Here is a 57,260-nt window from a genome sequence, read left to right on the forward strand (position 1 = left end):
GCCCGCTTGGAAAAGGCTGTGCGCCGACTTGTGGAGCTTTCCTGTCGCCGCCCCTTGCTCCTCAATCCGGAAGACTACGATCGCCTTCTTGTGGAATCCATGGCTCAGGAAACCACGTCTCAATGGAGACGCTTGCTCGCGGAAGTGCCTCAAGCATCCGTCGGACAGTTGGAAGCGGAATATCTTTGGACCTACCGAAACGTGATCGACCGCGGCGTGCAGCGGGAGGTCCTCACCCAACTGTATGCCCCGGAGATTGAAGATTTCTTTGAAGGACAGGCTCGAGAAAAACTCCAGGCTTTTCTCAATGGGCTTTCCGATTCTTTAAGTCACGACCAGAAAAAGAACATGGTGGAAGATTATCTGCGGCGCCACATCTTGGTCGGCGTCAGAAAGTCCCAGGACTTTTACATGGAATATTTTCGAACATGGGTGTGGCCGGACCTCAGCGGCCAGGGCGCCATCTAAGCAGAGGACGGGGGACGACCATGGGCATCAAAGGATTGAATCTACCGTGTTCTGTGGAACGATTTTACGCCAGCCTTTCCGTCGAACTGGAAAACGCCCTGAAAAGCACGGCCGGAAAGATCACAGGGACCCTCGCCGAGCGTTTTCAGTTTCAAGGGAGCCTGCAGCACCTGAATAGGGCGGTGGTCCACGCTCTTGGGACCCTGCAAAGCATCGATAAGGCCTGGAACACCGATGCCGAGGATTTGAATCCTGAAGCGGTGTGCCTCGGTGTGGTGCGCCACAGTTGGTTCGAGGCGGGGGATCCCCTGGAGCATGTGCGGCGTGTGGGATTTTTTGCGACGCAGCCGTGTGATCTTCTTCCTTGGGTTCGATGGTTTCTTCTTGTGGAAAACCATCATCGCACGGACCCCGTCTTTCATGAGCGCCGTCTGGACCGCTTGCGCTTTCTCAAGTGGGAAAACCCCGAAGCCCCTTGTGTCACTCACGAGGATGTTCTTCTCTGGCTGGAACACCAGCTCCTGACCCATGAAAACCAACCACTTTCCGCCATCGCTCAAAGGTGTGCCGAACAATTGCGTCATCGCCTGGATGCCACCTTGAAACCGGACGCCCCTCTGGAGGCGTTGTTTTACCTTTTGCTGCGATGCCACCAGTTTTGTTTGGCCGAGACCATGACGGATGAAGATGCCAAAAGGCTTCAATCCGTCGTGGGATGGCGTCGCTTTCTCTCCCTGACGGATCTTATGCTGGTTGTGATTCAACGCGTCGTCGAAAAAGAACCTTTGCCGGATGCCGTCTCCGTCCTGGAAGGCCTCATGGGCGATGGTTTTCACATAAGGCATGCCAGTTTCAAGGACCCCTACGAAGCCGATGTGGTGCCCCCTGAAGAGACAGCGCGTTTTGATGAGGCGAGCCTGCGCGTTGTGACGCCGATCCATGACCTGCACGGGTCTTTGGAGCAGGATTGCGCCCATGTGTTTCGTCACTGGCAACACCAGCGGGACAGGGTGCTGGACGAACTCCTGCGGGAGATTCGAGAAGTCAAGGAAATGATTGCGCAGCCCTTGCCTCGCAAACACCTCGTCGTTCAAACCCTTCGCCTTTTCGCCTCTTGGTCTCTGGCTGGCATGAAAAACACGTCCCCGGAACAGGGTCTCGAGGTCTTGAAGGATCGCGTGCGCGCCGCGTTCCCGGAACGCCTTGTTAAGGCTCTGGTGCGCCAGCGGCGTGGCTACGAACTGGCGACGCGAAAAGAGCTGACGCAGCTTTTGGAAAGGGAATGCCGTTGGCAATGGGAGAGCTTTCAGAAAAAGCCGGGTTCCCGGGCTTTTGGCGAAGCGGATTTTCGTGTAGCCGTACGCACGGAGGCGTTGGCTTTCGGCCCGGCTCTGCCCCTGAGGACCGACACGGACGTCGAAGAGATGCAAAGCCTTTTGGCATCCCTGGCTGAGCATGTGGCGCGGGTCAAGGCTTCTTCGGAAACGGTCGATCCCTCCTCTTGTCTGGGGCACGCGGTCACCTTTCCTATCATGGGCACCCCATTGGAATTTGTGGAACTGGTTCGGGACCTCATACCTTGGTCGAAGGCACGCCGCAGCGCACCGGTTTTGCAAAAGCTGGCTCCCGAAGAGGGTTCAGCCCTTTTGGATCGGACTGTAGTGCGTTTTGCTGAAGCCTTTTACCGGTTCGTCCTGGCTGAGCGCAAAAAAGCGCACGGGAGCCGGCTGCTCCTTTCTGTGGACGAGGTTTCGGCCGCATGCGCCGTGCTGGTCCCTCCGTGGGAAAAGGTGACCCAGGATTTGGCTCAACGAGCTGTGCGGAAATTTGAAGACCGGGCAGCGCGTTTCTTTCGACGTCAGAGGCCTCCCGTATGCCTGGATGAAGAAGAAGTGGGCGTGCATCTGGCCCATTTCGTGGTGCGAGAACTGAAAGCGGACGTGAGGCTGGCGGCGGAAGTGGGTACTCTGGACGCGGTGCGCTCAGCCCTTGCGGAAGAATCCCTGCGCATTGTCGCTCCAGGACGTGTGCACGGGAATGTGGCCCCGGAAAAATTTGTGCTCCAATGGGCTGGGATCCTCAACGGCCCATCAGAAGATGAGCAACTTGCTCAAGCGGTGCTCTCGGCCTTGCCGGGATTGGATTGCGGCGCGTGCGGCGAAAGTCACTGTGCCGGATTTGCACGGAGTTTGGCGCAAGGCCGGCACCGAATAGGAGAATGCGCCCATTTGAGTGCCGCTCAGCGGGAGAAACTGACCCAAGTGCTTCAGGCCCATGCTGCGGCGGCAACGTCAAGAGACGGGGTGGGTTCCGCCTACGAGCTTTTGAAAGATCCCACCGCTTGGAGAAGCCTAGGGAAGCGGCATCCCTTGCGCCGGGCTGTGACCAAAGTGCTGGATGTGTCGCGCCAAGAGGTGCGCCGACGGGTTCTGCAAAAGGCCTTGGACTGCTGGCACGCCTTGGAATCCAAGCCTGATGTGTGCAAGAGGCCGGATACCGAAGCTTTTTATCAGGCCCTCGTGGAAACCATCGGGTATGAAGCGACGGAAAAGATTCAGCCGGAAGAGCGGCAGTGGTTGAGTCAAAACGGGGCCGTGCGGTTGCAAAAAGAATGGGAGCGACTCAAGGAGCAAACCGATTGGCTGGCCCTGGAAAGGCTTAAACTCTCCGGGGGTCCGTCGGCTCAGGAGGCCCGCCCCGAAATTCAGGCCGAACGCTTTTATGCATCCATTCCTTACCTTCATTTACTGAGCGCGGAAGATCGGCGGCGCCTTTTGGCGCATCGGCTGGAACGCTTCGAAGAGCGATTCTTTGAGTGGTGGAATCAGGATCTTCTCGTCATGAACCACCCGCGCTACAGAATCGACAACTGGGAAGAATTTTCCAAGGTTATCAAAAATGCTTACTGGCATCAGGAAAACTTTCCCGCCCCACGACGGGTGGCGCAAGAGCTTCTTCAGGAAATGGAGCATCGGGGTGAAAAGGAAGTCTTCTTTCGGGATGTGCTGAGCTCATGGGTGTATGGTGGAAAGGAGCTTACCCCTGGAAAAGGCGCGCCTGATGCGGGACAAACCGTTCATGAATCGGTCATTGACAACCATGCCGCCTTGAAAGCGCATCTGGAAAGCATTTGCCGAGCCGTGGCGCCTGGTGGCGAAAAAACAGGTTACGGCCAAGATACGCCGAACATGAACCGGCTCGTGGCTGCGGTCTGGCAAGCGTTTCAGGCATCGGCCGTGACCTTTGCCGAAGGATTTTCGCTGGCGGATAACGAGGCCTCAGAACACGAACTCATTCAAAACCTCATCCGAGAGGTGCTGGAGGAGCAAGAGCGGGCCAGGAGACTGGCCTCCCTTGTGGAAGAGGTTGTGTCATCGAAGCGGGCTGAGCCGCTTCCCGCCGAAGCTCTTCGAGCCTGGATTGAGGAGGCGTGGCGTCGTGGTGTGGATCCGCCAAGGATCCTGGAAAAAATGTTCGATTGGTTCCAAGAGTTTCCTTCTTGGAAGGAGTCCCTGCTTCTGGATGTCCTGCACAAAATGGTGAGTTTGGTTCGGTGGCGCCTTCTCGTGGAAGCCTTTTCCGGAGTCGTTCTGGAAGGGATCTCGGACAGTGTAATAGCGTGGTACGAAACCACCTTTCCACGGTGGATCAAAGAAGTGGAAAAGGCTGTGCGCCGTTACGGGGAATTCAACCGAGAACGCCTTCTCCATTACCTCTTTGTTTTAGCCAAAAGGGAAGGGGATCTGGACGTCATCACGGCTTTGTTGCGCGAAATTCGCGAAACCTCCGATATCATTGAAGCAGCATGGCTCCAGTTCACCAATGATCGACTGACAGAACCTTTGCCGGTTCCTTTGCCCAAGGGCTTGGGGGCGCGCTACAGCCTTGTGGTGAATCGCATGAAGGATCTGGAACCTGTTCGGCGATGTTTGCGCGACGGGGTGTCTCGAGGGGAAAAGGCGGATGTGGCCGCTGCCGTCCGCGAACTGCAGCTCTACATGCGGTTTCACATGGTACGCCAGGACGCCCAAGCCATGAACGCCGAGGCCTGTTTTGAGGTTTTTTGGGATGAGGGCTATCACTTGGAGGGGCTGGACAAAGACGACCTGCGTCAAGCCTTTGCCCGAGAATGGGCGCAACGGGCTCGATGGCACAAGGAACGCATCTGGATCATGACCATGGCCGTTGCGCGAAGGCTGGCATCCCAAAGCCACGAGCTCTACGAAGCCGACAAAGCCTTTTCCAAAATTCGCCAGGCCTTGCTCAGGGGAGAAGGCTTTGAAGACGCTCGAGAGGTGATGCAGCGCCGCGGCATTGCCTTAGGCACTTTGAAAGAGGCCATGTACCGGGAACTCTCCGAGCTGCTGGAAAAGGAACGTATGGATTCCTTTCGAACGCGCATCCGTCAGATTGTGCATGAGCTGGACCGAAAGAGACTTCGCATTGTGCAGTCATGGTATGAAGGGACCATTAATCGATACAGTGTGTTCCATGTCCTTCGCCAGTACCAAAAACGACCGGATCCGTCCACGGACGACGACTTTCGCGACTTTTTCATGGACCAATGGTTTCGGCGCATCGAGACCTTGAGGGAATCGGATCGAGAAGACCGAGAGCAGCGCATTCGGGAAATTGATGAAGGATTCCACGTCCTTTTGGGCGTATCGCCTTTGGCCCTGGAAAAGGAAGCCGAAAAGGAATCAGCTGAGGAATGGAGCACCTGGCTTCAGGTATCTCGGCAGGAAATTTCCCGACGCCTGTGGACCATGAGCGCTGCGGCGTCGCCTTTGAGGGTTTAAGAAGTCTTAGGAGAATGATACTTGCGGCAAGTGTGCACGGCGCGAAATCTTCCCGCGCTGTGCGGCGCTCCGGCACCATAAAGACGTCAAGACCTGGCCGACTGTCTGTGATCGGTCGATGTGGGTGGACGAAAGCCTGGATGTCAGGTCCGGAATAAAAACTTCGACCGTGGAGAGAAGACCATGAACGCTTACCAGCCGATACATCCTCGAATGACGTGCGATCCGGCCGGGTGGTTGGAACGCCTTCACGCCGCCTTGGCCCATGCGGGACCGGTTCGGGATAGCCGCTTGCCGGAAGACCTTTGGCCGTTGGCGAGGGTGGTGAGGGTGCTTCGATCGGGACTCGACGAGCTGCGGCTACTTTTAAAAGACGTAGCGGAAAGCCTTGCGACGTTCATTGCCGAACTTGAGTCGCAGGGCGCAGGGCCGTGGGGACCTGACCGTGAAAACCGTTTCGTGCGGTTGGTTCACGAAGCTTTGGGACGAAGAGACTGGCGCGAAAAGGACATCATCGACATGATCCTGGAATACCTGCAGGCGTCCGGTTCAAAGATTCCCGAAGATGTGGCGAGGGCTTTGGAATCCTTGGATCGGGTCATGGCAGCTGCCGATGATAGATGGCGAGGCGTCATGGAGGGGCTGATCAGTGAGGCGCGGGGCGGACTGGGCGGTCTGCAGTGGGTGCGGCATTTGCCCCCCGAGCACAGGCGCTGCCCGGGGCCGTTGGGACCGGATTCCCTGGCCTGGCTTCTGGAAACTCTAGCCACCATGACGGGATGCGCCGAACAGATCCGCGTGCGTTCCCTGGACGAACAGGTGCACTTGCCAGGATCGGCATTGTGGCGGGATTTGGAAGAGGCCTTGACGACCGTTTGGGGAAAAGAAGGGCGAAGCTTTCCTGTCAAGGATTTGGAAAAAGCCTCTTTGTACCTCATGGAAGATATGGAGGCGGGCGATCCCCATCATCGGTATTTCATTCGATACCTGATTGAAACCGACGCGGCTTACCGTCGCCTTCTCAAGACCTGCTACGCCGATGAAAAGGTGCAGATGTCGGCTTTGGATCAGGAATGTGAGCGGTTTAACCGGCTTCCCGAACACGCTTCGCACCGCATCGCCTATGATGACGAAGAAAAAAGGTGGTGGCTCAAGGCGTTTTTCCTGAGACCCGATGTGGTCCAGTGCTTTGTGGAACGGGAAAAAGACAAGGATATGTACCGGGTTCTCAGGGGCCTGGATGCCAAGGCCTATCTGCCTCGAGTTCTCCATGAGGTTCAGGGTTTGTTTGGATATGTGACGCCGGAAGCGTGCCAAAACATTGTGGAACGTTTGGGCTTGGATCCCGAGGACGTTCTTCGCGTCATCGCCTCGTACAAGCAGTACAGTGCCGATCCCTCGGGGGACATTATCATTTACGTGTGCAAGGGAACGGCCTGTTTTCTCAGGGGTCAGCCCGAATTGTCACGGCGTTTGACCTTGGAAATCGGGGCGGAGGTTGAGGCTGTTGGGCATTACGGCGTCCAGTACGTGGAAATGGACTGCTTTGGTGTGTGTCATCTGGCGCCCGTGGTGCGTGCGGGAAGTCGGTTTTATGGCCGCCAGAAAGCCGAGGATATTCCTCGTCTTGTGCATCGACTGATTCAGGGTCCGGACTACGCCAATCGGCAGCTCTTTGTGGCGCGCCTTGTGGAAAAGCTGGTGTCCACAAGGGTGAGCGAGCCTCTTGAGACTCTGAGGGTCGCCCATGTGGAGGTGTTTGCCAAAGCGGGCTCAGGACCCTCCTTGCCTGAGACTTTTCGGGATGAGAACTTCAGCGGCGGTGCCTTGGTTTTCGATGCCGAGGGGGTTGTGGCCGTGCAAAGCTCGGACGGGCGAAGGGAAGAGCTGGGGCGATGGATACCTCGAGTCTTTCCATTCAAGATGCGGGATGTGGACGGATCCGATCGATTCGGCGCCGTCATATATGCCAAGAATCGGCGGCTGCTTCGAGGGCTTGGCCTTCCCGAGCTGACTGAGGAAAGCATCCTGAGTGCCGCGCTCCCCCCGACCGTTCGATTGATGGACGGCCAAGTGGTCCTGACAACGCCCGAACGCACGGTGGTTCTTGGTCCTTACACGGACCGAGTGGTTGTGGTGGAATCTTCCCAGGCGTACCTGGGCGTGGTCCTCACCGAGGAAAGTTCCAGTGTTCCCCATGAAGAGGAGCCCGTGGACGAAACGGCATCGTCGGCGCAGGAAGACGCGTTGTTTCGATCGGCTCAGGATCGCGTGGTTTTGGGGTATGCCGGCGCCAAAGACCCTACGCGCATGGTTTCCTATCGCCAGGCCGGGGGGTATGAGTCGGTGTTTCGCGTGTTGGGGTTTCGAGGCGAGCCGCCCTGGAGTCCCGAGCGCATCATCGCCGAGGTTCGAGACGCCCGTCTACGGGGCCGCGGAGGGGCCGGTTTTCCCACAGGCCGAAAATGGGAAGCCATGCTGCGGGCTGTGTGCCGCATTGAGCCGGAAGACGTCAATCAGGACCCCATCAAGCTGATCGTGGCCAACGGCGACGAAGGCGATCCGGGGGCTTTTATGGATCGCACGCTCATCGAGCAAAAGCCGCATCAGGTTTTGGAGGGAATGATTTTGGCCGCCATTGCCGTGGGTGCCCGCTACGGCGTCATTTACGTGCGCAAAGAATACGAAGACGCCGTACGACGTCTTGAAGACGCGCTGTTTGAGGCTCGACGGTGTGGATTTTTGGGAAAAGACATTTTCGGTGTTCCCGGTCTGGACTTTGATATCGAAATCCGTTTGGGAGCTGGGGCTTTTGTGGCGGGAGAAAAACGGGCCATCATGCGGGCGATTGAAGGCAAGCCCGCCGAACCGACCATCAAGGCGCCGTCCAACACGGTGCGGGGCTTGTGGGGCAAGCCGACTCTGCTCAACAATGTGGAAACCTTTGCCAATGTGCCGGTCATCATCCAGCGGGGCAGTTCCTGGTATGCGGGGATGGGCACCTCGCGAAGCGGTGGAACGAAAATCTTTTCTGTGGCCGGCATTGTGCGAAAAACCGGTCTGGTGGAAGTGCGTTTTGGGAAGACCCTTGCCGATATTATCGAAATCTGCGGGGGCGTTCAGGAGGGGAAAAAACTTTCCGGCGTGCAAATCGGCGGGCCGTCCGGAGCCATCCTTTCCTTGACTGGCGCCCGAGCCTACTTGCTGCAAACCCCGCTGGACTTTGACACCTTCAATGATGCGGGGGCCATGCTGGGATCGGGCGGGCTGGTCTTTATCGGGGAAGATGACGACGTGGTGCGTCTGGCCAGGCATTTTACGGATTGGCTGGCGGAAGAGTCCTGCGGGCAGTGCCCGTCATGTTTTCGAGGGACGCGGGCTCTGGGAAGAGTGTTGGATCGTGTGCTGGCCGGGCAGGGCCGGGCGGCCGATATTCATGAACTGTGGACCATGAGCGATGTGGTGCGCGCGGGGAGTCAATGTGGCCTCGGGACCACCGCCGCCAATCCTGTGACCAGTGCCTTGCGTTTCTTTCCGGCATCCTTTTTCCATTATCTGCTTCAAAATCCGGAAATGGGACCCCGCGACCTTTTTGAAGCCTTGGAAGCCTTGCGCTTGCTCACGCGCCAGGACATTGTTCGCATCAGCGGCGTGCGGCGCCATGTGGAGGGCACGGCTTTCACATTAAAGCGACACTTGGTGCGGTTTCTCGTGGAAGAAACGGAAAAGATAGACCAATACCGCCCGACGTCCCGTCGCATGACGGATCGATTGCTTCGCCTTCTGGGACTGCCCCGCTACGAGGTGGGCCAAAGGGACGTGGTCATGGAATGGCGGCAGGCAGCCTGACAGTGTGGTCCACAAGACCTGAACGGCGAACGTGTCCGACAGTGGTTTGGCTGTATCCTTTCGGCTTGAGGCAGGAGGAGCGCCGCACGGCGCAATTAAGGTTCCCGGTTGGCACGGAGCGGACATCATTTTGTTGGGAGCGCGTGACCACCGGCTGGTGGCCGCGAGCTGAATCCAAGTACCGTCCAATAAAAAGCGGGAATGCGTGAAAGGAAAGTCGACAAGGGGGGGCGATGACCAAAGAACGAGCGTACTTCCAAGCCTTTCGAGAGCTGGTGCAAGTGGTGAGCGGATCTTTGGATGTGCAGAACGTGCTTCAGGCCATGGTGCACACCATTCCCAAGGTCTTAGGAGCCAAGGCGTGCGCGGTGCGCCTTCTGGATCCCAAAGGAAGAACCCTGGAACTGGCCGCCAGCTACGGCTTGAGCGACGCCTACATTCACAAGGGCCCCGTGGACGCCGACCAAAGCCTGGCAGAGTCCCTGCAGGGGCATACAGTGATTATCCAAGATGCGGCCACAGACCCTCGAGCCCAGTACGGGGAGGCGGCCAAAAAAGAAGGCATCGTGGGGATCTGCTCGGTGCCGCTCAAGGTCAAGGGTCGAGTCATCGGCGTGCTGCGCATTTACACAGAAGCGCCGAAAAATTACCAAGAGGAGGACCTGGCTTTTGTGGAAGCTCTGGGCGAGCTGGGAGGGGTCGCCATAGAGAACGCGCGCCTTTATGAGCGGCTGAGAAAGGACTACGAAGAAGTCATGAGCGATGTCTTTCGTTTCGTCGGCTACCGTCGAAGCTTGTAGCGCCAAAGCTTTGCGGTGCAAAAGCCGTTCATCCTACTCAAGTGGTCGCGTAAGATCATGGGATGACAAAAAAACTTTCACGAATTTCCCCAAAGCTGCCGATGGATCAAATGAAGAGTGGTGCGCACAGGACAGGTTTCTGCACCTGACGCTTTCTGAAGTGCCGGGGAGTGCACGAAGGGAGCGCAAAGACCCAGAGGGACGCCATCATGGCCAGGGCGGTGGACATGGCGGGATCGGCTGCGGCGCTGGAAAACGGATTCGGCGGCTTGGATCTTCGAAGGGCTCGGAAACAGTCCCTGCCGGGATCGGTGACCATTGAAGAGCTGGGTTACGTGGCTTTTCCCACCAAATTCTTGGTACCGGACTTCATGGTGCCTTGCAGCCTGTATGTCCCGGTCATGGCCAAGGGGGAAGATCTACCCACATTCGTCAAGGTTTTGGAGCGCGGGCAGTTTTATTCCGAGACGTGGAAGGAAGCGCTCAAGGAGCAGCGCATTGACGAGCTCTATGCCGAAGCGCATGAAGTGGTGGAGCTGGACGATTATTTTCATGAGATTCTGGAGGCGTTTGCGGAAGATGAGGCTACGCCCGCGGGGCAGAAGGCTCGCGTCTTTTACCATTATGGAGAATTCATAGCACGGCGTCTCCTTGGCGATGTGGATGATGGAATGCACGTCGAAAAAGCGGGTCAATGGGCCGAGGCCATGGTTCGGTTTTTTTGTACAAACGGAGTGAACGCCGCCGTCATCTATCGCCAATTCATGGACAATTATGAGACGTTTACGCACAGTGTTCAGGTGGCCATGATGGCCATGGCCTTTGCCAATCACCTAAACTGGCGGCCCGAAGACGTTGTACGCCTTGGAGCGGCCGGCCTCTATCATGACATCGGGAAGGTGTGGGTGGATGCGCGCATCCTTTGCAAACCCGCCTCCCTGACGCGGGAAGAATTCGCCCACATTCGGCGGCATCCGGAAACCGCTTACAAGCATTTGGCGTCCATGGAAAGGATGATCGCGGATCAGTTGGCCGCCGTGCGCCAACATCACGAGTCCATGGACGGCACGGGGTATCCTCTGGGCCTTAAAGGCTCCGAGATTCACCCCTTTGCCCGCGTGCTGCATATCTGCGATTGTTTTGATGCCATCACCACGCATCGCCCTTATAAGAAAGGGCTCACCCCTTTCAAAGCTTTGAAGCTCATGCAAAGTGAGATGAGGCTTTCCTTTGACCGCCACCTTCTGTATAAGTTCATTCAATTTCTTGGCTCGTGAACAGAGCCGGCCCAAACCTTCATAAAAGCGCGTTAATGTGCACAGAGCATTGGAGTGAACAATGCCGCCACGTCACGTTTTTCTTTACGACACCACCCTGAGAGACGGAACCCAGGCGGAAGATTTCAATCTATCCCTGACGGACAAGATTCGAGTAGCCTTGAAACTGGACGATCTGGGCATCCATTACATTGAAGGAGGATGGCCGGGATCCAATCCCAAGGACGAAGAGTTTTTTTCGGAAATACGAAATTATGCGCTGAAGCGAGCAAAAATCGCCGCCTTTGGATCCACGCATCACCCTTCAAAGCGGGCGGAGCACGACCCGAATCTGCAGGCCCTGATCGGTGCCAAAACGCCGGTGGTTACCATTTTCGGCAAGAGCTGGACGGTGCATGTCAAGGAGGCTTTGAGGACCACGCTTCGAAAAAACCTGGAGATTATTCGGGATAGCTTGGCTTTTCTGAGACCGCAGGTGCCCACCTTGTTCTACGATGCCGAGCATTTTTTCGACGGGTTTCGAGAAGACCCGGAATATGCCCTGGCCACTTTGGAAAAGGCTCTGGAAGGCGGCGCCGAATGCCTGGTGTTGTGCGACACCAACGGCGGCAATCTGCCGTCCTTTGTACAGGGCGTGATCAAGGCGGTTCAGGAACGTTTTCCCGACACGCCGCTTGGCATTCATGCGCATAACGACTCAGAACTGGCGGTGGCCAATTCGCTGGCGGCTGTGGAAATGGGGGTGAGCCAGGTGCAAGGAACGATCAATGGGGTAGGGGAACGTTGCGGCAATGCCAATCTTTGCTCCATCATTCCCGCTTTGTGCCTGAAGATGAACATACCGTGTATGAATGCCGAGGACTTGCGAAAGCTTCGGCAAGTCAGCCAGTTTATTCTTGAAATCGCCAATGTGCCTCCCAATCGATACCAACCATACGTTGGGCGCAGTGCCTTTGCGCACAAAGGTGGCGTGCATATCAGTGCGGTGGAGCGGCATCCGTCCACGTATGAACATATTGACCCGGCTTTGGTGGGGAACAAGCGGCGGTTTCTCATCTCCGACCTGTCCGGGCGTGCCGGCGTGCAGCGCAAGGCCATGGAGTTCGGCATTCCCATCTCTTCCAAGGATCCCGTGGCCTTGGAAGTCCTTAATCAGATCAAGGAATTGGAGCATCAAGGGTACCAGTTTGAAGCGGCTGAGGCCAGTTTTGAACTCCTGATCAACAGGGCCATGGGTCGCTTCAAGAAATACTTTGAACTGATCGGCTATCGCGTGGTGGATCAAAAGATGAGTGAAGACGGCGATCCGGTTTCGGAAGCGACCATTCGCGTGCGGGTCGGTGGACAAGAAGAGCATACGGCGGCTTTGGGCCACGGACCCGTGAATGCTTTGGACAATGCGCTGCGCAAGGCTTTGGAAAAGTTTTATCCGGAACTTAAGGGCATGGAACTGACCGATTACCGCGTGCGCGTTCTTCCCGGGAAGGAAGGAACGGCAGCCAAAGTGCGCGTTTTGATCGAATCCCACGACGGCAAGGAGCATTGGGGCACGGTGGGGGTTTCCCACGACATTTTGGAAGCCAGTTGGCAGGCTCTGGTGGACAGCATCAACTACAAGATGTACATGGCCGAAAAGGCTCAGGAAAAGAAAGGCTCTGCAGAAAAGTAAAGGCCATCCTCTTAATTATTGAGGCTTTGCACAGGGGCGGGAATGCGCCCGCCCAGGCGGATGAATTCCGCGGACAATTCCCCGTTGGGCACGGCAATAATGGTGGCTTCTCCCAAAAGGCCTCCAAAGTAGGCCTTTTCTCCCGCCTTTTTTCTGGGCACGGGAATGAGCCGAGCCGCCGTGGTCTTGCGATTGATGACACCGATGGCCATTTCGTCGGCGATGATGGCGGCCAGGGTTTCCGCCGATGTTTCCCCGGGAAGGGCCACCATGTCCAAGCCGACGGAGCAGACGCTGGTCATGGCTTCCAGCTTTTCCAGACTAAGATGGCCTTTGCGGGCCGCCTCCGAGATATTTAAATCTTCGCTGACGGGAATAAACGCACCGCTTAAGCCTCCAACATAACTGCTGGCAAAGGCGCCTCCCTTTTTCACGGCATCGTTCAACATGGCCAACACGGCGGTGGAGCCCGGCACACCGATGCTGTGCAGACCCAAGCTTTGAAAAATTTCACCGACACTATCCCCCACATTGGGCGTCGGCGCGAGGCTTAAGTCCACCACGCCAAAGGGAACACCCAATCTGTGGGCGACTTCGCGTCCGATGAGTTCGCCCACTCGGGTCACCTTGAAAGCCGTGCGTTTGATAACTTCCGCCAACTGGCCCAAATCCAGTCCCGGGTTGGATCGGCGCGCTCGATCAATGGCTTTGCGCACCACGCCGGGCCCACTGACCCCCACATTGATCACCGCCTCGGGTTCCCCGACGCCCAAATAGGCTCCCGCCATGAAGGGAATGTCTTGGGGAATATTGGCAAAGACGCACAGTTTGGCGCAGCCGATGCCGTCGGCGTCGGCTGTGGCGTCGGCAGTGCGCTTGATGATGTGGCCCATCCTATGGACCGCGTCCATGTTGATGCCGGCTCTGGTGCTTGCCACATTCACCGAAGCACACACGCGTTGGGTCTGGGCGAGCGCTTCCGGAATGGCCTCCATGAGGTTGACATCCCCATGGGTGCATCCCTTTTCCACGAGAGCTGTGAACCCGCCGATAAAGTCCACGCGAACCGTTCGAGCGGCTTCGTCAAGGCTTTGAGCCACCTTCACCAGGTCTTCCCGCCCAAACGCAGCACCCACGACGGCTATGGGGCTCACGGCCACGCGTTTGTTCACCACCGGAATGCCGTACTTATCTCCCACCTCGTCGCAGACGCTCACCAGATTTTGGGCTAAGCGAACGATTTTTTGCCGGACTTTTTCACAAAAGGCGTGCAGATCGGCATCGGCACAGTCAAAAAGGCTGACGCCCAAGGTCACTGTCCGCACGTCCAGGTGTTCGCTTCGAAGCATCTCCACTGTGGAAAGGATTTCACGGTCCGAAAGCATGTCGTCGATCGACTCCGCATGGTGTCCAACGCTGCCGGCGAACAACATCAGATGCGATGGACAGCCTCAAAAATGTCCCGATGTTGTAGACTTAAATCCAGCCCCAAATCGTCCGCCCTCTGACGAAGCGCCTTGCGAAAAGCTTGCTGGTCGATGTGCAGAGGAATATCCACTTCATAGATCATGACATTGCGTCGAGGATCGCTTCCCCCTCGAAAGGCCGCGCGAAGGTTCTTGATGTTAACGCCGAAACGGGCCATGATTTCCGTCATTCCCGCCACAAGTCCCAAACGATCAGGCCCGAAGGTAGTGATCACAAAGGGTTGGCTTGGCGGGGCCTGATATTTTTCCGATTCCTTGACCGGTCTAAGCAGAACTGCCAGCCCCATGGGCTGGAGATGCGCCGTGAGCTTGCTTTCCAGAGCCTCCATGGACAATCCCTCAGGTAGCGAGGCCATAAAAACCCCGGCAAACTCCGATTGAAGAATGGTTTGACTCACATCTTCAATATTGCACTCATTCTCGGACAAAACTCGAGAAACGGCGGCAACGATGCCCGGCCTGTCCGAGCCGAGTACGGAAATGAGCACTTTTTCGGCAGGCATGACCTCAACCTCCCTTTGGGGCCCGGGATCCCGTGACGAGCCGCACGCTAACGTGAGCGCTTCGCGAAGTCAATGGCTCATGAACGCCCAGCAACCGAGCTTTCAGGGGGGCTCGATAACGGCGGTCGCACAGTGCAGTTAGGGTGGCCTCATCATAAACGTGCTACTGGCATCGGAGGGACGCGCGCCTGCGCGTCCGGGAATACGCGACCGCAGGAGGCGGTCCCTCCGTTGGGACATGAGGGGCCTCGTTAGGACGCCAAGGCAGAGCCACTCTCAGATGGCCTGCTTCTAGGGTGCGAGGAGCCGAGTCTGTGGAGGCGGACGGGACCCGCTCGGGGCGGAGGGGCTGGGTAGCATCCTCGGCACGAAAAGTCACTCGACTTTTAAGGCAGCTTTTTGTTACAAAAATCATTAAGGACTTTCGGCCGTGATTCCCGTGCAGGCATGGGTATTGATGCACTCACCGTGGTCATCCCTTTCAGAGGAGACGTTGTATGAAAGTCCTTTTGGTTTACCCGGAGGTTGCCGAAACGTTTTGGAGTTTTCGGCATGCTCTGCGCATTGTGCGTCGCAAAGCGGCTTTCCCGCCGCTGGGTCTTTTGACGGTGGCGGCCCTTTTGCCCAACCATTGGGGAAAAAGGGTCGTGGACATGAACACTCGGCCGCTCAAAGACGAAGACATTTTGTGGGCGGACTATGTGTTTGTGAGTGCCATGATTGCCCAGCGCCGATCCACCAAAGAGGTGGTACGGCGGTGCTCCAGCCTTGGGGTGCCCGTGGTAGGCGGTGGTCCCTTGTTTTACGGTTATGCCGACGAATTTCCGGATGTGGCCCACGTGGTCATCGGGGAAGGGGAGGAGATGGTTCCTGAACTGGTGGCGGACTTGGAAGCCGGCCGTGCGCGGCCCCTGTATCGCACGGACGCGCACCCGGAACTGGACCGGACGCCCCTGCCCCTGTGGGATTTGATTCGACTCAAGGATTACGCCAGTATGAGTGTCCAGTATTCTCGAGGGTGCCCGTTCAACTGCGAGTTCTGCGACATCATTGTGCTCAACGGCCGAAAGCCGCGCACCAAGTCACCGGAACAAATGATTGCAGAACTGGAAGCCCTCTATACGAGAAAATGGCGCGGATCCGTGTTCATCGTGGACGACAATTTCATCGGCAACAAGCACCGGGTCAAGAGCGTGCTGGAACACATCATCCGTTGGCAGGAACGGCGAGGCCGAAAGTTCAGCTTTTACACGGAAGCCTCCGTGGATCTGGCGGAAGATAAGGAACTGATGGAGCTCATGGTTCGAGCCGGGTTCAACAAGGTCTTTTTGGGATTGGAAACGCCAGCCACGGAAAGTCTCAAAGAATGCGGTAAGGGCCAAAATCTGCGCCGCCCATTGGCCGAATCGGTGCGCATCATTCAAGAAAACGGCCTGGCCGTCATGGGCGGATTTATCATCGGCTTTGACAACGATCCTCCGGACATTTTTCAAAAGCAGGTGCGCTTTGTGCAATCCACCGGCGTGGTGACGGCCATGATCGGCTTGCTGACAGCCGTTCCCGAAACGCGGCTCTACAAAAGACTGGAACGCGAAGGGCGCCTTCTTTTCAAGCCCAACGGGGACAACACCAGCCTTGCGGGCACGTTGAATTTTATCCCGAAAATGGATCGACAAAAGATCATGGAAGGCTACCGCTGGGTCATGGATACCATTTATTCTCCGCACATGTACTACGAACGCATCAAAGCGTTCCTGGAAACATATCGACCTCGCGCCAAAGCCGTCGTGGCAGGGAACGACATTGTCACCTTTGTACGTTCGTTGTGGTACTTGGGTATTCGAGACACAAAGGATTCTCGATCCTGCTTCTGGAAGCTTCTCAAGGAGACGCTCCTACACTATCGGTCAAGCCTTGCCGATGTGGTGACCGTTCTGGTCTACGGCTATCACTTTCGCAAGCTGTTTCATTCAGGCATGTTCAGGAATTCGGAAGTGTCCGAAGGGCGCTTCTAGAGCATCCCTAATAGCGCACGTTGTGCGAAAAAGGCCGCCGCGCCGAAAGGCTTCATGACGGTGCCGTCAAGGCGGCCTTTTCATGTTCTTTTTTAAGCTCAAGGCTGTTTTCAGGTCGGTGGAAAACATCGGCGAATCGGCGTTCCAACTCTTCCGTGTGAAAGACCACGCGCAGCCGACGTGAAGTGGGGCCGAGGATTTCTAAAAAGATATCGAGGCGCGCTGCAGGAAGCAAGGAGGCCAAACGATCCGGCCATTCCACCACGGCCACACCGTGGCCGAAAAGGGCTTCCCGCCAGGGAAGTGTCTCCATTTCCTCAGGATCCCCGATACGGTAGCCGTCCATGTGATAGAGGCGTAGCCGGCCTTCGTATTCGTTGATGATGGTAAAGGTGGGGCTGGTGATGGGCGTTTCCACTGGAATGTCCAGACCACGAGCGATGCCCTGTGTGAGGCATGTTTTTCCAGCGCCCAGTTCCCCCCACAAGGCGACCACATCGCCGCTAACCAGGCGCTTGCCGATGGCGCAACCCAAAGCCAGAGACGATTCTGGAGCATGGGATTCCACGCAGAGCGCCCTTGTCATGCCGCTTCCAACGTCCCGATGACCATAGGGATGTGTTCAAGCAGGTCCGAAGCCAACAGACCTCGCGTCGTTTTGGCCTGAACGAGGTTTTCGGCGACCTTGCCATGGATGTAGGCAGACAGACACGCCGCCTGAAACGGCTCCAGCCCTTGGGCAAGAAAACCGGCGACCATTCCCGTGAGCACGTCACCCATGCCTCCGGACGCCATAGCTGGTGTGCCGGAGCTATTGACGGCCACGCGCCCGTCAGGGGATGCAATGATGGAGCGGTGTCCCTTAAGAAGGACGACGACACCGTGGTGCCGGCTGAATTCTTGGGCTGCCTTGAGCCGATCCGCCTGGACGTCGGCGACACGACAGTGCATGAGACGAGCCATCTCTCCGGGATGCGGTGTCACAATCACCGGCACACGCGCTGCGCGAAGGGTGTCCGGAGCCTCAGCCACAATGGTGAGGGCGTCCGCATCTAACACCAGAGGGCAGGGAGCGCGGGGAATGAGGCGAAGCAGCAGGCTTTTGGTTTCGGGGTGCAGGGAAATCCCAGGACCTACGGCAAAAGCCTGCTTGCCTTGCAAAAAGTTCACGATTTCAGATTCGGCGGCGGCGGCCGCGCTGTGTTCCGGGGTTTCGGCAATGGGCCACGTCATGGCTTCCGTCAGTTTGACTTCAAGGATCGGATTCAGGGAACGGGGCACAAACAAGGTGACGAGTCCGGCGCCGACCCGGGCGGCGCCGAGGGAAGCCAAGGCGGCGGCACCGGTTTTTCCCTCGGACCCCGCCAGAAGGCACACATGGCCCGCTTGCCCTTTGTGGGTTTCGGCGCGGCGAGGTGACAACCACTGGCGGCACATTTCCTCGTCGAGCCACCAGCGTTGCAGACCTGCAGAGGCCACTACGCACGGTGGAATCCCGATATCCACCACGTGTAGGGCGCCCACCAAGGCATCCCCTTCACCGATTCTCTGGCCCACCTTCGGCAAGGCGAATGTGGCCGTGGCCGTGGCACGAAGGGCGGCGCCCAGAATCTTTCCTGTGGAGGCATCCAGGCCGGAGGGCAGATCCACGGCCAGAACGGGTTTTTGCAGAGCGTTCACCGCTTCGATGATGTCGCGGTAGAGCCCTTGAACGGGGCTGGACAGCCCCGTTCCCAACAAAGCGTCGATGATGACATCCGCTTCGCGAACCAGCGAAAATTGGGACGAAAAGTCTTCGTTTTGATCCCAATGGGAAGGTCGCACACCGATCTTTTCCAGAATACGATAGTTGCGGAGCGCGTCCCCGCGAAGGCGTTCGGCCGGACGCAGGCACACCACGCGCACCCACGCCCCTTTGCCGTGCAGAAGGCGGGCGATGACAAATCCGTCTCCCGCGTTGTTGCCAGACCCGGCAAGCACCACGACGCGTCGGCGCGTCAGGTCGGGTATGACGCGTTCGAAAAACGCCAAGGCACCTCGAGCGGCGTTTTCCATGAGCACCGCTCCCGGAATCCCGATCTCTTCAATGGTTCGACGATCCAGTTCAGCCATTTCTTGGGCAGTCACCAGGATCATGGCGTGCGTCTCCGTCATGGCCCGTCACTGGAACTCACTTCCGTTGTTTCCACAACCACCACAGCCGCCCCATATAAGCCGTCATCGGTGAGGCTCACATGCCACGCCTGAATGCCGAGGCCGCGCAGAAGCTCCTGCGCCCTTTGGGAGAGACGGAAAATGGGCCTTCCTGAAGGGGCCTGGAGCACTTCCATGTCTTTCCAAAAAAGGGGAAGGCGAATCCCGGTGCCGACGGCCTTGACAAAAGCTTCTTTGGCGGCGAAACGCATGGCCAGGCAGGCTCCTTGATTCTTCTTGACCAAACAGGCCCGCTGTTCGGCGACCGTGAAGACCTTGTTTAAAAAGCGGTTTCCCCAACGCGCGAGCCCCGCCTCGATGCGGTCGATGCGCACCAGGTCAATGCCGACGCCGTAAACACCCATTATCCTTGCACCAATGCCACCATTTCCCGCACGGCCCGCTCCATGCCCACCAAAACGGCTCGAGCGACGATGGCGTGGCCGATGCTGAATTCTTCGATTTCCTTAATGAGACGCAGCCATAGAATGTTGCGGTAGTCCACGCCGTGCCCTGCGTGGACCACCAAGCCGATTTTTGCCGCCAGCTTGGCGGCATCTTGAAGGCGCTCGAATTCTTGCTGCCGGTTCGCGTAAGTTTTCGCTTCGGCGAACGATCCTGTGTGGATTTCCACACAATCGGCGTCAATTTTCGCCGCGGTCTTGATGTGCTTGGGGTCCGGATTAATAAACAAACTGACGGAAATGCCGCCCTGATGCAGGCGCGAAATGGCTTCGGCCAAAGCCTCTTCGTAAAGCACGACGTCCAAGCCCCCTTCGGTGGTCAGTTCCTGACGCTTTTCCGGAACCAGGGTCACGACATCCGGCTTGATGCGCAGCGCCGTTTTGAGCATTTCCTCGGTGGCGGCCATTTCCAGATTGAGTCGCGTCTTGACGGTCTGGCGCAGGATTTCCACGTCCCGGTCTTGAATATGACGTCGATCTTCCCGGAGATGGACCACGATGCCCTGAGCGCCGGCCAATTCCGCCAGAGCGGCTGCCATCACCGGATCAGGCTCCATGGCCAAACGCGCCTGACGCACCGTCGCCACATGGTCTACATTGACGGCCAACCGTGCCACGTCCTACGCCTCCTTTATCACTTTGGCAAAATCCGTTCGATACCAGGCAAAACGGTCGGGTTCGTGCCCCAGGGTCATCAGGAGTTGCCAGGTCAAGGCTTCCATGGATCGTGCCTCCTCGGGCTCACCATGGTTGTACCCCAGAAGATGAAGGATACCATGGATGAGCAAAAGATCCAGGACCTCATCCAGGGTGCATTGGGCCGTTTGCGCCATGGCTTGCGCGGTGTCCACGCAGATGACCACGTCTCCCAACATGTGAGGCGCAATGTCCCCAAATTCGCCTTCCCGCATGGGAAAGGACAAAACATCGGTGGGTTCATCAACCCCTCGAAACCTTTCGTTCAAATCGGCCATTTCCTTGTCATCGGTCAAAACTAGGCTTAGTTCTGTCTCACTGCAGTCCAAGGCGTTTAAGATCCGTTCGGCTGCCTGCTGCAGTCGTTCCAGGTCGATCTTTATCCGGTCGTAATTCTCGCTGATGTGAATCTGTGCCATGGGATTTGCCCTTTGGTGGACCAGCCTGCGCGGGATATTCAATGCGTTTGTGGTGCACCGTGGCCAGTATTTGGTGAAAGTGTTTGGCGATCTGGTGCAGATCCTTGAGGGTCAGTTCGCATTCGTCCAGCTGCCCGTCGGTGAAGGCGCTATTAATAAGGCGGCTGACCATGCCTTGAATGCGCGCAGGTGTGGGTTCCGTCAAAGACCGGCAGGCGGCTTCCACCATATCGGCGAGCATCACCAAACCAGCCTCCTTGGTTTGCGGTTTCGGGCCGGGATACCGATAATCGTCGATGTTGATAGGCGGCAATTCCGCCCCTTTGGCGGACCGAGTCTTTTCCCGTGACTCCAAAGCCTTTTGATAAAAGTAGGAAATGAGGCTCTTGCCGTGGTGTTGGCGAATGATGTCCATGATAGGTTTTCCCAGCCGGTGTTTTCGAGCCAGTTCGACGCCGTCTTTGACGTGGGAAATGAGAATGAGGCTGCTCATGGAAGGAGCCAGCCTTTCATGGCGGTTTTCCGCATCAAACTGGTTTTCGATGAAATACAGCGGTTTCTTGATCTTGCCAATGTCGTGATAATAGCCCGCCACCTTGGCCAACAGAGAATTGGCTCCAATGGACTTGGCGGCCGCTTCGGTCATGTTGCCCACAATCAGGCTGTGGTGATAAGTCCCCGGGGCCTGAATCATGAGTTCCTGCAGAAGAGGCTGGTCCATGCTGGCCAGTTCCAAAAGGCGGATGTCCGTGGTGTACCCGAACAAGAGTTCCGCCAAGGGAGTAAATCCTGTGGCCAGCACACCGGAAACAATGCCGCCCATGAATCCCAAAAAGGCATTTGTCAGGACGGCCACAGAGGATCCGTGTTCCTGAAACAAAGCCAGAAGGGTGAGGCATGCGGCATTGGTGGCCCCGGTGAGCAGGCCGGCGCGGATGGGAACCAGCCGGTTGCGACACGGATTCACCCCGTAGCTTCCCACAAGGGATCCCAAGAGGGCGAAGACAAACACTTGAAAATCATTGCCGCACACGAGTGCCGCAAAGAAGCTGACAGCCAAAGAAAAGAAAACGGCCACGGTGAGCCCGAAAAAAATGCTCGCCAGCATGGCTCCCGCGGCAATGGGAACCGCGTAAAGAAAGCTTCGATGATCGAAATATCCCGGTTGTTCGCCCACAGAGGCACTGAGCCAGTCGGCGGTTCGGCATAGCACCATAACGACGAGCAGCACGCTGGCCAGAAACACGTAATCGTGAAAATCCAGCCGCACCAATGAAATGCGCAGGGAAAGCATGTGCCACAGCACGGCCAAGAACAAGGCCGAAAACAGCCAAATCGCCAAAAAGGCGGACAGAGCGTGCTTCCTGGGTAAGGCCGAGGCGTAAGCTTCGAGCTTATGCAGATCCTCCTCGGAGAGCCTTTGGCCGTCGCGAATAATCATTTCGTTTTTCTTGATCTGCACGTACACCGGCTTGACGGCTTCCGCAGCCGCACTTTCGGCCTGCTGGGTTTCCAGCCGATTGAAAAACAGATTGGGTTCCAAAAGATGAGCGCAAAGGTACGCGACGGCCCGTGCCGATTGAATGTCCCTCTCCTGTTGAAGTATGCGCGTTGTAGCCCTTTCCCGGGCGCGATGAATGTCCGTGAAATCGTTCAACGATGCCACGGTTCGCTCTCGAAGCGATGGAATCATGCGCACCTGAATGGCTCTTCGGGCCGGTGGCGGCGAGAGCAGCGCCGCCAGCTCCGAATCCTCTGCACCAGGAAGAATGCCCTCTTCAAAAAAGACGTGAAGCCAGCCAATGAGGCGTTCCTCCAGAGACAGTGAAAAGTGGTCGCCGGCCAAGATCAAGTAGATGTTTTCCGGCACGGGAAACCCTAAGGCTTCTTCAAACACAGCTCGAAAGGACGCCATGGGGAGTTCACCCGCGTCCGTTGTCGTGGTGAAAGAGCGCACCGAGAGTCGAACCCGGTGGTCTGGCATGAGCCCGCCTGTCTCGTGAAGGAAGGCGTCATGAAGGGCGCCGCGCAGGGTTTTGAACGCCCGTGAGAGCCGAAGTGCGGCGGTTTGGGCGGCCTTCTCATGAAGATCAAAAATGAGGGGGGCGTCTTGGCGAGCCGATTGCCTCTTTTGTTTGGTGGCCTCCTGGTCCAGCAGAAGGAAATCCCGATCCGCCTTAATGTTGTGGGTGGCCACATCGCCGACGCGATAGGTCGGAGGCCTCTTCCGAAAGGAGGGGGTGATCAACAAGGCGGCCGCCAAAGAAAACACCACCACCAGGACCACTTTGGCATACTCAGGGTCTTTCCACCTTTGCAGGACTCTGAACCGCCTGCCCAACGTCTCCGAATTCAGGCGACGATTTTCGACACTCTTGTCTCTTTCCATAAAGCCGCCTATCGAGGATCGGAGGGTTTCCTCGCCGGTGTTCTGGGTTCGGCATTTTCGTAAGCTTCAATGATGTCCTGAACGAGGCGGTGACGGACCACATCCACATGGGAGAAGAAAATAAAACGAAGACCCCGAATGCCCTGCAGAAGCTCCATGGCTTCAATGAGGCCGGACGGTTTGTTTTCAGGCAGATCGATTTGCGTGACGTCCCCGGTGATCACCGCTTTGGAGCCCAAGCCGAGGCGTGTCAGGAACATTTTCATTTGTTCACTGGTCGTATTTTGGGCCTCATCCAGGATGACGAAAGCCTCATTGAGAGTGCGCCCCCGCATGAAAGCCAGAGGAGCCACTTCGATGGCGCCACGTGACAACAGCCTGGAAGCCTTTTCGAAGTCCATCATATCGTGCAGCGCATCATAGAGGGGCCTCAGGTAGGGATTGACTTTTTCGGCCAGATCTCCGGGAAGAAATCCCAATTTTTCACCAGCTTCCACAGCAGGCCTTACCAAAATGATGCGCCGAACCTGGTCCGCCATAAGGGCCGACACCGCCATGGCCATAGCCAAATAGGTTTTGCCCGTGCCGGCAGGACCAATGCCAAAGACAATATCGTGGGTTCGAATCGCCTCGATGTACTCTTTCTGTTTCAGGCTCTTGGGCGTGATAACGCGCTTGCTGGATGTGACGAAGACTTTGTCGAGAAAGATTTCTTCCAAGCGGCTTTGAGGATTGTCGCTGAGGATTCTTACCGCGTAGAGCACATCCGAGGCGTAGAGGGGATAGCCTTTGCGCAGCAGGGCCTCTAGTTCGTCCAGGGTGCGTTCCGCCAAAGCGACATGAGCTTTTTCGCCCGAGATGGTCACCTGAGTGCCGCGAACGTGAAGCCGCACATCCAATTGTTTTTCAATAATCTTGAGATGGCTGTTGCGTTCCCCGGCCAGGTCCCGAAGGACAGACGGATCACCGAAAACCTTGTTCTGGGAATAGGCAACGGAGTCGTGGACTCGAGTGGTCGACAAACACTCTTCCTTTCGTCAAAAGATGTTGCCGGTCAATCCCAACGATTATGTCAGATATCATTCGCTGCACATTCTGACAACGACTTCTTGAGCCGTATGAGCGTGAAAACCCATTGAACCGGTTACGCGAAATGGACTATGGTTTGCTTTGTCGGCCGTGGATGATCGGCTGGCGATGAAGGGGATGCCGGCGGAGGCGAAGACCATGAACATCGTGGACGGCGTGCTGCTTTTCGTCGTCATCTTTTGTGTTGTGCGGGGTTTGTGGCGCGGTGCCGCCTCCCAGCTTTTCGGTATTGCGGGGTTTGTGGCGGGTTTTTACGCAGCCTACCGTTTCGGGGCGGCCCTGGGGGAGCGGTTGGCAACCGGTTTTCCATCCCTGCCGCATGCCACGGCGATCGCTGCCGTTCTCCTGTTCTTGCTGACATGGTTTCTTGTCGCCCTCGCCGGGGCATGGATGGCTCACGGGCTTCGGCGCGGAGGGTTAGGGGGCACGGATCGCATGGTGGGCGGGGCCTTGGGACTGATAAAAGGCGCCCTGGGCATGTTGCTGGTGGTGTGGATCTTGACCCTGTTCGTGCCCCCCGACCACAGCCTTCTTAAGGATTCCCGGCTTTATCCCTATACACAGGAAGCCACACGGATCCTCGTGGAAGCCGCTCCCAAGGGGTTCCGAGAACAACTGGAGACGCTGTCCCGCAGCGTGCCGAAACCTTCACCCGGAAACGACACCAAGTTGCCGGGCGTGAAACCGGAGAGAAAAGACGGTGGAGAAAACCAGCGCAGATCAAAGTCTTTATAACCCCGAGGAACGTTGGAACGCGGTGCAACGCCTATGGAACATCATCGGTCGGCTTCGGGGTGAGAACGGTTGTCCTTGGGATCGGCAACAAACCCCGGTAACGGTGCAAACGTACTTAGTGGAAGAAGCGCATGAAGCCGCCGCGGCCGTTCGAGCGGGCTTGGTGGATGAGGTCGCAGAGGAGCTTGGAGACCTTCTGTTCATGGTGCTTTTTATGATCCATCTGTACGAAGAGGCCGGCCAGTGCACGGTGGAGTCCGTCTGCGATGGGATTGCCGAAAAGATGGTTCGCCGGCACCCACATGTTTTTGGTGATACGGCCGTGGCTTCCGCGGACGATGTTCGAGCGAAATGGGAAAAAATCAAGGAAAAGGAAAAAAAGGACCGCCCTTTCTCAGGGCTGGGCGTTCCCGCGTCTCTGCCGGCGCTCATTCGAGCCTCACGGCTCCTTTCCAGAATCAAAAATCGCGAGCTTTTTGGGCTGCCTACGGACCACGAAGAGGCCGTGGTTCATGAGGCTGCCGCCCATTTAACGGAGGGCCAGGAGATGAGTTCAGCACAGGCCGCCCAGTGGGTGGCTCAAGGCCTACTCGCTTTGGTGGCCATGGCCCGGCGCCACGGTGTGCGTCCCGAAGACTGTTTGCACATGTACCTGAATGATGTGGAACGCCGGGCCTTTGAGCAAGACAGCGTTTCTAAGGAACCGGCCATGGATCAAAAGGGGTCTTCCCATGAGAGGGCGTCGATGACCGCATGACAGGAGCAACTGGTGGCCACAAGATAAGGGCCGGGAGAGGCCTCAATGATTCGAAGCGCTTCCTTGAGATGGCCCCCCGTGTATCCACCGACGCCCGGGGCCAGTTGACGGCTTTGAATGACCACCGTGCCGAAGGCGGGTATGGTGAGATGCCGCAGGGTTTGGTAGAGCTTTTCCGGACGAGGCTTCTTGGTGACGGTGCAGTGATCTTCGGGTTCCGGACAATCATCGGGGCAACGGAAAGTGGCATGACTGGCGTACACTGTGCCGGCGGGCGTGCGAAGGGGATGGGGCACGTGATTGTCCACAATGTCGGGCACCGAAAGGCGCCGGGCAATACCCTTCTTGCCAAGCTCCATCAGCATCCAGCCATACGCCACGTGGACCGGAACAGCAGGAATGATCCATTGGTCATCTGCCAGGGCCTGGTTGGAAAGAAAGACAAAAATATCCCCGTGAACCTTCACAAGGGGGCGGTCCTCGGAAATGTTCATCAAACGCTGGCGGTTCCCGTCCACGACCACAGCGGGGTGGTCTGTGTCCGTGATCAGACGCTGGACGGCAAGAAGACCGAACCGGCCCGCACCCAGGATCCATGGCCAAGCTTTGCCTTTCAACGGTTCAGGGAGCGGCTCTTCCGCCGGCCACACTTGTGCTGGATTCCACCCCACCATTTCAAATCACCTCCGTTTGGTGAACACACGATGCCGCCGAAAGGGGGCAGGCCATGAGCGACCTTTTTACCATCTTTGAAAAAATTGCGGAACAAAGGATTCAGGAAGCCATGGAACGAGGGGAATTTGACAACCTTCACGGTGCGGGAAAGCCCCTTGTTCTGGAAGACGACAGCCATCTTCCAGCAGATTTGCGCATTGCCTACAAGATTCTTAAAAACGCCGACTGTCTTCCTCCGGAACTGGAGTTGCGCAAAGAAATCCGCACCACGGAAGAGCTGCTTTCGGGAATTCAGGACACTCAGGAAAAATACCGCCAGATAAAGAGACTCAATTACCTAATTATGAAATTGAACACCATGCGCCGTGTTTCTCCCATGCTGGAAGAACACCAGCTTTATTATCCCAAGGTTCTCGAACGGCTGGCTCGGGATAAGGAGAAGAAAAGTCCGTAATGGCGCCGCAACAAAAGGCGATGCCGTGTCGATTCGGATGTGACGTGTTTTTGGAAAACCTGCCGCGGTGGGTCTTTGAGAAACGTGTGGGCGTGTTGACCAATCAGGCGTCGGTGACGGGTGATTTTGTCCATGTGGTCGATGCGTTGGAGTCGCGCGGCGCTCGCGTGACGGCTTTGTTTTCGCCCCAGCACGGCTTTTATGCGGAAAAGCAAGCCAATATGGTGGAATCTGACCACAGCCGCCACAAGGTCTACCAGGTGCCCATCTACAGTCTCTATGGAGAAACGCGCGAGCCTACCGAGGCGATGCTCAGGGCCATCGACGTTCTTATCGTCGATCTGCAGGACGTGGGCACGCGCGTCTACACGTACGGCACCACAGTGGGGCTGTGTGTGGAAGCGCTGTGTCGGCGTTCCAAGCCCGTGGTGGTTTTGGATCGGCCCAATCCCATCGGCGGGGATCGTGTGGAAGGCAATCGGGTTCAGCCCGCTTATCGATCCTTTGTGGGCCGTTATTCTTTGCCCATGAGGCATGGGCTGACCTTGGGGGAACTAGCCCTGTGGGTGGCTCAACGACAAGGTCGGCCCGAGATGGTCAAGGTGGTCCCGGTTCAGGGGTGGGCTCGAGAGAATCTGTGGCCCGCCACGGGGCACCCCTGGATCTTTCCCTCGCCCAACATGCCCTCCTGGGAAACCGCTCTTGTGTACCCTGGAATGGTCTTGCTGGAAGGGACAAACTTGAGTGAAGGCCGAGGCACCACTTTGCCGTTTCAAGTAGTGGGCGCCCTGTACCTAGACACAGACGCGGTGCACGCCGAGCTGGATCCCTGGGCCTCGCAGGGGATTGTGGTGCGCCCTGTGGCCTTTGAACCGACTTTTGACAAGTGGCGAGGGCGGCTGTGCCGAGGGTTTCATCTGCACGTCACGGACGCCGGAGTCTTTTGTCCGTACCGATTCGGGCTGGCTTTTCTTCGGGCTGTCCTTCGAGTGCACCGAGGAGCCTTTCAGTGGCTGGAGCCCCCCTATGAATACGAGACACGGCATCGGCCCATTGATATTCTGACGGGGGATCCGCGGATTCGACCATACTTGGAAAACGGCGGGCCCATTATGGCCCTGGAAGAGGAATGGGGCCGGGAGTTGCGCGAATGCGAGGCCGAAAGGCGGGGAGTGCTGCTTTACGGTGAAGAGTGTGTCGAAGGCCAGCGTACGACGGACTGGTCAGCCCTCTAGGGTGAGTAAGACGGCCTCGGCCACTTCTCTCATGGATTTGCGGGTGTCCATGCTCTTTTTCTGCAGCCAGCGATAGGCTTCTTCACCGCTCATATTCCGTCGAGAGGTGAGCAAATCCTTGGCTTTTTCAATGATCTTTCGCTTTTCCAGCTCTTCTTCAATGATTCTTGACTTGATCATGAGTTCCGTGTTTTCGATGGCCACGGCGGCCTGGTTGGCCACGGCGGTCAGGACACTCATTTCCAGCTGCGTGAAGCGGTGCAGTTCAGAAGTGTAGCAGTTAATCACACCGATGACGCGATTTCTGACGCGCATGGGAATACTCAACATGGACACCAGCCCGAGGCGCCTTGCCAGCTCTTTTTCTTTGAAATCAGGGTCTTCCAGAACATTGAGGGCGATGTGGGGTTTGTTTTCCACCACCACCTTGCCCACGACGCCCTCACCGACCTTAAGCACACGGTCCTTCACGTATTCGGGGTTGATGGCCTGAGTCGCTCGAAGGCGCAGGACGCGTTCCTCTTCATCCAAGAGCCATAGGGAACAGACACTGGAATGCAGGACTTCGGCGGTGACCATCACAATAAGCCGAAGAATGTCGTCGAGGAATTGGTCTGAGGTGATGGCCTTGCTGATGACGGTCAAAGCCTCAACGCTCTTGTCGGCAGGACTGGTTTCCAGCGCCAGGGGCTCTTGTTTCGGGTACGGTTCCGAGGTTTCTTGAGCAAAACACAGGGGCGGGCGGCGCTTATGGGCCGTCTGGGCTTGGAGTTCTTCAATGCGTCGGCGCACAGGAGGCGTCAGCGAACGTTCCCGTCCACCTAAAAAGCTGTCCAGCTCCCTGTAGCTGAAGCCCAACTCCTCTTCATCTGTTTGGCCGGGCCACAGACCGGCGGACGGAGGTTTGGTGAGAATGGGCTTGGGCACTTTGAGAACACGAGCCAGCCGTTGCACGTCTTTTTTGAGCAAATGCACGATGGGCTGAATGTCCGCTGCTGCATCCCCGTATTTTGTGAAATAGCCCACCTCCCATTCACTACGGTTGCTGGTGCCCATGACCAGATAGCCGAGCTCGGCGGCCCGATGATAGAGGACGGCCATGCGCAGTCTTGCCTTGAGGTTTCCCAGGAATCTGGCGTTTGATGAACCCAAAAGGCGGGCCAAATGATCAAAAACTTCGCTCAGGTCCACTTCTTCATAAGGTATCTGGAAATGGCGGCAGACGGTACGGGCGTCTTGAAGATCTTCCGCAAGGGTGTGACAGGGAAGAATGAGGCCGAGCACATTGTCTCCCAAAGCTTGCTTGGCCAGAGCGGCGCAGACGGCGGAATCAATGCCGCCGCTGATGCCGAGGACCACTCCTTGAGCTTGAGCGTTTCGAACGCTCTGGGCAATCCAGGCAACAAGCTCTGATACATGATGCGGTGAAGGCCGTAGTGGCATAGCGAGAACCCCTCCCTAAAAATGTCGCGGTTGCAAAGCCTGTCCACGGGGGTTTCAGCGGACAAGATGCCCCAGTCGATTCCAGCGGACGAAGCATCGCTCCGGATCAAGGGTCAGCTGCCCGTCTTTGTTCCAGGACCAATAGATGATGAAGGCTTTTCCTTTGACGACGGACGCATCCACAAAGCCCCAAAACCGGCTGTCGTAGCTTTCGTCCCGGTTGTCCCCCATGACGAAAAAGCGGTGCTCGGGAACCACCAGTGGTCCCAGGTTGTCTCGAGGACTCAAGGCCGCGGGTAGGACTCTGGAATCCGTAAAACGTACGTATGGCTCATCCAAAGGTTTTTCATTGATGATAACGGTTTTGTCCTTTATGAGAACTACGTCCCCAGGGGTTGCGATCACCCTCTTGATAAAGTCTTTAGAGGGGTCCTGCGGGTACTTAAAGACAATGACATCCCCTCGCTTGGGGCGATCCCAGTCGATGAGGCTCCTGTCCACGATGGGCAGTTTGATGCCGTAGCGGAACTTGCTCACGAGGATATGATCCCCGATGAGCAGTGTGGTCATCATGGATCCCGAGGGAATCTTGAACGCCTGAACGACGAAAGCTCGAATGAAAAGAGCCAATAAAACCGCGATCAGTAGGGCTTCTGTATATTCTCGAAAGGTGCTTTTTTTCCTCGTCTTTGCAGATTCTAGTCCGGAAAAAACACGCAACGCCGCCTCCGATCGCGCCGATTAACCATAGAGAGATGGTTTCTGTTTGTGTGCCGGAGAGGCTTGATGGTAAATAACAAAAAACGGTGAGTGTCAACGCCAAAGTGTACAGGGGGCCGGGAGGCGCATGCTCCGAAAACAAAAAGATCTGGTCGGCGTCGATGTAGGGTCGTATGCCGTCAAAATGGTGCAGCTCACCGAGGGAAAAGCCGGGCACCGATTGGTGAACTTAGGCATGGCTCTGGTACCCCACGAAGCCGTCTCCGAGGGGCGCATTCAGCGGCCGGAGATGGTCGTCGAGACCCTGCGAAAGCTGGCCAAGAACCTGAAAATCAAGCCTGGTTCCATTGCCGCCTCCATTTCCGGCTATGAGGTCATGATCAAGAAAATTGAAATGCCCACCATGACCGAAGAAGAACTCGGCGTGCAGCTGCGTCGGGAAATTGCCCAATACGTCCCGTATAAGCTGGACGAAGTCAACGTGGACTACGAGATTCTGGATGTTTCCAAGAGGCGTGCGAAGTACATGGATGTGCTTCTTGTGGCCGCAAAAAAAGAGGCGGTGGGTTCCTACGTGAACATGCTACGAACGGCGGGCTTTGACCCCGCCGTCATCGACGTGGATTATTTTGCTTTGAGCAACGCCTTTGAAGCGACGTACGGGGTTTTTGCGGAAGAGAACATCGTCTTGATGGACATCGGCGCTTCCAAGACCACCATGACCATCGTGCAGGCGGGGCGGCCCCTCTTCACCCGGGACATGACTTTCGGCGGACAGAGTATCACCCATCGCATTGCCACGGAACTTGGGACCTCGGAGGAAAACGCCGAACGCATCAAATTGGGGCTGGGCGCCGAGAGTGCGGATCGAGCCCGGCTGGAAAAGGCCTTTGTGGAAACGCTGGCCGAATGGACCACGGACGTCAAGAGGGCTCTGGACTTTTTCTTCAGCCATTTTCCCGAAGCCAAACTGCATAGGATTTTCCTGAGCGGTGGGTCGGCCAGAATTCCCGGGCTGGAGAAATTTTTGGAAGCCGAACTGGGAATTCCCAGCGAGGTGTGCAATCCCCTGCAGCACATTGACGTAGATGCGGGGCGATTTGATCCTGCATATCTTCAACAGATCGGCCCACAGATGACCATCGCCCTTGGACTCGCACTGAGGAGAGCAGGGGACAAATGATCCGCATCAACCTTCTGCCTGCCGAAAAAAAGCCGATTCGAAGTACCGCGCGCCAATATCTTCTTGTCTATATCTTGTGTGTGGCCGTCACGGGTGTGGCCGTTGCTTTTGTGTGGTTCAGCCAAGCCCGGACCATCGACCGACTGCAGCGCCGGGAATCGGAACTCAAGGCAGAGGCTGCCAAATACGCTCAGTATGAGAAGATTCTTAAGGACCTCACGAAGCAAAAGGAAATCATCGAAAAGAAAAAAGAAGTGATTCGAGGCCTTGAAAAGGACAGGGACAGAATGGCTCGAGTCCTGGCCCTTTTAAGCCTGTGGGTTCCGGCGGATAAAGTGTGGTTGGAGACGCTCACCATTACGGAAGACAAGATAGACGTGACTGGAATTGCTTTAAGTAATGAGAGCGTTGCGGAATTTATGAGAAATCTCGAGCAATCTCCCTTTGTGGTGCGCGGCAGTGTGGTTTTGGCCCATTCTAAGCAGACGTCTGTGGGGCAACGCAAGCTCAGGGAGTATCGGTTGACGTGGACCACGGTGCCCTATTCGCGAGTCAAGGAATCCTTGGCGCACAAAGACCAGGGGCAGGGCCCTGAGGAAGTCCGGAAGTCTGCGCCGCAGACAACGCCTCAGGAAAAACCTCAAGGCTGAGCCTTTGGAGGCAACCATGAAAAAGGTGTCTCTTCCCATAGAGGCCATTGGGGCAAAGGTTGATGAACTGCCTGTGGTCCAGCGAGTGCTCGTGCTCGGCATCACCGTGTTGGTTTTGGCTGCGGCATTCTATTATTTTCAGTACACCCCTCAGAAAAAACGGATCCAGCAGCTTCATGCCAGCATACAGAGCCAAGAAGCGCGCATTGCCACTTTAAAAAAATATGCTGCGGAATCCGAAAAACTGAAGCAAGAGGTGCAACAGGCCGAGGAGGAGTTTGCCGCCATGCTCAAGCTGCTGCCCGACCAGAGGGAAATTCCGGCACTTCTGGAGACGGTGTCTCAGATCGGGGCTCAGGAAGGCTTGGAAAATCTCTTGTTTCAGCCTCTGCCTGAAGTCCCGCACGAATTTCATGCGACGATTCCCGTGCGTTTGGATCTTGTAGGACGCTATCATCAACTGGGTATGTTTCTTGACAGAATCAGTCGATTGGGACGCATCATTCAGGTGAACAACATAGCTTTGAAGCGGCGAAGTGATTCTTCGGTGCAGGTTTCCTGCAACCTCTCCACATACAGGTTCCTGGAAGAGCATGAGCGAAAGAAAGCGGAACCCAAGAAAAAATGATAGCGAGGAGAGCGAAGCAGTCCAAGGTCCACTGTGGTCGTGAAGGCAGCACGGATCGGCTGGTGACTCAAAAGATAGGACGGGAGATCATGAAGCTTTGGAATGGGTCCAAGAGTGACGTCACGAGCGCTACCGTGTCCATGATGATCATCGCGTTCCTGGTGAGCGGGGCGGCGGCCCAAGCTCCAGCGGTCATATCTCCGACAGAGGGGTCCTCCGCCGCGGAGTCTACCCCCATGGGTGGAGACGGCGTGCGGGTTTTTGGCGTGCAAGCCATGGATTTTCCCGATCGCACCGAGATTGTGGTAATCACCAATACAGCTCCTGAGCATTATCGAACCCTTCGACAGGGAGATGCAGGATTTTCCATCGTGATGGAAGGCGTGGCCACGTCCTTAGGATCCGGGTCTGTTCCCACCACATCCAAACGTGTCGGTTCCATAAAAGTGACGACGGACACTTCGGGCCGTTTTTCTCTTTCCGGCCGAATGGGCTCAGGCGTGGAAAGGCTGGAAAGTGCCGCGGAGGGGGACCGTTTGGTGGTGCGCCTTTATCCGCGAAAGCCTCGGGAAAAGACGTCCTTGGCAGCGCCCTTGAGCGGGGAGATCAGTGAGCAAAAAGCATCTCTCATCACAGGGGGGACGCCTTTCGCAGGGCTTGCCTCCGACGCCGCAAGGATGGATTCCGGAGGAGCCATGTTGACCAAAATCTACCAAGGCAAGCCTATCAGCCTGGACGTGCAGGATGCTGACCTTAGCAATGTGCTTCGGCTTTTGGCCGATGTGAGCGGCATGAACATCGTGGTGGAACCGGATGTCAGCGGCAAAGTGACGCTGAAGGTGGAAAGCATTCCGTGGGACCAGGTCTTGGATATGATTTTGATGATGAACCGACTGGGTCGAGAAGAAGTCGGAGGCGTCATTCGGATTGCCAAAGAAGAAAAGCTCAAACAGGAAATGAAGGAGCGGGAAGAGCGTATCAAGGTTGAACAGCAACTGCTGCGCGCCAAAAAGGATTTGGGGGAACTGGACACGGCTTATTTGCAGATCAATTATGGTAACCCGTCAGAAATTGCCGCAAAGATTTCCGAAATCAAAAGTGCGGACGGCAAGATCAGTGTGGATCAACGCACCGGAACCATCCTGTATACGGATTATCCGGCCCGCATCGCTGCGGCCAGAGGCATCATCGGGCGTCTTGACATCCCCACCAAACAAGTGCTTATAGAAGCGCGCATTGTGCAACTCAACACCACGGCATCACGGGATCTGGGCGTGCAGTGGGGATTTTCGTTAACCAAAACGACGGATCATCAGGTGGACACGAGCTACGCCGTAAACCATCCTGTGGCCGCCACATCCACGGCGAGCCTCACGGTGGGAAAACTGGTGGGCACCACGCTGTGGAACCTGGATCTGCGCCTTCTTGCCGCCGAACAAGCGGGACGCGGAAAAATCATTTCGGCACCCCGAGTTCTGACCATGAACCACGTCAAGGCCACCATTTCCCAAGGGACGCAGATTCCCTATTTGGCGCAAAGTCAAGACGGCATTTCCACGGAGTTTAAAGATGCGACCTTAGAGCTTGCTGTAACGCCCCATGTAACCCCGGATGGGCGGGTTCGGCTGCAGATTCAGGCTAAAAAAGAAGCGCCCAATTACACCCAGGTGATTCCGGGGCAGCCTCCAGCCATTGACAGTCGCAAGGTGGATACCGAACTGCTGGTGGATGACGGGGCGACGGTGGTCATCGGAGGCATCATCGAAGAAAATGAGTCCGCTTCGGAAAGCCGAACGCCCGGCGTTCACAAAGTGCCAGTGCTGGGTCATCTGTTCAAGTCAAATTCGACGCGCATGGATAAAAGCGAACTTCTGATCTTTATCAATCCGCAGATTGTCGATGTGTCCAGCGGCACGGTGCGGGCTGGATCTTAAGAGGCAAAGAAACTGAAGGAGGTCGGGTCGCCATAATGGGACGTTCTTCTGAAGAAGGCATGCTGCGCGGCGCCAGAACGGTTCGTCATGGATCTTGGTTGCTTTGGATGTGGGTGAGTTTGGCGGCCGCCGGATGCACCTTTCAAGGTCCGACACCCCAGGGACACATGGAAAACAAGAACATTCAAGAAACAGACAAGACGGCCGAAGAGCGCTATCGGCCTTTTGAAGATCTAAAGCCAGTGCGCATTGACTATCTTCGACCTGCCGAAGAAGTGCGGGCAGCGGAGATTTACATTTACAAAGATAAGCGGCGCCTGTATGTCATGGACGGCGATGTGCTTGTGCGGAATTATCCCATCGGGCTGGGCAAAAACCCCAGGGGGGATAAGAAGTGTGAGGGAGACGGAAGGACACCGGAAGGAAGTTTCTTCATCTGCTTTAAGAACCCGCGGAGCCGATTCTTCAAGTCTCTGGCCTTGTCCTATCCCACGCAACGACACGCGGAACAGGCTTTTGCAGCGGGTCTGATTTCCCCCATACAGTATCGCGACATTATTTTGGCACTGGACCGATGGCTGCAGCCGCCGTGGGACACACCCCTCGGGGGTGAGATATACATTCACGGAGGAGGAGCCCACGGGGATTGGACCGATGGATGCATCGCTCTCTATAACAGTGACATGACCGAACTGTACCTGATGGCCGAGCGGGGGACACGAGTGGAGGTGCGTCCCTAAGTCGTTTCAGCCCATGAGTTTCCCCCAACTCGTGTAGAGATGGGCTCTTGGGATTGCAAAGCTGCGGGTCCGGCGGGAGCCGGTCGCCCGCGGTCTCTATCGCCACCAACGACGGCGTTCTTCCCATTCCCGAAAGGCTTTGGCAACCACCAAATGCGCAAAAAGGGGATGGCTCAAATAGTTCCGATTTGCCCTTAGAAAATCTTCCTTTAAGGCCTGAAAAGTACGCTCTTTCTCGCTTTCGTCGATGAAATGGCGGGCCTTGTGGTGGCGGTAGAGAAAAGGATCGCCGTGTTCTTGAACAAATTGTTCAACCAGGGCTTTGTCGGGGCTGAGCCTTTCACGCAGTTCCGCTGTCAATGGCACGGGAATTTCCATCATGGCTTCCACGGTCCAACGATCTCCAGCCAGTTTTTTCGATCGATTGTAGATGCGCAGCTCCAGATTGTTGGAAAGGATCAAGGTCTCCACAGGTTCTTGTCTCATGTCCATCGCTTTCGCCTCCTTTGCCGTGGCCGATCCGGACTTTCATTTACAGGAACCACCGCCTTGGTGACAAGGACCACGCAGCCTGTCCAAAAATGGCTTTTTGGGGCCGTTTTCGTTTCACTCTGTAGGAGCGCCCTATGGCGCCAGCAGGCGTCGTGGCTCGCGCCGCTCCTACAAAAGGTGTTCTCAGACACGCTCCAAGCAGCCGGTCGGACAATGGAGCTGGTGAGTCTGGTTGCCGAGGGAGAGAACGTCCGGGTTCTGTGGTTTTGATGAGACGTGCTTCTCCCCGTCTGGAAAGCCACGAGCCGGCGGAGGCCACTGCCCTTAAGTTGCATAGTGTCGTCGCACCACACGGTGCCGGAAGGCCTTGCGGCATATGCTGCTTGGGGCCACTACACTTTCGAACCTGCGGCGAGGCCTTTGCGGACATGGGCAAACGTTGACCTGAAAGGAGAAAGAGGGTAAGAGAACGCGTCATGCAGGACGAAGGGCGTTCGAAGGGCTGGTGTGAGGTGGAATGCCGAGGGTGCGGGAATGCCAAAAAGAAGATATATTCAAGCTCGTTGGCACGGTCGAGGAGGGCAGGGGGCTGTCACGGCGGCCATGATTCTTGCGGAAGCGGCCTTTGAAGAAGGTTACCAAGGGGTGACGGCGGCGCCTTTTTTTGGGGCCGAAAGACGAGGCGCACCGGTCATTGCCACCAATCGCTTTTCGTGGAAGCCGATCCGCACGTACTCTCTGGTCGTGCAGCCGGACATCGTTGTGGTTTTGGATGAAACTCTTCTGGACGTGGTGGATGTGACCTCGGGGCTGGCCTCCGAGGGCCTTCTTCTGATTAACACCGAGAAAAAACCTGAAGAGTTTCATTTTCATGAAGTCTTTACGGTGGCCACCACCAATGCCACGGCCTGTGCCAGAGAGGCCGGCCTCACGGTGTCGGGGACGGTCATTTCCAACACGGCCATCCTGGGTGGATTTGCCAGGGCTTCGAGATTGGTGAGCCTGGAGAGTCTCGAGAGAGCTTTGGCACACCACTTTCACGGGGAGGCTCTGGAGCGCAATCGACAGGGCGCTCGGCTCGCTTATGAAAGAACAAACATTATTGGAGAGTGCCGCTTGGAGTGCGCATAGAACACAGCCCGTGTGACCCTCTGCAGGCATGAAAGGATAAAAGCTGCCATGGTGGAACCTCGAAAAGACCCGTTTACCTACACCCATTCTTCGCCTTGTGAAGGCGAAGGGGGACGCACCGGAGATTGGCGCTTTGAGCGACCCGTCATTGATCCGGAAAAATGCACGCCCACAAAAAATCAAAAACCTTCCTGCTTCCTGTGCTGGCTGTATTGCCCGGAAGGGGTGATTTCTCGGAGCATTCCTGTAGAAATCAACTACGAGTATTGCAAGGGATGCGGCATTTGTGCGGAAGAATGCCCCACTCGAGCCATTCATATGGAGCCTGAGGCGTAAGGGAGAGGGGACCAAGACTTGCGCGCGCGGATGATCTCCCGCCACAGAGGCTCCACTTCGCAGTCCCTGCGCAGGATTTCCACCTGCTCAAACCCAGTGGTGTGCAGAATGCCGAAGAGCTCTTGCTCTTCAAGAGAGCCATTCACGCACCACAGCCAGGCTTCTATAGCGGTTCCCCATTGAGGAGGCAGTGGACCGGTTCGCATCAGATCTGCGAGCAGAAAAGCGCCGTGGTTTTTCAGGACTCTGAAAACTTCCTGCAACAGAAGGTCCTTGCGTTCGAAAAGATTAAAAACACCGTTCATGACGACAAACTCGAATACGGCGTCGGGAAACGGCAGGGTGTCCGCATCGGCCTGAACCCAAAAGATATGAGCCTTCACGCCGTGAGCGGCTTTTGCGGCGTCCATAAAGTTCTTGCCTTGTTTCAAAGCTTCGTGGGCGATATCCACATTGACGACCGCCCCGTTTCGCAGGCGCTTTCCAAAAGCCACAAAGAAGGCGTCAAGTCCGACCCCGGAGCCTAGATTCAGAATTTTGGCTTCCTCAATTCCTTCGATGGTCATCCATGGTACCGGGTTTCCACAGGGGAAAAACCTAGCCCATAAGGCTTCCGGCACGGCCTGGATGAAGCACGGGTCATAGCCGAGAGCCCAAGCCAAGTCTTGGCCTTGCACAATGGGCAGGTCGTGGCGAACGCCGTCGGTGTAAAGTTTTTCGTACGCCTTCCGGACATAACTTTTGATGTTCTTTGTGGATTCGACCATGGGTTGTTCATCGCCCGTTGTCAGTGAACCGTACGCATGCTAAAAAGAATCAATGCAGAACATCGGCGCAGTGTCTCCAAGAGTACAGGGAGAAGAAAAGATGGCCGTGCGAGTGATTATCGAACGCGTAGTGGATCCGGACAATGAATTGGTTCTGCAGCATAAATTGGTGGAACTTCGCGCCAAGGCGGTGCAGACCGGAGGGTACATTTCGGGAGAAACTCTGCGCTCTGTACATAATCCGCAAAAATTCCTCGTCATCAGCACCTGGGCCAGCCTGAAAGATTGGAAAGCCTGGGAAGCCAACCCCGAACGGGAGCGCTTGCAAAAAGAAATCGATGCGCTTCTGAAAGCTCCAGCCAAGGTGGAAATCTACGCCTACGCGTGACGACGCTTCAGCTGTGGTGCAAACCGGTCTCGTTCGCTGTACACGCAGCCGCAGTACTGCTGCCGGTACAGGCCCATGCTGATGGCTTTCTGCTGTCCTTGCGCCCAGCCTTTTCGAAAATCCTCATAGACAAAGGGGATGGAAAAGGATGAGGCGGCCTCTTCAGCAATGTGGCGCACGAGCTCGTGATTTTGTCGCTTACTGTAGAGCAGCGTCGTGGTGAAGGCATCGAAACCGCTTTTTTTGGCAAGTCGTGCCGCCGCTTCAAGCCGTCGGCTGTAACAGTAAAGACATCGGCGGTTTTCTCGAAAAGCCGTCTGCCGAAAAAATTCCTCCAGTTCGTAATCTTCTCGCACAATCATGGGGACCGCAAAGGCGACGACAACCGTGCGTGCCGCCTCCAGCCGCCTTTGCCACTCCTGGTACGGCTGAATGTGCGGGTTGTAAAAAAAGGTGTGCATTTTCCAGCCTGCGGCGTGCAGAACCTCCAGAGGATACAGCAGGCAGGGACCACAACAGGCGTGGACCAGAATTCTTCCCATATCTTTGGCTGTCACGAGGCGTGCCTTACTTTCCGGCTTAAAGGCTTTTTAATCCCTTTCCTGGATCAAAACCGCTTTTTCTTGTGCCGGCAAGGCTTGGCAGAGTTCCATGGGCAGCCCGTCCATACTGCCGTTGCTCATGAGAAGCACCACATCTTTCGGGCGAATATGCTCGAGCAACGACGGCACCACCGGTTCTCCTTCCACAAAGAGACGGGCCGCCGTGCCGCCCTCTTGAATGTCCTTGACCAATTGTTCCGTGTTGAGTCTCTCCTCAACCGCTATGGTGTGAAACCCTTTGGGTTCCTTGATGCCCACCCAGAAAGCGCCGTGAAAGGCGTGGGCGTATTCGTTTTGAAAAAAACGGCGCCGACTGGAGTTAGTGCGAGGCTCAAAGACAGCGAGCAGTCTTCGGTGGGGATAGAAGGTTCTGACCGCCTGAATGGTCTCTCTGACCGCCGTGGGATGATGCGCGAAATCGTCCAGCACGACGATTCCGTTCGCCTGGTAGATAACTTCCTGGCGTCTTTTCATGCCGCTGAAACGGCCGATCGCTGTGAGAGTTCTTTCCATGGGAACGTTCAAAAGCCGGCAGACGGCCATGGCGGCGATGGTGTTCAAGGCGTTGTGGTGTCCCGGCAGCGCGGAGGTGACCCGGTATGGTGCGCCGTCGGGGGATAGGACGGTGAAGACCGCGGCTCCATTCTGGGGGGCAAAGTCCACCAGGCGCCATTGGCATTGAGGCGATGTGCCGTAGGTGACAACTGTTCCCGTGCACGAGGCGGCGAGTTCTGCACACCCAGGGTCGTCGCCATGGATCACCAGGTATCCGTCTTGAGGAATGAGCCGGCTCAGGGCTCGAAATGCCTCCATGACATGTTCCAGGTCGCAATAAATGTCCGCATGGTCAAATTCAATGCTGGTCACCACAGCGAGCCACGGCTTGTAACGGAGAAATTTGGCCTGCTTGTCAAAAAAGGCCGTGTCGTATTCATCGCCCTCCAAGACCATGAAGGGCCCTCGGCCGATGCGATAACTTCGATGCCACGCCCGCACAAAACCGCCCACAAAGACTGTCGGGTCCAGATCGGCCTGTTCGAGAATCCAACCCAAAAGGCCACTCGTGGTGGTTTTGCCGTGGGTTCCGCACACCACCAGGTTTTTTCGGCCTGGGAAAAAAAAGTGGTCCAAAGCCTGGGGCATTGACCACAGAGGAAGCCCCAGTTGTAAGGCCCGCTGCGCCTCCGGATTGTCTTTTCGAATCACATTGCCCACAACGGCGGCCTGAGGCCTTGTTTGGTCGAGGTTTTCCGGGTTCCATCCCGAAAGCACGGCAATGCCCTTGTGGGCCAGAAAGGTGCTCATGGGAGGATACACTTGAGTGTCCGAGCCCAACACCTCATAGCCTTCATCTTTCAACATGGCGGCCAGAGTGCCCATGGCGATGCCACTGATGCCCATGAAGTACAGTCGTGTAGGCCAGCTGAAATGGGTCGAGGTTGCGCTTTTCATATTAAGCCTTCTCCATCGGAACATGCAGACCACTCGGCGTCCCGAGCATGGATTCCATCACGGTATCGTGGAAAAGAGGGCGAAAGCGACGAATGCGGTCGTCGCGGCGGTCAGGGTGAACGCGGTTGGTCAAGAGGATGACCGTGATTTCTTGATCCAGATCCATCCAAAAAGATGTTCCCGTAAAGCCCAGGTGTCCTATGGTGTTTTGGGAAAAGTGACGTCCCGCACTGGAACCCTGAGCGATGGGAACATCAAAGGCGAGACGCCACCGGGGGGCAAAAAGGGCCTTGAGGTTTTGACTCCATTGCCAAATATCCTGTGCAGTGCCGAAAAGTCCGGCATGGCCTGCGACGCCGTTCAGGCAATAGGCGTTTTCGTCATGCACTTCCCCCTGCAGCAGACGGCCTCGCCACTGGCAGTGTTCCGTGGCCACGCACTCAGTGTGGTTTTTTGGGGGGCGGTCAAGAGCCAGAGACGGCATTTCCGTTGCCGAAAGGGCCATGAGTCGGCGGTATCCAAGGTGCCAAGGTCTTTCCGCGCATGGCAGACGCTGCTCAAACAGAGCGTCCAGGGACGTTGCCGACACCTCTTCCAAGATCCATCCTAGGAGCATATAGCCCAGATCGCTGTAAAGACGCTGCGTGCCGGGTGGAGCCACCAGGGGTTCGCGAAGAATCCATTCCAGAAGCGTGTCCTTACGGCGCTCAGGAGGGACTTCCATGAGTTCTCGAAAATAGGGTTTGTAGGCGGGTAGACCGGACCTGTGGAAAAGCAGCTGCTCCACGGTCAGGGATCGTTTGTCTCTGGGAACAAGACGATAAGAAAAGATACGGTCCAAGGTATCTTCCAGCAGGATTCGGCCTTCTTGGACCAAAACCATGACCAGACTGGCTGTCGCGATGGGTTTGGTGAGGGAAGCCAGGTCAAAAAGAGAGGATGCAGTGACAGAACGAGCCGCAGGCCCCACGAACGTGGTTCCCCAGCAGCGGGAAAAAACCACGGTATCTCCATGGCCCACAAGCACGCTGGCCCCGGAGAAGACTCCCTCGGCCAGAGCCCTTTGCATCAAAGAAGAGATCCTTTGTTCCAAGGTTTTCATGGCTCGCGAAAAGGCGTGTCGACAAGATGAAAATGCCGAGCCGTGGTGTCCAAACAAAAAACGGCGCCGAGCGGCAGGACATGGTTCCATCTGCCGTGCCCGAAAGGCAGATCCATCACCACAGGGATTTGATAACAAAGCACGTGTTCACGAAAAAGGGTTCGAATTTCTTCCGAGTCGCCGCAACCCACGAAGGCGCCGCAGACGACACCTTGAACCGCTTCAAAAACGCCGGCCTGAGCCAGATGCACCAACATCCGGTCGATTCGGTAGGGGGCTTCGTTCTTGTCTTCCAGAAAAAGCAGCGCTCCCTCAAAGGTAGGGGCAAAGGGTGTTCCCACGAGATGCGTGAGGCAGGTGAGGTTCCCTCCCACGAGGCGCCCGCAGACTCGGCCGGGGTAAAGGACCTGGTGCGCTTCAAAAGACCAGGCAAACGGCGTGCGCCCTTCCAGAAAGGCCAGTGTTTCCAAACAGTCGCCGGGACGATTCACCCATTCCGCCGCGTTGGGGCCGTGAAAAGTGATCCAACCGGCCCAGGATGCCAATGCGGCATGAAGAAAGGTCACATCACTGTAACCGAGAAAAATCTTGCTTGCCCCATGCATTTGGGAAAAGGCAAGGCGTGGAAGCAGCCGGCTGCATCCGTAGCCTCCTCGAAGGCAAAAAACGGCGTCGGTCTTGGGGTCCGTCAGGGCCTGCCACAGATCCCGGGCCCGATGGGCATCTTCTCCGGCCAGATATCGACACCGCTCAAGAACATGGTTACCGACGCGGACGATGTACCCCAACGCCTCCAATAGGCTCTGGACCCGTTGCACCGATGCTGCCGGAAAGGTGCCGGCCGGAGCCGTCAGGCAGACCGTCATGCCCGGTTGCAATCGCCGCGGTTTAAGCAAATGGGCGGTGACGGCACGGCGAAAGCGCAACACAGGCATAATCAGCGTCGATTCCTTTCAAAGAGGATTTTCAAGCCCTTGAGCGTAAGAAAGTCGTCGACTTTTTCAATGGCGGGGCACTCACTGGCAATCAAAGGGGCCAAGCCTCCTGTGGCCACGACCGCGAGCGGCTTTTGGATTTCGCGTTTCATTCTGGCAATGATGCCTTCCACCAGACCCGCATAGCCGTAGACGATGCCGGCGTTCATGGAAGCGATGGTGTTCTTGGCAAGGAGGGACTTGGGCTTGGCAAAGATTTCCACTCGAGGCAGTTTGGATGCCTTTTGAAACAGGGCTTCGCAGGAAATGAGAATGCCCGGGCAGATCACCCCCCCCATGTACTCCCCTCGTTCCGACACATAGTCAAAGGTCGTGGCCGTGCCGAAATCCACCACGATGACGGCCGACCGAAAGGTTTCGTAAGCCGCCACGGCATTGACAATGCGGTCGGCACCCACTTCCTTGGGGTTATCGTAAAGGATGGGCATGCCGGTGCGAATGCCCGGCCCGACCACAAGGGGGTCCGTCTCGAAGTATTTGCGGCAAAACCCCTCGATGTGGTTCAGCACAGGCGGTACGACGCTGGACACGATCACATCGGTGACGACACTCAGGGGCAGGTTTTGGGTTTCCAGAAGATTTTTTAATAGAATGCCGTATTCGTCCACGGTCATGTGGACTTCGGTGCGAATGCGCCAATCATGCACGAGTGTGTCCCCTTCAAAGAGACCCAGTACCGTGTTGGTGTTGCCCACGTCCATAACCAGCAACATGCGTCTAAGATCTCCTACGCGCTCACAGCGGTGTCTAGGGGCTTGTTCGAGAACACCTTCCGTGAAAGCGCCGCAAGCGGCGATGCCTGATCGCGCCTTGCGGCGCTCCTACAGAAGGAAACGAAAACGCCTCCAAAAAGCCATTCTCGGACAGGCTCTTAGGAATAATGCAAATGCTTTTCGATAAGCTGGGCCAGATCTTCCGCCATTTCTTGAATGCGCTGTTCGTCTCGACCTTCGATCATGATGCGGATGACGGGTTCTGTGCCGGAAGGGCGAATGAGGCAGCGCCCGTCGTTGCCCAGCAATTTTTTCACGCGTTCCACCTGCCCCATGATTTCCGGAATATCCTGAATGTTCTTTTTTCGAGCGATCCTCACGTTTTTTAGGGTTTGCGGGAATCGCTCCATAATGGCCTTGAGTTCAGAAAGCGGTTTGTCGGCTTCCAGCATGACGGAAAGAACCTGCAAGGCGGAAAGAATGCCGTCCCCCGTGGTGCTGTGATCCATGAAGACGATGTGGCCCGACTGTTCCCCACCCAGATTGAGCTGGTCTTGGGTCATGCGTTCCACCACGTAGCGGTCGCCCACGGCGGTTCGAACCAGGGAGATGCCCATGTTCCGCAAGGCCACCTCCAAGCCCATGTTGCTCATGACCGTGGCCACGACCGTTCGCTTGCACAGCTTTCCTTTTTCCGCGAGATGCTTGGCGCAAATGGCCATGACCTGGTCCCCGTCTAGGATCTCCCCCTTTTCATCGGCCAAAATGACGCGATCCGCATCCCCGTCAAAGGCGATACCGACGTCGGCTTGATGTTCGCGAACCAATCGAGCCATGCTCTCCGGATGCAGAGATCCGCACCCTTCATTGATGTTTTTGCCGTTGGGCCGGTCGCCTATGAGAATCACCTGGGCTCCGAGCTCCTCAAAAACGGAAGGGGCCACCCTATAGGCGGCACCATGCGCGCAGTCCAGGACGATGCGTAAGCCTTCCAAGGTCCGGTTTCGAGGAAAGGTGTTTTTGAGAAAAACAATGTATCGGCCCTGCGCGTCGTCAATCCTTCGAGCGCGACCGATCTCGGCGACGTTCGGCCGCGGAAGCGATTCCACCTCGCCGCTCAATACCAGTCTTTCAATTTCGGCTTCCACGTCGTCGGGCAGTTTGAAACCCGTGCTGGCGAAGATTTTGATGCCGTTATATTCGTAGGGGTTGTGCGAAGCGGAAATGACAATACCGGCATCGGCCCGCATGTTGGCGGTGATAAAGGCGATGCCCGGCGTCGGCAAAGGACCCAAAAGAAGTACATCCACGCCCATGGCGCAGATGCCCGCCGTCATGGCGTTTTCGATCATGTATCCGGACAGACGGGTGTCCTTGCCGATCACAATCTTGGGCCTTCGGTGGCGGCTCTTGAACAAATAAGCCGCTCCAATGCCCACCTTCATGGCGATGTCCGTGGTCATCGGAAACTGATTGGCTATGCCTCGAATGCCGTCGGTACCGAAAAGTTTGCCCATGGGGAAGCTCCTACATCGTCCTAGGCTTTGGCATCTTCCGTCCACAAAGCGTCACGCAAGGCATCGGCCATGAGCACGGCGTTCCGGTGAAAAGCCACATCGTGGACCCGCACCATGTGGGCTCCTGCCATGATGCCAAGGCTGTGCACAACGGCCGTCCCCAGCTCCCGGTCTTCCACGGGAGCGTTCAGCACAGTGCCGATAAAGCTCTTTCGGGAAGCGCCGAGGAGAATAGGGCGTTCCAAGACGGCCAAGGTGTCCAAGTCTCGAATGAGTCGCAGATTGTGGGTCACCGTTTTACCAAAACCGATTCCAGGATCCACAATGATTTGGTTGCGGTCCACACCTGCTGCCACGGCCGCCGCAACGCGTTCCTCAAGGAATCGAATAATTTCCGAAAATAAGGCGTCGTAGTGCGGAGACTGCTGCATGGTTTTTGGCGTGCCGAGCATGTGCATAAGGATGAGCGGCACGCCGAATTCGGCCGCCACGGCGCGCATCTCCGGATCAAAGCGCAGCGCGCTCACATCGTTGATGATGTCCGCTCCGGTCTTGAGGGCTTGATAAGCCACTTCGGCCTTGGTGGTGTCAATGGAAATGGGAACGGTCGTGTGGCGGCGAAGCTCTTCAATCACCGGAAGGACGCGTCGCAGCTCTTCTTCCAATGGCACGGGGTCGGAGAAGGGGCGGGTGGATTCGCCACCGATGTCCAAAATATCGGCACCGTCCCGCACCAATTGCAGTCCGTGGGCGACGGCCGCATCGCGCGTTGCGCATGTTCCCCCATCGGAAAAGGAATCCGGAGTGACATTGACGATACCCATGATCAGGGTGCGGTGCCCGAGCACCCACGGGCGGGATCGCAGCCGCAGGTGAAAAACAGGTCGCGGTCCCACGTTCATTTGGCGCCGGCTCCCGAAGCTTCGACGTCCGTTGTGGGGAGACCGACCTCATCGGATGATGCATCGTTGGGTGCCGTTGCCGAAGCCTCCGGACCCCTGGCGCCGGTGTTCGAGGCATGTTCCCATGGCGGGTGGCGCGACGGGGTCGATGTCTGGGAGGCCGTGTCGTCCGCTGGTGCAGGTCGGGCCAGGTCCGGCCGAATGTCGGCAAGGATCTTTTCAATATCATGATTTTCCAAAGTCTCCTTTTCCAGCAAGGCAGCGGCCACGGCTTCGAGAACGTCTCGATGGGTTTCCAAAAGATCTTTGGCTTTCTTGTAATTTTCTTCCACGATTCGTCGCACTTCCTGGTCGATTTGAATGGCGGTCTGTTCGCTGTAGTCCCGATGATGCTGCACGATTTCTCGGCCCAGAAAGACTTGATCGTCCATCTTTCCAAAGCTCAAAGGCCCCATGCGTTCGCTCATGCCCCATTCGCACACCATGCGCCGAGCCAATTGGGTAGCCCGTTCAATGTCGTTGGACGCTCCCGTGGTCTGATGGCCGAAGACGATTTCTTCCGCCGCTCGGCCGCCCATGAGAATCGCGATGCTGTTAAGCAGGTATTCCTTGGGGTAAGTGTGCCTTTCGTCCTGAGGCAATTGTTGGGTGAGCCCGAGGGCTCGGCCTCGAGGAATAATGGTCACTTTGTGGACGGGATCCGTTCCGGGCAGAAGCCGTGCCACCAGAGCGTGTCCCGCTTCGTGATAAGCGGTGGTTCTCTTTTCTTCTTCGCTGAGGATCATGCTCTTGCGTTCCAACCCCATCATGACCTTGTCTTTGGCTTCTTCAAAGTCGGCCATTTCGATCTTGTCTTTATTCCGCCGCGCGGCCAGAAGGGCGGCTTCATTGACGAGATTCTCCAAGTCGGCTCCCGAAAAACCCGGCGTGCCTTTGGCCAGGACTCTCACATCCACATTGTCGGCCAGCGGTTTGTTTCTCAGGTGCACGGCCAGAATGCCTTCACGACCACGAATGTCGGGTACAGGCACCACCACCTGCCGATCGAACCGGCCAGGTCGAAGCAGCGCCGGATCCAGCACGTCCGGACGGTTGGTGGCCGAAATAAGGATCACCCCTTCGTTGGATTCGAACCCGTCCATTTCCACCAGCAGCTGGTTCAATGTCTGCTCCCGCTCATCGTGGCCTCCCCCAAGACCCGCCCCACGATGCCGCCCTACGGCGTCGATTTCGTCGATAAAAATGATACACGGAGCAAATTTCTTTCCTTGCATAAAAAGGTCTCGCACGCGCGAAGCCCCGACCCCGACGAACATCTCCACGAAATCCGATCCACTGATGCTGAAAAACGGCACTCCCGCTTCCCCGGCGATGGCCCGAGCCAGAAGCGTCTTGCCGGTGCCGGGGGCGCCCACCAGCAGCACCCCCTTGGGAATGCGCCCTCCAAGGCGCGTAAATTTCTTCGGATCTTTCAAAAACTCGACGATCTCCTGCAGCTCTTCTTTGGCTTCGTCGATTCCGGCCACATCCTTGAAGGTGACTTTCCGGGCGTCTTCACTCAAAAGTCGAGCCCTGCTCTTTCCGAAACTCATGGCCTTTCCGCCGCCCATCTGCATTTGACGCATGAAGAAAATCCAAACACCAATGAGGAGCAGCATGGGAAACCAACTGATCAAAATGGTCATGTACCACGGAGATTCTTCCTTGGGTTTCGCTTGAATCTCGATGCCCCGTTCCCTAAGAATGCGCATAAGGTCGGGGTCTTGGGGCACGTACGTGCGAAAGAGGCTGCCGTTGACATACACGCCGAGAATGTGATCCCCTTGAATGGTCACTTGCGCCACTTCGCCTTTGCGCACGGCATCGAGAAACTGGCTGTAGGTGGTTTCCAGGCGCGTTGTGTGGGGTTGATTGAACATGTTGAAAAGCAAAATGACCACGAGGCTGATGACCAGCCACAAGGCGAGATTCTTATAAAAAGGGCTCAAGGCTTCCTCCTCTGTGGCAACCTTTGTGCGCAAAGGTTGCAAATCTACCGCACGTGAAACCCTTTTATGGGCACGGCGGATTTTTTTCCAACTCTAACACTCTGCGCCTTTCCTGTGAACTGTCTTTATGGAAAAGGCCTGTCCAATTGATGCAGTCCTTTCTTATACCAGCTCTCGCCTCGCCGTGTTCGAAAAGATTCAGCCACAACAACGTCGTCCCCGCCCCTTTCCAGAGCTTGGCGCAGGACGCGAATCTTTGCGGCCGCATCCAGAACCGGCAGGTCACACACAAACGACACCCACGCCCGCAAAGCTTCTTCCCTCTGCGGCGGCTTCTGGGAGGCGCACAGGCTGTGCAGTTTCAGGCAGGCCAGCACCAGGTCCCTTTCCTCATCGTCGGCGAAGCCGTGTTGCCCGTAAAGGCGCATGGCTTCCTTCCCCACTTGGTTGATCATGGCGATAGTAAACCAGCGCACAAGCCACTGCAGGCTTTCCTTGGACAATTCTCGGCTCACCCAATAGAAAGGATTTTTCCAATTCTTGAGATGCCATAGGACTTTCGCCGCCTTGTAAAGCCCCTTGTGTTTTTTCAAGGACTGCACCAGCGATGATGCATGGACGCGTCGATACGTTTTGTAAAGGGCTCGGTAGTGCCCGATGGGGCGGCTGGAAAGGAGCCGAAGAGGCCCGCGCTGCACCACGGCCTCCAGCCGGGAGGCGATGCGCCGGCACAGTGCCAGCAGGTCTTTCAAAGAAGCCTGGTATTGGGCCTCGTCCTTGTCCGGGTGATAAATGGAAGCGATGGTGCGGACAATGTCCTGAGCTAGAGAAAAAAAGGCATCGAAGGAAAGGGTGACGTCCTGGTCGGGCTGGGACCAGACTTTTTGGCGCACGGCTTTGAGATAGCGAAGGGCGGCCCGATCCTTTTCGCTCAGGGAAGGTTCCTCGAGAAACCGAAAAGGCTCTTCCGAAGCCTCTTCCAGCAGGGTCTGCCAGTGGCGGCGCAACCGTCGACGCATCCAATAGACGGCGCCAAGAGACGCGGCCGTAAGAAGCGCAAGGGAAAAACTCAGGGGATGCGCGGCAGCAAGGTTCTGAAAGACTCGAAGGGCTTCAGGCCACGTCATGGTTTTCCGAAGTGGGCCCGCCTTCAATCCAATGTCTTAGCGCAGGAAAGACGTCCGAAACCCAGGAAGAACTCAGACGTGCCGACAGAAATTCCCCATAGGCGGCGTTAAGAACGCCCAGAACCTCGTCGATGAAAAACATCCTTTCCAAGAACCGAGCGTCCGAATCCATTTCTTCCGCATGAGGGATTTGTTTCGGCGTTTTGAGGCCCTTGACGGCCCAGAGATCACGGTCCAGCGTCAAGGTGTATTCGTTATCCGCCGTCATGAGCATCCACTGGGCTTCTTCCACCATCTTGCCCTGCCGCAAGGCCGTGCGCGCTTCATCCAAGGCGCCGGCCTGCGTCGTGCAAATGACCCGTTCCTTGCCATCGTCCTGCCGGCTTAGGACCACTTTTCCCCCCAAAGCCACCGTGGCGAAGTCGCCTCGTTCCAAAGGCACGCGACCTTGCCGGCATTCGGCCTGGTACCAGAGCCATGTGAGGAATTCATATCCCAGAAAACGGCCTTCATGCATGGCGTGGGGAGATTTGACGGAGACGAGTCTTGAGAGGGCATCCTTCAGATTCTCCGGCAAGGACAGCCCATGTAAGGCCCATTGCACGTGATAAAGGGGAATTGGATGAAGCTTGAAAACCCGCGCGAAATGCTCCAAAAAAGCTTCCAGCATCTTTAGGCTTGCCGTGCCCACAAGGAGCCGGCATTGGGCCGGCGCCCATACGACGTCGCACCCGGATGGCTGTGGCAGAACGCGTTCCAACAGTTGGTTCTGAATGGCCTCCCGGATCTTGAGGCGTTCATGGCGAGGTGGCAGCTTGCCGTCGTGTTCGGCGCGATACGCTTGCACCGCTTCGCGCTCATATTGTTTCAGCACCAGGGGTGGCACCTTCCGTTGATCCCACCGAAACTGAAAGGCCACATACTCCCCTTTGTGGTAGCCTGCAAAGGGGACAGAGGCATCAAAAAGGTCTTCCCAGCAGGCGAACCCCTTGGCTGAAGCCTCACCCTGCGAGCCGTTACGATAAGCACCCTCGCGGAGACTTTCGTCGATGAAAGACCACAGATCCGCGACGGAAGGATCCGGCAGATGGAAACATGTAAAGGTCACCGTGCCGCTCTGAAGACCCATGAAGATGACCCGTTGGGATGATGAAGGTTAAGTGCTGGGTGCGGTTTCCACCGGCGGAAGCAGCCCCTTGGCTCTCAGTTTCTTTCTCTTTTCCCGCCGTCGGCGGCGGCGTTCCAACTCCCTGCGGCGTTCAATCTTTTTGTGCCGGGCCATCACTCAGCCTCCTCATGCACTTGAGCATTGTTCGATGCCCTAAAAAAAGATTATTGGCCATGCCCTCTGGCACAGCCGCCCTTGCACGATGAGGGGCTCTATTTACCCAATGGCCCGAGAAGCGTCAATGAGAAAGCTTACCTTCCATTCCCCGAGTGATGAAAGTTTCCATAAAAGGGCACGCACGGAAGGCCGTCAAGACGGGCTGGATGCCGGGAATTTTAGAGTCCTTCAACAAGGCAAGGGTCTGTGCGTGGACGCGGCCTTCCTCTAAATCTCTTTCCTTCTCAGGAGCTTCAAAGCGCTGAAGAAACCGTGCAAAGCGCAAAACATGGATCAGTTCGTGAGTCACAATGTAAGTGGCTAAGGGAAGCAAGTTCAGTGGAGGGTCTCGAGACAGGGCTTTGCGAATGACGTGATCCTGCAGGCAAATCTTGAAATAGTCGCCGTGACGGCTGGCAAGGGTTTTGTCGTGGGGGGGGAACGTATATCGGCGAATTTGAGCAAAAGCGTGGTCGGTGATTTCTTCCGCGCGTAAATCCTTAAGTGACTGAATGTCGTAGCGGTACCGCTTCCATTGCGAGGTGGAAATCTTGAAATGATCACTAATGAGCTCCTCGGCGATGCGAATAGCTTCCGCCAGCACAAGGATCTCATGACCACTAAAAGGAAAGCGCCCTTCCCGTTCCCGTGGCATGGTTTTCCGACGCCATCCTCATGCAACGCCCATTGATGACCTGCGGCGCTGCACGCAACCTTTTTCCCTTGACCCCCGTGCCCCCTCGGCCTTCCGAAAGCCTTGGAGCATCAGTTTATATGTAAACCTATAAGATATCTAATGGCAAAGCAAGCCCGGTTTTTTTATTGACGCGAACGTTAAGTGCACAGTAAAAGGACGAACATGTGGGACGTGCGCCTTAAAAGGCCCAGCTTTTGTGCGTGGCAACGCCTGCCGCGTTGCCAAATAGAAAAGACCGGGCCCGGAGAGGGGGGATGCAAGGGAAGCGGAAGGCGAAGTTCCGAAGGATCGAGAGGGGGCTATCAAGGAGGTACGAAATCGCCATTGGAAACTCATGAAGAGGGGGAAGCCATGAATTGGAGAGGACGTGCCGTAGTTGTGGGGCTGGCCGTCTTTATGGTGCTCACGGCAAGTTCGACCATTGGAGCGCAGCCGGCAAAAGACATTACCGAAGAAGTCATTGTGGGTCCGGGCAGTGTGAGTGTGGCCACCAAAAAAGACATCATGATGAGCTTTGGCGCCTTGGTGCGTTTCATTCCTACGTCGGAATCCAATTGGGATTTCGGCATGAACGACAATTTAAAAGGCAAGAGCTTTTTCGGAGGCAAGTACACCGGAAGCCTATTTGAGACGCACAGCAACGAAGGCGGCACGGTGCGGGGCGGATACATTCGCAATGAGGACAAGATTTTTTTCAACGCCATGCCTTCGGACCGCAAATGGTCTTTTTACGCAGCCTTGGAATTCGATCGGCCCCTCGACACGGACACGGTGGACAACCGGGGTGGGCGCGGCGACAACAGCAACTTCGGATTGGAACGCCTCAACGTAAGCGTGGCTTTACCTTATGAAACGCGGTTACACGCCGGATGGGACGTGTGGGGCTTTGACCACAATGATGGCGCCTCCATGGTCTACGCCGACGACAACCCGGGTTTCTGGTTGGATGGGCAGGCGGGATCTCTAAGCTACAGCATCGGCTACTTCAAATTGGCCGAAAACAACTTTCAGACCAGTCTTACGGGAACCATCGGCAAGTATGAATTTGCGGCCAACGATGAGGACCGCGATCTTTTGGCCGCCTATGTCAATTACAAAATCACCGACAAGCATAAAGTGAAGTTCTTCTACGGCTACGATCGCATTCGTTCCATTCCCGTGCGGGATTTTTACACGGCGGCCTGGGCAGCGGCTCGATCGGCCACAGGCATTTCCATGGCCAAGGTTTACGATCTTCTGGGCTTGGACGGTTCCGCTCCGGACCGCACTGATCCGGATTTTCCTTTTGCTTACGGAGCGACCAAGACGGTGAGCGGCCGCAACCCGAAAACCGATTCCCATCACATCGCCTCGTACTATGTGGGGAATTTCGGCCCGGTGGAGCTCTTCTTGGAGGGGGCGTACCAATTCGGTTCCGCAGACAACGTGCAGAAACTTAAATACAGCAGCTATGACATCTCGGCCTATGCCCTGGCGGCCGATGTGGCTCTGGAGCTCAAAGACTGGATCGGATTCAGCGTCAAGCCGCATGTCGGCGTCATGTACACTTCGGGTGATGACGACCCCAACGACGACAAGCTGGAAGGCTACAACGGCATTGAAAACGCGCAACGCTTTTCCAACCGCTGGGGTGGTGAGAACACCATCATCGCCGACACCAACTACGTGTTGGGGACGGCCCTGTACGGATACCAGCCGGAATTTTACGGCAACGGAACCCCCATCTTCACCGGCGGTTTGCAGAACTTCGCAGGTTACGGCAACGGCCGCGGCGACAACCCCGGTTTGACCATGGTGAGCCTAGGTTTGACGGCGGCACCCAAAAAATTCATCATTTACCGAACCAATGTAAACAATTTCTGGTGGAACGAGGATATCAAGGTGAAGAGCTTCGTGTACCCCTACGCCGAGACCTGGGTGAAATCCGGCTTTGTGGGCACCGAATGGGACAACGAGCTGACGGTGGCGCTGCACAAGAACGTTTTTGTTAAAGGCCAGGCCTCGTTCTTCTTCCCTGGAGAAGTCATCGAGGATGTGACCGCGGCGCTGGGTGCCAAGAGCGACGACACGGCTTCCCGCATTGCGGCGGAACTCGTCTGGAACTTCTAAGGCTAGGTTTCTTCTTTCCCTTAACACAGGGAGCCCAACCGGGGTATAGTAGGCTGACCTTGGCCGCTATACCCCCTTTCTTTTCACTGAAGCCCATGAGGCGGGAGCGAATTTCATGAAAGCCGTGTCGGTTCGCCGTCAGGTATCTATGCTCATCCTCTTGTTTGTTGCGGGTGCAGCCGGGTGTGCATCGTCTCCGGACATTGTCACTCGAGAAAAGGCGCCGGGCCAAAAGTATTCGGCGGCGGAGGTTCGGGAGATTCTGTTGGATCATCCCTTTCTGCTTTCCGGAGACTATTTTCGGGAACGCCAGGATCTGAAACCTTTCGTCCTTAGCGATGTGCTTGCCGGATCTGGAAAAGAATCGACCCAAGCCGTCAAGGAGTCTCAAGAGGCCCAGGAAAAAAGACTGGCCAAGCTCGAAGCCGCCGTCTTTGAAGGCCGCCGTGCACAACCCTTATCCGGCGATGTGCTGCGATGGAAAGTCGGATTTCTGATGGACACGCAGGGCGTGCCGTCGTATCTGGCGGATCGCCTTCTTTCTCAAGCCGATCGCCTCTCGGTGACCTATGACGTGTTGTTTGTGCATCATCGAGACCTGGAACAAGTGCTGTCCCAGACGGATTGCCTGCAGCGCCATGATCTTGGATGCATCGTTCGGATCACGGCCGTTTATCCGGGAGCGCGCTTTATCGCCCTGGTGGAATCCCTTACGGTACCCAGCACCTATCCCGGAACAGCCCAGGCACGATTCGGGGTGGTGGATGCGGGCATCGGGTATCGGTTTCCGCTGCAACAGATGGAAATGCCTTTAAAGGAAGAAGCCGACGTGAACACGTTTCTGGAACTGGTGGTGCGGCGAAGCTACGAACAGGCTTTGGATCACAAGGGCCTTATGCCCTGGACGACCCATGTCTTTTCCGACCAAAACGGAGAGTATTTCGTGAGTGCCGGGCACCGGTCCGGCCTCATGGTCGGCGATCTCTTGGAGGTCATTCAAGAAGGCCGAGTGGTGAATTCCCCGACGGGAACCCCGGCGGCCTGGATTCCGGGCAAAGCCAAAGGACAACTTCGAGTGGAACGCCTCTTTGGAGAGGACCTGGCTGTGTGCCGGCTCATCTCGGGACAACCGCCCACGATGGACGATTGGCTCATTCCCACCCGGGTCGCCAGATAAGGGGCCGCTGGGCCGTCTTGCGGCCCCTAAAGGTTCACGGGATATGCTTTCATTGCGCCAGAGGATTGCGTGGGCACTGGAAGAAGATCTGGGCCCGGGGGACGTGACGACCTTGGGGACCGTTCCCCAAGGGACATGGGGTGTGGCGCACATGGTGACGCGGGAACCCTGTGTGGTTTCCGGGACAGAAGTGGTGCGCCTGGTCTACGAACACTTGGACCCTACGGTGGAATGTGCCGTGAAAAAGGACGATGGCCATGCCGTGGATGCCGGAGCCACCTTGTGCACACTTCGAGGCCCCCTGCGGTCGATTCTGATGGGTGAGCGCACCGCCTTGAACCTGTTACAGCGCATGAGCGGCATTGCGACCCTGACGCGGCGCATGGTCCAGGAGGTTCGGGGGACAGGATGTGCCGTTTTGGATACGCGCAAGACCACGCCGCTGTGGAGGGACTTGGAAAAGGCGGCCGTGCGGCACGGAGGCGGCCGAAACCATCGTTTTGGTTTATTTGATGGTGTGCTCATTAAGGACAACCACATTGCCGCAGCAGGGGGTCTTCGGCAGGCCGTAGAGCGTGTGCGTGCCCGTGCGCCGCACACGTTGCGTATCGAAGTGGAAGTGGATACCCTGGAGCAACTTCAAGAAGCGCTGCATGCTGGGGTGGAGGTGGTTCTGCTGGACAATTTCCCCCTGCATGACATTCGACAGGCGGTGGGCATGGCCCGGGGAAAGGCCCTTCTCGAAGTCTCCGGTGGAGTCACGCTGGAAAAAGTGCGTTCCATTGCCGAATGCGGCGTGGATTTTATCAGCGTCGGAGCCCTCACCCACTCAGCCCCCGCCATTGACATCGGCTTGGATATTCCTTCCTGAGACCCTCGTTCACGGGGGAAACAAAACCGTTCGAATGCTCTGGGCTGTTCGGCGAGCTTCCCCAAGAACATGAGAAACATCCAAGGTTTGCACCGTGCCGTCACGAACGATGGGAACGCCGTCGACCCAGACATGGCGCACATCCGAGGATCGTGCCGCGTAGACCAGGTGCGAAACGGGATCATAAAGGGGGGTGAGGTGCGCCTGGTTGATATCAACAGCCACGAGATCCGCTCGTTTCCCCACTTCCAGACTGCCGGTGACCCCCCCCAAACCGAGGGCGCATGCTCCCTGTCGCGTAGCCATCAACAACACCTCGCGCGCGGAACACACTGTGGGATCGCCGCAGACTGCTTTATGGATTTTGGCGGCCAGACTCATTTCCGAAAAGAGATCCAGATCATTGTTGCTGGCGCATCCGTCGGTGCCCAGCCCGACCGTGATGCCTGCTTGCCGCATGGCCGGTAGGGAAGCAATGCCGGAAGCCAGTTTGAGGTTGCTTTCCAGGTTGTGGGAGACGGCGGCCCGAGTTTGAGCCAGGGTGCGCAGGTCGTCCTCATTGACCCAGACGGCATGGACGCACAGCGTTCTTTCATCAAGGATGCCCAACTTTTCCAGGTGACGCACGGGGCTTCGGCCGTATCGCGACTGAATTTCTTGGGTTTCCCAAAGCGTTTCTGAAACATGGATCTGGAAAAGCAAACCATGGTCTCGGCACAGGGCCTTTGCCCATCGCAGGGTTTCAGGAGTGCAGGTGTACGTGGCGTGGCAGAAAAGAGAAGGGACCAGCCGGGACGGCCTGCGGGAAAAGCTTTCGAGGAAAGCGGCCGCCCGATCGGCCGCCTGGGCCGGGTCGGGCACGTCCGGCGTTGGACAACTCAGAACTCCCTGACCCAACACAGCACGCATGCCGATATGTTCCGCCGCATCCGCTGCTGATTCTTCAAAGAAATAACCGTCACAAAAGGTCGTTGTGCCGCCGAGAATCATTTCCACGCAAGACAAAAGGGTGCCAAGGCGCACAAATTCCGGCCCCACGAATCGGGATTCCGCAGGAAAGATGCGCTCACGCAACCAGCGGTCCAAGGGGAGATCATCGCCCACGCCTCGAAAAAGACTCATGGCGCCATGGACATGGGTGTTCACCAAGCCGGGAAGAAGCATATGGCCGTGAAGCGTCCACGTCTCTTTCGCCTCGTAGCGCTGTTCCACGTCGCGGCATGGACCGACCGCGGCGATGGTTCCCTGGTGAACGGCGACGGCGCCGGGGCTGAACACCTGAAAGGATGGATCGCACGTGAGGACGTGATCCGCTCGCGTCAGAAGCGTATCGACGACAAGTTTTTCGTTGGCGTGCATGGAAGCTCTCATGGGCGTAAAGTTCGAGCAATGGCCCGCACTTCGGCCAAGACCCGTTCCAGGTCGATGGTGGTCAGGGTTCGGTTTTCCATGACCACCTTTCCGCCAATGATCGTGTGCTGCACGTCGGAGGCTTTGGCCGCGTACAAGAGATGGCTTACCGGGTCGTAGACGGGCGTCAGGTGCGGCGCGGAAAAATCCACTACGATAAGGTCTGCGGCAAAACCCGGGTGGATTTGCCCGATCGTCTCCTTCAGACCCAATGCTTCAGCGCCGGCTCGCGTGGCCATGTGCAGGACGGTGGCCGGCTTCATGACCGTAGGGTCCGAAGCCACAGCCTTGTGGATCTTGGCGCAAGTGGCCATTTCCCCAAAGAGATCCAGGTTATTGTTGCTGGCGCAGCCGTCCGTGCCTAGGGCAACGGCGACCCCCCGTTGCAGCAGTAGGGGTACGGGGGCGAATCCCGAGGCCAATTTGAGATTGCTTTCGGGATTATGGGCCACATGCACGCCGTGTTCCGCCAGAAGGTCCATGTCCCTTTCGTCCAGGTCGACGCAATGGGCGGCAATGAGGCGCTCATGCAGCACGCCCAGCGCCGCCAGATGGGCCACGGGGCGGCGGCCGTAACGGGCCATGATCTGTTGCACCTCCGAGGCATTTTCCGAAAGATGCGTGACCATGGGTACCTTGTATTGATGGGCCAGATCCAGACACCGGCGGTAGAGTTCTTCAGAACACGTGTAAGGGGCATGGGGTTCCACGGCCACGCGGATCAGGGGATCACCGCGCCAGTGCAGAATCAAGTCTTCGGTGAAGCGCAAGCCGTTTTCTACAGGGCCGTAGTGAGGCGAAGGAAAATCGTAGAGCACTTCGCCGACCAGGGCGCGCATGCCCGCCTCTTTGGCTGCCTGTGCCACCTTGTGTTCGAAAAGATACATGT

General features: G+C 56.7%; 50 protein-coding genes (2 of these 50 cut by a window edge). 22 read left to right on the plus strand and 28 right to left on the minus strand.

Annotated elements, in window-relative coordinates; genetic code table 11:
• The 6 genes from ACUVSA_RS02820 to cimA all read left to right on the plus strand — a co-directional run.
• On the plus strand, positions 1-468 hold the final stretch of the coding sequence (locus tag ACUVSA_RS02820) for a hypothetical protein (protein WP_445893710.1). It extends 6,057 nt beyond the left edge of the window; the window shows 468 of its 6,525 coding nt (coding positions 6,058-6,525); its start codon lies beyond the left edge, outside the window; the stop codon is at positions 466-468.
• A gap of 20 nt (positions 469-488) precedes the next feature.
• Positions 489-5,267, plus strand: a complete 4,779-nt coding sequence (locus tag ACUVSA_RS02825; RefSeq protein ID WP_445893711.1) for a (Fe-S)-binding protein — start codon at positions 489-491, stop codon at positions 5,265-5,267.
• 213 nt (positions 5,268-5,480) lie between these two features.
• On the plus strand, positions 5,481-9,116 hold the full coding sequence (locus tag ACUVSA_RS02830; protein ID WP_445893712.1) for an NAD(P)H-dependent oxidoreductase subunit E: 3,636 nt from the start codon (positions 5,481-5,483) through the stop codon (positions 9,114-9,116).
• A 233-nt stretch (positions 9,117-9,349) separates the two neighbouring features.
• Positions 9,350-9,916 carry a GAF domain-containing protein gene (locus ACUVSA_RS02835; RefSeq protein WP_445893713.1) on the plus strand — a complete coding sequence of 189 codons (567 nt, stop codon included), beginning with the start codon at positions 9,350-9,352 and terminating at the stop codon, positions 9,914-9,916.
• 209 nt (positions 9,917-10,125) lie between these two features.
• The gene (locus tag ACUVSA_RS02840) at positions 10,126-11,193 is read left to right on the plus strand and encodes an HD-GYP domain-containing protein (protein WP_445893714.1); all 1,068 of its coding nucleotides are present in this window, start codon (positions 10,126-10,128) and stop codon (positions 11,191-11,193) included.
• Positions 11,194-11,254: 61 nt separating this feature from the next.
• Positions 11,255-12,862: a citramalate synthase gene (cimA, locus tag ACUVSA_RS02845; RefSeq protein WP_445893715.1), complete on the plus strand. Its 1,608-nt coding sequence runs from the start codon at positions 11,255-11,257 to the stop codon at positions 12,860-12,862.
• Between the two features lie 11 nt (positions 12,863-12,873).
• Here the strand turns inward: cimA and ACUVSA_RS02850 are convergent, their stop codons facing one another.
• Together ACUVSA_RS02850 and ACUVSA_RS02855 are read right to left on the minus strand one after the other, a co-directional pair.
• Positions 12,874-14,247, minus strand: coding sequence for a PFL family protein (locus ACUVSA_RS02850; RefSeq protein ID WP_445890916.1), 1,374 nt, complete (start codon positions 14,245-14,247; stop codon positions 12,874-12,876).
• 47 nt (positions 14,248-14,294) lie between these two features.
• Positions 14,295-14,852, minus strand: coding sequence for a glycine cleavage system protein R (locus ACUVSA_RS02855; RefSeq protein WP_445893716.1), 558 nt, complete (start codon positions 14,850-14,852; stop codon positions 14,295-14,297).
• A 497-nt stretch (positions 14,853-15,349) separates the two neighbouring features.
• Here ACUVSA_RS02855 and ACUVSA_RS02860 point away from each other — a divergent pair, with 497 nt between their 5' ends.
• Positions 15,350-16,867, plus strand: coding sequence for a B12-binding domain-containing radical SAM protein (locus ACUVSA_RS02860; RefSeq protein ID WP_445893717.1), 1,518 nt, complete (start codon positions 15,350-15,352; stop codon positions 16,865-16,867).
• A 52-nt stretch (positions 16,868-16,919) separates the two neighbouring features.
• Here ACUVSA_RS02860 and tsaE read toward each other — a convergent pair whose 3' ends face one another.
• Genes tsaE through ACUVSA_RS02895 form a run of 7 tightly spaced genes read right to left on the minus strand, consistent with a single transcriptional unit; the run spans position 16,920 to position 24,050 of the window.
• The gene (gene tsaE, locus ACUVSA_RS02865) at positions 16,920-17,453 is read right to left on the minus strand and encodes a tRNA (adenosine(37)-N6)-threonylcarbamoyltransferase complex ATPase subunit type 1 TsaE (RefSeq protein WP_445893718.1); all 534 of its coding nucleotides are present in this window, start codon (positions 17,451-17,453) and stop codon (positions 16,920-16,922) included.
• Positions 17,450-19,021, minus strand: a complete 1,572-nt coding sequence (locus tag ACUVSA_RS02870) for an NAD(P)H-hydrate dehydratase (protein ID WP_445893719.1) — start codon at positions 19,019-19,021, stop codon at positions 17,450-17,452. Before ACUVSA_RS02870 ends, tsaE begins: the two co-directional genes overlap by 4 nt.
• Positions 19,018-19,425 carry a holo-ACP synthase gene (gene acpS / locus ACUVSA_RS02875; RefSeq protein ID WP_445893720.1) on the minus strand — a complete coding sequence of 136 codons (408 nt, stop codon included), beginning with the start codon at positions 19,423-19,425 and terminating at the stop codon, positions 19,018-19,020. Before acpS ends, ACUVSA_RS02870 begins: the two co-directional genes overlap by 4 nt.
• Positions 19,425-20,141: a pyridoxine 5'-phosphate synthase gene (locus tag ACUVSA_RS02880; protein WP_445893721.1), complete on the minus strand. Its 717-nt coding sequence runs from the start codon at positions 20,139-20,141 to the stop codon at positions 19,425-19,427. Before ACUVSA_RS02880 ends, acpS begins: the two co-directional genes overlap by 1 nt.
• A 3-nt stretch (positions 20,142-20,144) precedes the next feature.
• Positions 20,145-20,639 (minus strand): rRNA maturation RNase YbeY, encoded by a 495-nt coding sequence (gene ybeY / locus ACUVSA_RS02885; protein WP_445890923.1) that lies wholly within the window; start codon positions 20,637-20,639, stop codon positions 20,145-20,147.
• A complete protein-coding gene (locus ACUVSA_RS02890; protein ID WP_445893722.1) occupies positions 20,536-23,028 on the minus strand; it encodes an HD family phosphohydrolase in 2,493 nt (830 codons plus the stop codon). The genes ybeY and ACUVSA_RS02890 overlap by 104 nt, the downstream gene beginning before the upstream one ends.
• 8 nt (positions 23,029-23,036) lie before the next feature.
• Positions 23,037-24,050, minus strand: a complete 1,014-nt coding sequence (locus ACUVSA_RS02895) for a PhoH family protein (RefSeq protein WP_445890925.1) — start codon at positions 24,048-24,050, stop codon at positions 23,037-23,039.
• Positions 24,051-24,255: 205 nt separating this feature from the next.
• Between ACUVSA_RS02895 and ACUVSA_RS02900 the strand changes: the two genes are divergently transcribed.
• On the plus strand, positions 24,256-24,852 hold the full coding sequence (locus ACUVSA_RS02900) for a CvpA family protein (protein ID WP_445893723.1): 597 nt from the start codon (positions 24,256-24,258) through the stop codon (positions 24,850-24,852).
• Positions 24,818-25,609, plus strand: coding sequence for a MazG family protein (locus tag ACUVSA_RS02905; protein ID WP_445893724.1), 792 nt, complete (start codon positions 24,818-24,820; stop codon positions 25,607-25,609). Before ACUVSA_RS02900 ends, ACUVSA_RS02905 begins: the two co-directional genes overlap by 35 nt.
• On the opposite strand, the gene ACUVSA_RS02910 is transcribed toward ACUVSA_RS02905, so the two are convergent.
• Entirely contained in the window at positions 25,567-26,283 is a 717-nt protein-coding gene (locus tag ACUVSA_RS02910) for a potassium transporter (RefSeq protein ID WP_445893725.1), read from the minus strand. The genes ACUVSA_RS02905 and ACUVSA_RS02910 overlap by 43 nt on opposite strands.
• Before the next feature lie 53 nt (positions 26,284-26,336).
• Here ACUVSA_RS02910 and ACUVSA_RS02915 point away from each other — a divergent pair, with 53 nt between their 5' ends.
• Positions 26,337-26,738 carry a DnaJ family domain-containing protein gene (locus ACUVSA_RS02915; protein WP_445890929.1) on the plus strand — a complete coding sequence of 134 codons (402 nt, stop codon included), beginning with the start codon at positions 26,337-26,339 and terminating at the stop codon, positions 26,736-26,738.
• Entirely contained in the window at positions 26,738-27,973 is a 1,236-nt protein-coding gene (locus ACUVSA_RS02920; protein WP_445893726.1) for an exo-beta-N-acetylmuramidase NamZ family protein, read from the plus strand. The genes ACUVSA_RS02915 and ACUVSA_RS02920 overlap by 1 nt, the downstream gene beginning before the upstream one ends.
• Here the strand turns inward: ACUVSA_RS02920 and nadE are convergent.
• Together nadE and lepB are read right to left on the minus strand one after the other, a co-directional pair.
• Positions 27,962-29,416, minus strand: coding sequence for an NAD(+) synthase (gene nadE, locus ACUVSA_RS02925; protein ID WP_445893727.1), 1,455 nt, complete (start codon positions 29,414-29,416; stop codon positions 27,962-27,964). The genes ACUVSA_RS02920 and nadE overlap by 12 nt on opposite strands.
• Before the next feature lie 54 nt (positions 29,417-29,470).
• Complete coding sequence (gene lepB, locus ACUVSA_RS02930) at positions 29,471-30,136, minus strand: signal peptidase I (RefSeq protein ID WP_445893728.1); 666 nt, start codon at positions 30,134-30,136, stop codon at positions 29,471-29,473.
• A 127-nt stretch (positions 30,137-30,263) separates the two neighbouring features.
• Between lepB and pilM the strand changes: the two genes are divergently transcribed.
• Genes pilM through ACUVSA_RS02955 form a run of 5 tightly spaced genes read left to right on the plus strand, consistent with a single transcriptional unit; the run spans position 30,264 to position 35,271 of the window.
• On the plus strand, positions 30,264-31,319 hold the full coding sequence (gene pilM / locus ACUVSA_RS02935; RefSeq protein ID WP_445893729.1) for a type IV pilus assembly protein PilM: 1,056 nt from the start codon (positions 30,264-30,266) through the stop codon (positions 31,317-31,319).
• Positions 31,316-31,969, plus strand: coding sequence for a PilN domain-containing protein (locus ACUVSA_RS02940; protein WP_445890934.1), 654 nt, complete (start codon positions 31,316-31,318; stop codon positions 31,967-31,969). Before pilM ends, ACUVSA_RS02940 begins: the two co-directional genes overlap by 4 nt.
• A 16-nt stretch (positions 31,970-31,985) precedes the next feature.
• A complete protein-coding gene (locus ACUVSA_RS02945) occupies positions 31,986-32,597 on the plus strand; it encodes a type 4a pilus biogenesis protein PilO (RefSeq protein WP_445893730.1) in 612 nt (203 codons plus the stop codon).
• A complete protein-coding gene (locus tag ACUVSA_RS02950; protein ID WP_445893731.1) occupies positions 32,594-34,531 on the plus strand; it encodes a type IV pilus secretin PilQ in 1,938 nt (645 codons plus the stop codon). The genes ACUVSA_RS02945 and ACUVSA_RS02950 overlap by 4 nt, the downstream gene beginning before the upstream one ends.
• 35 nt (positions 34,532-34,566) lie before the next feature.
• On the plus strand, positions 34,567-35,271 hold the full coding sequence (locus ACUVSA_RS02955; protein WP_445890937.1) for a L,D-transpeptidase family protein: 705 nt from the start codon (positions 34,567-34,569) through the stop codon (positions 35,269-35,271).
• A gap of 96 nt (positions 35,272-35,367) precedes the next feature.
• Here the strand turns inward: ACUVSA_RS02955 and ACUVSA_RS02960 are convergent, their stop codons facing one another.
• On the minus strand, positions 35,368-35,763 hold the full coding sequence (locus ACUVSA_RS02960; RefSeq protein WP_445890938.1) for a hypothetical protein: 396 nt from the start codon (positions 35,761-35,763) through the stop codon (positions 35,368-35,370).
• Between the two features lie 534 nt (positions 35,764-36,297).
• On the opposite strand from ACUVSA_RS02960, the gene ACUVSA_RS02965 reads away from it, so the two are divergent.
• The gene (locus tag ACUVSA_RS02965; RefSeq protein ID WP_445893732.1) at positions 36,298-36,894 is read left to right on the plus strand and encodes a 2-oxoacid:acceptor oxidoreductase family protein; all 597 of its coding nucleotides are present in this window, start codon (positions 36,298-36,300) and stop codon (positions 36,892-36,894) included.
• 48 nt (positions 36,895-36,942) lie between these two features.
• Positions 36,943-37,230, plus strand: a complete 288-nt coding sequence (locus tag ACUVSA_RS02970) for a 4Fe-4S binding protein (RefSeq protein WP_445893733.1) — start codon at positions 36,943-36,945, stop codon at positions 37,228-37,230.
• Here ACUVSA_RS02970 and ACUVSA_RS02975 read toward each other — a convergent pair.
• Complete coding sequence (locus ACUVSA_RS02975) at positions 37,209-37,997, minus strand: methyltransferase domain-containing protein (RefSeq protein ID WP_445893734.1); 789 nt, start codon at positions 37,995-37,997, stop codon at positions 37,209-37,211. The two genes, ACUVSA_RS02970 and ACUVSA_RS02975, sit on opposite strands and share 22 nt — an antisense overlap.
• Positions 37,998-38,097: 100 nt before the next feature.
• On the opposite strand from ACUVSA_RS02975, the gene ACUVSA_RS02980 reads away from it, so the two are divergent.
• The gene (locus tag ACUVSA_RS02980; RefSeq protein ID WP_445890942.1) at positions 38,098-38,385 is read left to right on the plus strand and encodes an antibiotic biosynthesis monooxygenase family protein; all 288 of its coding nucleotides are present in this window, start codon (positions 38,098-38,100) and stop codon (positions 38,383-38,385) included.
• Here ACUVSA_RS02980 and ACUVSA_RS02985 read toward each other — a convergent pair.
• From ACUVSA_RS02985 to ACUVSA_RS03040, 12 genes are all read right to left on the minus strand, one after another.
• Positions 38,376-38,942 carry an epoxyqueuosine reductase QueH gene (locus tag ACUVSA_RS02985; protein ID WP_445890943.1) on the minus strand — a complete coding sequence of 189 codons (567 nt, stop codon included), beginning with the start codon at positions 38,940-38,942 and terminating at the stop codon, positions 38,376-38,378. The genes ACUVSA_RS02980 and ACUVSA_RS02985 overlap by 10 nt on opposite strands.
• A gap of 33 nt (positions 38,943-38,975) precedes the next feature.
• Positions 38,976-40,439 carry a UDP-N-acetylmuramate--L-alanine ligase gene (locus tag ACUVSA_RS02990; RefSeq protein WP_445893735.1) on the minus strand — a complete coding sequence of 488 codons (1,464 nt, stop codon included), beginning with the start codon at positions 40,437-40,439 and terminating at the stop codon, positions 38,976-38,978.
• 1 nt (position 40,440) lies between these two features.
• Entirely contained in the window at positions 40,441-41,541 is a 1,101-nt protein-coding gene (locus ACUVSA_RS02995; RefSeq protein WP_445893736.1) for a serine hydrolase domain-containing protein, read from the minus strand.
• The gene (locus ACUVSA_RS03000) at positions 41,538-42,476 is read right to left on the minus strand and encodes a S66 peptidase family protein (protein WP_445893737.1); all 939 of its coding nucleotides are present in this window, start codon (positions 42,474-42,476) and stop codon (positions 41,538-41,540) included. Before ACUVSA_RS03000 ends, ACUVSA_RS02995 begins: the two co-directional genes overlap by 4 nt.
• Before the next feature lie 2 nt (positions 42,477-42,478).
• A complete protein-coding gene (locus ACUVSA_RS03005) occupies positions 42,479-43,249 on the minus strand; it encodes a type III pantothenate kinase (protein WP_445893738.1) in 771 nt (256 codons plus the stop codon).
• A gap of 158 nt (positions 43,250-43,407) precedes the next feature.
• Positions 43,408-44,766: a phosphoglucosamine mutase gene (gene glmM / locus ACUVSA_RS03010; RefSeq protein WP_445893739.1), complete on the minus strand. Its 1,359-nt coding sequence runs from the start codon at positions 44,764-44,766 to the stop codon at positions 43,408-43,410.
• Positions 44,767-44,786: 20 nt separating this feature from the next.
• Positions 44,787-45,668: a dihydropteroate synthase gene (gene folP / locus ACUVSA_RS03015; protein WP_445893740.1), complete on the minus strand. Its 882-nt coding sequence runs from the start codon at positions 45,666-45,668 to the stop codon at positions 44,787-44,789.
• A complete protein-coding gene (gene ftsH / locus ACUVSA_RS03020) occupies positions 45,665-47,656 on the minus strand; it encodes an ATP-dependent zinc metalloprotease FtsH (protein ID WP_445893741.1) in 1,992 nt (663 codons plus the stop codon). The genes folP and ftsH overlap by 4 nt, the downstream gene beginning before the upstream one ends.
• A gap of 125 nt (positions 47,657-47,781) precedes the next feature.
• Positions 47,782-48,783, minus strand: coding sequence for a hypothetical protein (locus ACUVSA_RS03025; protein WP_445893742.1), 1,002 nt, complete (start codon positions 48,781-48,783; stop codon positions 47,782-47,784).
• Entirely contained in the window at positions 48,770-49,912 is a 1,143-nt protein-coding gene (gene rdgC / locus ACUVSA_RS03030; RefSeq protein WP_445893743.1) for a recombination-associated protein RdgC, read from the minus strand. The genes ACUVSA_RS03025 and rdgC overlap by 14 nt, the downstream gene beginning before the upstream one ends.
• A 27-nt stretch (positions 49,913-49,939) precedes the next feature.
• Positions 49,940-50,065, minus strand: coding sequence for a hypothetical protein (locus tag ACUVSA_RS03035; RefSeq protein ID WP_445890953.1), 126 nt, complete (start codon positions 50,063-50,065; stop codon positions 49,940-49,942).
• Between the two features lie 124 nt (positions 50,066-50,189).
• Positions 50,190-50,762: a hypothetical protein gene (locus ACUVSA_RS03040; RefSeq protein ID WP_445893744.1), complete on the minus strand. Its 573-nt coding sequence runs from the start codon at positions 50,760-50,762 to the stop codon at positions 50,190-50,192.
• A gap of 393 nt (positions 50,763-51,155) precedes the next feature.
• Between ACUVSA_RS03040 and ACUVSA_RS03045 the strand changes: the two genes are divergently transcribed.
• The 3 genes from ACUVSA_RS03045 (at position 51,156) to nadC (ending at position 54,961) form a co-directional block, all read left to right on the plus strand.
• The gene (locus tag ACUVSA_RS03045; RefSeq protein WP_445893745.1) at positions 51,156-52,913 is read left to right on the plus strand and encodes a hypothetical protein; all 1,758 of its coding nucleotides are present in this window, start codon (positions 51,156-51,158) and stop codon (positions 52,911-52,913) included.
• A 115-nt stretch (positions 52,914-53,028) separates the two neighbouring features.
• Positions 53,029-54,090 (plus strand): hypothetical protein, encoded by a 1,062-nt coding sequence (locus ACUVSA_RS03050; protein ID WP_445890956.1) that lies wholly within the window; start codon positions 53,029-53,031, stop codon positions 54,088-54,090.
• Positions 54,091-54,133: 43 nt separating this feature from the next.
• Entirely contained in the window at positions 54,134-54,961 is an 828-nt protein-coding gene (gene nadC / locus ACUVSA_RS03055) for a carboxylating nicotinate-nucleotide diphosphorylase (RefSeq protein WP_445893746.1), read from the plus strand.
• Between the two features lie 9 nt (positions 54,962-54,970).
• Here nadC and ACUVSA_RS03060 read toward each other — a convergent pair whose 3' ends face one another.
• Together ACUVSA_RS03060 and ACUVSA_RS03065 are read right to left on the minus strand one after the other, a co-directional pair.
• Positions 54,971-56,320, minus strand: coding sequence for an amidohydrolase family protein (locus ACUVSA_RS03060; RefSeq protein ID WP_445893747.1), 1,350 nt, complete (start codon positions 56,318-56,320; stop codon positions 54,971-54,973).
• 8 nt (positions 56,321-56,328) lie between these two features.
• Positions 56,329-57,260 carry the 3' portion of an amidohydrolase family protein gene (locus ACUVSA_RS03065; RefSeq protein WP_445893748.1) on the minus strand. Its footprint extends 385 nt past the window's final position, so 932 of the gene's 1,317 nt are visible here — the last part of the coding sequence; its start codon lies beyond the right edge, outside the window — the gene reads right to left on this strand; the stop codon is at positions 56,329-56,331.

The organism is Desulfosoma sp., from assembly GCF_052743555.1.

Excerpts from the sequence above, each read along its gene's own strand:
- ACUVSA_RS02920 (WP_445893726.1), top strand. The coding sequence starts at position 26,738 with ATGGCGCCGCAACAAAAGGCGATGCCGTGTCGATTCGGATGTGACGTG.
- nadE (WP_445893727.1), bottom strand. The coding sequence starts at position 29,416 with ATGCCACTACGGCCTTCACCGCATCATGTATCAGAGCTTGTTGCCTGG.
- rdgC (WP_445893743.1), bottom strand. The coding sequence starts at position 49,912 with ATGGGTCTTCAGAGCGGCACGGTGACCTTTACATGTTTCCATCTGCCG.
- ACUVSA_RS03045 (WP_445893745.1), top strand. The coding sequence starts at position 51,156 with ATGAATTGGAGAGGACGTGCCGTAGTTGTGGGGCTGGCCGTCTTTATG.
- glmM (WP_445893739.1), bottom strand. The coding sequence starts at position 44,766 with ATGGGCAAACTTTTCGGTACCGACGGCATTCGAGGCATAGCCAATCAG.
- ACUVSA_RS02915 (WP_445890929.1), top strand. The coding sequence starts at position 26,337 with ATGAGCGACCTTTTTACCATCTTTGAAAAAATTGCGGAACAAAGGATT.
- ACUVSA_RS02835 (WP_445893713.1), top strand. The coding sequence starts at position 9,350 with ATGACCAAAGAACGAGCGTACTTCCAAGCCTTTCGAGAGCTGGTGCAA.
- ACUVSA_RS02990 (WP_445893735.1), bottom strand. The coding sequence starts at position 40,439 with ATGAAAAGCGCAACCTCGACCCATTTCAGCTGGCCTACACGACTGTAC.
- ACUVSA_RS02830 (WP_445893712.1), top strand. The coding sequence starts at position 5,481 with ATGACGTGCGATCCGGCCGGGTGGTTGGAACGCCTTCACGCCGCCTTG.
- ACUVSA_RS02890 (WP_445893722.1), bottom strand. The coding sequence starts at position 23,028 with ATGGAAAGAGACAAGAGTGTCGAAAATCGTCGCCTGAATTCGGAGACG.
- ACUVSA_RS02870 (WP_445893719.1), bottom strand. The coding sequence starts at position 19,021 with ATGACGGAGACGCACGCCATGATCCTGGTGACTGCCCAAGAAATGGCT.
- tsaE (WP_445893718.1), bottom strand. The coding sequence starts at position 17,453 with ATGACAAGGGCGCTCTGCGTGGAATCCCATGCTCCAGAATCGTCTCTG.
- ACUVSA_RS03060 (WP_445893747.1), bottom strand. The coding sequence starts at position 56,320 with ATGCACGCCAACGAAAAACTTGTCGTCGATACGCTTCTGACGCGAGCG.
- ACUVSA_RS02840 (WP_445893714.1), top strand. The coding sequence starts at position 10,126 with ATGGCCAGGGCGGTGGACATGGCGGGATCGGCTGCGGCGCTGGAAAAC.
- nadC (WP_445893746.1), top strand. The coding sequence starts at position 54,134 with ATGCTTTCATTGCGCCAGAGGATTGCGTGGGCACTGGAAGAAGATCTG.
- pilM (WP_445893729.1), top strand. The coding sequence starts at position 30,264 with ATGCTCCGAAAACAAAAAGATCTGGTCGGCGTCGATGTAGGGTCGTAT.
- cimA (WP_445893715.1), top strand. The coding sequence starts at position 11,255 with ATGCCGCCACGTCACGTTTTTCTTTACGACACCACCCTGAGAGACGGA.
- acpS (WP_445893720.1), bottom strand. The coding sequence starts at position 19,425 with ATGGGTGTTTACGGCGTCGGCATTGACCTGGTGCGCATCGACCGCATC.
- ACUVSA_RS02860 (WP_445893717.1), top strand. The coding sequence starts at position 15,350 with ATGAAAGTCCTTTTGGTTTACCCGGAGGTTGCCGAAACGTTTTGGAGT.
- ACUVSA_RS02975 (WP_445893734.1), bottom strand. The coding sequence starts at position 37,997 with ATGGTCGAATCCACAAAGAACATCAAAAGTTATGTCCGGAAGGCGTAC.
- ACUVSA_RS03050 (WP_445890956.1), top strand. The coding sequence starts at position 53,029 with ATGAAAGCCGTGTCGGTTCGCCGTCAGGTATCTATGCTCATCCTCTTG.
- ACUVSA_RS02970 (WP_445893733.1), top strand. The coding sequence starts at position 36,943 with ATGGTGGAACCTCGAAAAGACCCGTTTACCTACACCCATTCTTCGCCT.
- ACUVSA_RS02945 (WP_445893730.1), top strand. The coding sequence starts at position 31,986 with ATGAAAAAGGTGTCTCTTCCCATAGAGGCCATTGGGGCAAAGGTTGAT.
- ACUVSA_RS02900 (WP_445893723.1), top strand. The coding sequence starts at position 24,256 with ATGAACATCGTGGACGGCGTGCTGCTTTTCGTCGTCATCTTTTGTGTT.
- ACUVSA_RS02980 (WP_445890942.1), top strand. The coding sequence starts at position 38,098 with ATGGCCGTGCGAGTGATTATCGAACGCGTAGTGGATCCGGACAATGAA.
- ACUVSA_RS03025 (WP_445893742.1), bottom strand. The coding sequence starts at position 48,783 with ATGACGTGGCCTGAAGCCCTTCGAGTCTTTCAGAACCTTGCTGCCGCG.
- ACUVSA_RS02965 (WP_445893732.1), top strand. The coding sequence starts at position 36,298 with ATGCCAAAAAGAAGATATATTCAAGCTCGTTGGCACGGTCGAGGAGGG.
- ACUVSA_RS03000 (WP_445893737.1), bottom strand. The coding sequence starts at position 42,476 with ATGCCTGTGTTGCGCTTTCGCCGTGCCGTCACCGCCCATTTGCTTAAA.
- ACUVSA_RS03040 (WP_445893744.1), bottom strand. The coding sequence starts at position 50,762 with ATGCCACGGGAACGGGAAGGGCGCTTTCCTTTTAGTGGTCATGAGATC.
- ACUVSA_RS03005 (WP_445893738.1), bottom strand. The coding sequence starts at position 43,249 with ATGTTGCTGGTTATGGACGTGGGCAACACCAACACGGTACTGGGTCTC.
- ACUVSA_RS03035 (WP_445890953.1), bottom strand. The coding sequence starts at position 50,065 with ATGGCCCGGCACAAAAAGATTGAACGCCGCAGGGAGTTGGAACGCCGC.
- ACUVSA_RS02855 (WP_445893716.1), bottom strand. The coding sequence starts at position 14,852 with ATGCCTGCCGAAAAAGTGCTCATTTCCGTACTCGGCTCGGACAGGCCG.
- ACUVSA_RS02955 (WP_445890937.1), top strand. The coding sequence starts at position 34,567 with ATGGGACGTTCTTCTGAAGAAGGCATGCTGCGCGGCGCCAGAACGGTT.
- ACUVSA_RS02995 (WP_445893736.1), bottom strand. The coding sequence starts at position 41,541 with ATGAAAACCTTGGAACAAAGGATCTCTTCTTTGATGCAAAGGGCTCTG.
- ACUVSA_RS02940 (WP_445890934.1), top strand. The coding sequence starts at position 31,316 with ATGATCCGCATCAACCTTCTGCCTGCCGAAAAAAAGCCGATTCGAAGT.
- ACUVSA_RS02850 (WP_445890916.1), bottom strand. The coding sequence starts at position 14,247 with ATGCTTTCGGACCGTGAAATCCTTTCCACAGTGGAGATGCTTCGAAGC.
- ACUVSA_RS02960 (WP_445890938.1), bottom strand. The coding sequence starts at position 35,763 with ATGGACATGAGACAAGAACCTGTGGAGACCTTGATCCTTTCCAACAAT.
- ACUVSA_RS02910 (WP_445893725.1), bottom strand. The coding sequence starts at position 26,283 with ATGGTGGGGTGGAATCCAGCACAAGTGTGGCCGGCGGAAGAGCCGCTC.
- ACUVSA_RS02950 (WP_445893731.1), top strand. The coding sequence starts at position 32,594 with ATGATAGCGAGGAGAGCGAAGCAGTCCAAGGTCCACTGTGGTCGTGAA.
- ACUVSA_RS02825 (WP_445893711.1), top strand. The coding sequence starts at position 489 with ATGGGCATCAAAGGATTGAATCTACCGTGTTCTGTGGAACGATTTTAC.
- folP (WP_445893740.1), bottom strand. The coding sequence starts at position 45,668 with ATGAACGTGGGACCGCGACCTGTTTTTCACCTGCGGCTGCGATCCCGC.
- ybeY (WP_445890923.1), bottom strand. The coding sequence starts at position 20,639 with ATGGCACAGATTCACATCAGCGAGAATTACGACCGGATAAAGATCGAC.